This is a genomic window from Vulcanococcus sp. Clear-D1, assembly GCF_014654725.1.
Lineage (GTDB): Bacteria > Cyanobacteriota > Cyanobacteriia > PCC-6307 > Cyanobiaceae > Vulcanococcus.
The window spans coordinates 53,839-102,246 of sequence record NZ_JACVZV010000003.1; the positions used below are offsets into that span (position 1 = coordinate 53,839).

Annotated in this window: 45 protein-coding genes and 2 tRNA genes (1 of these 47 only partly in view); 25 read left to right on the forward strand and 22 right to left on the reverse strand. The window is 65.4% G+C overall.

Features of this window, described 5'->3' with window-relative positions; genetic code table 11:
• Positions 1–344 carry the 5' end (the start) of an LL-diaminopimelate aminotransferase gene (locus H9532_RS01055; RefSeq protein WP_296364908.1) on the reverse strand. Its footprint begins 907 nt before the window's first position, so 344 of the gene's 1,251 nt are visible here — the first part of the coding sequence; the start codon lies at positions 342–344; the stop codon falls past the left edge of the window.
• A 125-nt stretch (positions 345–469) separates the two neighbouring features.
• Here H9532_RS01055 and H9532_RS01060 point away from each other — a divergent pair, with 125 nt between their 5' ends.
• The 3 genes from H9532_RS01060 to H9532_RS01070 all read left to right on the forward strand — a co-directional run bounded on the left by H9532_RS01060 (position 470) and on the right by H9532_RS01070 (position 6,176).
• Positions 470–3,163, forward strand: coding sequence for a TIGR03960 family B12-binding radical SAM protein (locus H9532_RS01060; RefSeq protein ID WP_296364909.1), 2,694 nt, complete (start codon positions 470–472; stop codon positions 3,161–3,163).
• Between the two features lie 376 nt (positions 3,164–3,539).
• Entirely contained in the window at positions 3,540–5,585 is a 2,046-nt protein-coding gene (locus H9532_RS01065; protein WP_296364911.1) for an Rne/Rng family ribonuclease, read from the forward strand.
• Positions 5,586–6,176, forward strand: coding sequence for a ribonuclease HII (locus H9532_RS01070; protein WP_296364913.1), 591 nt, complete (start codon positions 5,586–5,588; stop codon positions 6,174–6,176).
• Here the strand turns inward: H9532_RS01070 and H9532_RS01075 are convergent.
• Entirely contained in the window at positions 6,173–6,694 is a 522-nt protein-coding gene (locus tag H9532_RS01075) for a DUF1997 domain-containing protein (protein WP_296364915.1), read from the reverse strand. The genes H9532_RS01070 and H9532_RS01075 overlap by 4 nt on opposite strands.
• A gap of 53 nt (positions 6,695–6,747) precedes the next feature.
• Here H9532_RS01075 and pheA point away from each other — a divergent pair, with 53 nt between their 5' ends.
• Entirely contained in the window at positions 6,748–7,590 is an 843-nt protein-coding gene (gene pheA / locus H9532_RS01080; protein ID WP_296365008.1) for a prephenate dehydratase, read from the forward strand.
• Here pheA and H9532_RS01085 read toward each other — a convergent pair.
• The 9 genes from H9532_RS01085 to H9532_RS01125 all read right to left on the reverse strand — a co-directional run bounded on the left by H9532_RS01085 (position 7,587) and on the right by H9532_RS01125 (position 16,439).
• Positions 7,587–8,534 (reverse strand): methyltransferase domain-containing protein, encoded by a 948-nt coding sequence (locus tag H9532_RS01085; protein WP_296365011.1) that lies wholly within the window; start codon positions 8,532–8,534, stop codon positions 7,587–7,589. The two genes, pheA and H9532_RS01085, sit on opposite strands and share 4 nt — an antisense overlap.
• Positions 8,535–8,583: 49 nt before the next feature.
• Positions 8,584–9,258: an LON peptidase substrate-binding domain-containing protein gene (locus H9532_RS01090; protein WP_296364917.1), complete on the reverse strand. Its 675-nt coding sequence runs from the start codon at positions 9,256–9,258 to the stop codon at positions 8,584–8,586.
• Positions 9,259–9,415: 157 nt separating this feature from the next.
• The gene (gene rpsJ, locus H9532_RS01095; RefSeq protein WP_006910513.1) at positions 9,416–9,736 is read right to left on the reverse strand and encodes a 30S ribosomal protein S10; all 321 of its coding nucleotides are present in this window, start codon (positions 9,734–9,736) and stop codon (positions 9,416–9,418) included.
• A 160-nt stretch (positions 9,737–9,896) separates the two neighbouring features.
• The gene (gene tuf / locus H9532_RS01100; RefSeq protein ID WP_296364925.1) at positions 9,897–11,096 is read right to left on the reverse strand and encodes an elongation factor Tu; all 1,200 of its coding nucleotides are present in this window, start codon (positions 11,094–11,096) and stop codon (positions 9,897–9,899) included.
• A 46-nt stretch (positions 11,097–11,142) separates the two neighbouring features.
• Positions 11,143–13,215, reverse strand: coding sequence for an elongation factor G (fusA, locus tag H9532_RS01105; RefSeq protein WP_296364927.1), 2,073 nt, complete (start codon positions 13,213–13,215; stop codon positions 11,143–11,145).
• Positions 13,216–13,298: 83 nt separating this feature from the next.
• Positions 13,299–13,769 carry a 30S ribosomal protein S7 gene (gene rpsG, locus H9532_RS01110; RefSeq protein ID WP_296364929.1) on the reverse strand — a complete coding sequence of 157 codons (471 nt, stop codon included), beginning with the start codon at positions 13,767–13,769 and terminating at the stop codon, positions 13,299–13,301.
• A gap of 46 nt (positions 13,770–13,815) precedes the next feature.
• On the reverse strand, positions 13,816–14,190 hold the full coding sequence (gene rpsL / locus H9532_RS01115; protein ID WP_010311874.1) for a 30S ribosomal protein S12: 375 nt from the start codon (positions 14,188–14,190) through the stop codon (positions 13,816–13,818).
• A 54-nt stretch (positions 14,191–14,244) separates the two neighbouring features.
• Complete coding sequence (locus tag H9532_RS01120; protein ID WP_296364933.1) at positions 14,245–14,613, reverse strand: AIR synthase; 369 nt, start codon at positions 14,611–14,613, stop codon at positions 14,245–14,247.
• Positions 14,614–14,657: 44 nt separating this feature from the next.
• The gene (locus tag H9532_RS01125; protein ID WP_296364935.1) at positions 14,658–16,439 is read right to left on the reverse strand and encodes a phosphodiester glycosidase family protein; all 1,782 of its coding nucleotides are present in this window, start codon (positions 16,437–16,439) and stop codon (positions 14,658–14,660) included.
• Positions 16,440–16,687: 248 nt separating this feature from the next.
• On the opposite strand from H9532_RS01125, the gene gltB reads away from it, so the two are divergent.
• On the forward strand, positions 16,688–21,271 hold the full coding sequence (gene gltB / locus H9532_RS01130; protein ID WP_296364937.1) for a glutamate synthase large subunit: 4,584 nt from the start codon (positions 16,688–16,690) through the stop codon (positions 21,269–21,271).
• 127 nt (positions 21,272–21,398) lie between these two features.
• Positions 21,399–21,617 carry a hypothetical protein gene (locus H9532_RS01135; RefSeq protein ID WP_296364938.1) on the forward strand — a complete coding sequence of 73 codons (219 nt, stop codon included), beginning with the start codon at positions 21,399–21,401 and terminating at the stop codon, positions 21,615–21,617.
• Positions 21,618–21,629: 12 nt separating this feature from the next.
• On the opposite strand, the gene lipA is transcribed toward H9532_RS01135, so the two are convergent.
• Positions 21,630–22,499 (reverse strand): lipoyl synthase, encoded by an 870-nt coding sequence (gene lipA, locus H9532_RS01140; protein ID WP_296364940.1) that lies wholly within the window; start codon positions 22,497–22,499, stop codon positions 21,630–21,632.
• A gap of 124 nt (positions 22,500–22,623) precedes the next feature.
• On the opposite strand from lipA, the gene H9532_RS01145 reads away from it, so the two are divergent.
• Positions 22,624–22,697, forward strand: a tRNA-Pro gene (locus H9532_RS01145).
• 3 nt (positions 22,698–22,700) lie between these two features.
• On the opposite strand, the gene cobJ is transcribed toward H9532_RS01145, so the two are convergent.
• Positions 22,701–24,479: a precorrin-3B C(17)-methyltransferase gene (cobJ, locus tag H9532_RS01150; RefSeq protein WP_296364942.1), complete on the reverse strand. Its 1,779-nt coding sequence runs from the start codon at positions 24,477–24,479 to the stop codon at positions 22,701–22,703.
• On the reverse strand, positions 24,476–25,882 hold the full coding sequence (locus H9532_RS01155) for a hypothetical protein (protein WP_296364944.1): 1,407 nt from the start codon (positions 25,880–25,882) through the stop codon (positions 24,476–24,478). Before H9532_RS01155 ends, cobJ begins: the two co-directional genes overlap by 4 nt.
• A 467-nt stretch (positions 25,883–26,349) precedes the next feature.
• On the opposite strand from H9532_RS01155, the gene psaA reads away from it, so the two are divergent.
• Together psaA and psaB are read left to right on the forward strand one after the other, a co-directional pair.
• A complete protein-coding gene (psaA, locus tag H9532_RS01160; RefSeq protein ID WP_010311856.1) occupies positions 26,350–28,653 on the forward strand; it encodes a photosystem I core protein PsaA in 2,304 nt (767 codons plus the stop codon).
• Positions 28,654–28,672: 19 nt separating this feature from the next.
• Positions 28,673–30,883 carry a photosystem I core protein PsaB gene (gene psaB, locus H9532_RS01165; protein WP_296364946.1) on the forward strand — a complete coding sequence of 737 codons (2,211 nt, stop codon included), beginning with the start codon at positions 28,673–28,675 and terminating at the stop codon, positions 30,881–30,883.
• Positions 30,884–31,002: 119 nt separating this feature from the next.
• Here psaB and H9532_RS01170 read toward each other — a convergent pair whose 3' ends face one another.
• The 5 genes from H9532_RS01170 to H9532_RS01190 form a co-directional block, all read right to left on the reverse strand.
• Positions 31,003–31,167, reverse strand: a complete 165-nt coding sequence (locus H9532_RS01170) for a hypothetical protein (RefSeq protein ID WP_296364948.1) — start codon at positions 31,165–31,167, stop codon at positions 31,003–31,005.
• On the reverse strand, positions 31,164–31,769 hold the full coding sequence (locus tag H9532_RS01175) for an L-threonylcarbamoyladenylate synthase (protein ID WP_296364951.1): 606 nt from the start codon (positions 31,767–31,769) through the stop codon (positions 31,164–31,166). The genes H9532_RS01170 and H9532_RS01175 overlap by 4 nt, the downstream gene beginning before the upstream one ends.
• Before the next feature lie 19 nt (positions 31,770–31,788).
• Positions 31,789–32,691, reverse strand: a complete 903-nt coding sequence (prmC, locus tag H9532_RS01180) for a peptide chain release factor N(5)-glutamine methyltransferase (protein ID WP_296364953.1) — start codon at positions 32,689–32,691, stop codon at positions 31,789–31,791.
• Between the two features lie 24 nt (positions 32,692–32,715).
• Positions 32,716–33,873, reverse strand: coding sequence for a DNA-processing protein DprA (locus H9532_RS01185; RefSeq protein ID WP_296364955.1), 1,158 nt, complete (start codon positions 33,871–33,873; stop codon positions 32,716–32,718).
• A 141-nt stretch (positions 33,874–34,014) separates the two neighbouring features.
• A complete protein-coding gene (locus H9532_RS01190; protein ID WP_296364957.1) occupies positions 34,015–34,464 on the reverse strand; it encodes an acyl-CoA thioesterase in 450 nt (149 codons plus the stop codon).
• A 67-nt stretch (positions 34,465–34,531) separates the two neighbouring features.
• Here H9532_RS01190 and H9532_RS01195 point away from each other — a divergent pair, with 67 nt between their 5' ends.
• Positions 34,532–35,380, forward strand: a complete 849-nt coding sequence (locus H9532_RS01195) for a universal stress protein (protein ID WP_296364960.1) — start codon at positions 34,532–34,534, stop codon at positions 35,378–35,380.
• 106 nt (positions 35,381–35,486) lie between these two features.
• On the opposite strand, the gene psbM is transcribed toward H9532_RS01195, so the two are convergent.
• Positions 35,487–35,591, reverse strand: coding sequence for a photosystem II reaction center protein PsbM (gene psbM, locus H9532_RS01200; protein ID WP_010311839.1), 105 nt, complete (start codon positions 35,589–35,591; stop codon positions 35,487–35,489).
• A gap of 48 nt (positions 35,592–35,639) precedes the next feature.
• On the reverse strand, positions 35,640–36,122 hold the full coding sequence (locus H9532_RS01205; protein ID WP_296364962.1) for a 2Fe-2S iron-sulfur cluster-binding protein: 483 nt from the start codon (positions 36,120–36,122) through the stop codon (positions 35,640–35,642).
• A 290-nt stretch (positions 36,123–36,412) separates the two neighbouring features.
• Here H9532_RS01205 and psbB point away from each other — a divergent pair, with 290 nt between their 5' ends.
• From psbB to H9532_RS01270, 13 genes are all read left to right on the forward strand, one after another.
• Entirely contained in the window at positions 36,413–37,972 is a 1,560-nt protein-coding gene (gene psbB / locus H9532_RS01210) for a photosystem II chlorophyll-binding protein CP47 (protein WP_296364964.1), read from the forward strand.
• Positions 37,973–37,990: 18 nt separating this feature from the next.
• The gene (locus tag H9532_RS01215; RefSeq protein WP_010314684.1) at positions 37,991–38,086 is read left to right on the forward strand and encodes a photosystem II reaction center protein T; all 96 of its coding nucleotides are present in this window, start codon (positions 37,991–37,993) and stop codon (positions 38,084–38,086) included.
• A gap of 196 nt (positions 38,087–38,282) precedes the next feature.
• The gene (nrdR, locus tag H9532_RS01220; RefSeq protein ID WP_296364971.1) at positions 38,283–38,777 is read left to right on the forward strand and encodes a transcriptional regulator NrdR; all 495 of its coding nucleotides are present in this window, start codon (positions 38,283–38,285) and stop codon (positions 38,775–38,777) included.
• Positions 38,778–38,881: 104 nt separating this feature from the next.
• Positions 38,882–39,949, forward strand: a complete 1,068-nt coding sequence (locus H9532_RS01225; protein ID WP_296364973.1) for a 30S ribosomal protein S1 — start codon at positions 38,882–38,884, stop codon at positions 39,947–39,949.
• Positions 39,950–39,954: 5 nt separating this feature from the next.
• Positions 39,955–40,746 carry an HAD-IA family hydrolase gene (locus H9532_RS01230; RefSeq protein WP_296364975.1) on the forward strand — a complete coding sequence of 264 codons (792 nt, stop codon included), beginning with the start codon at positions 39,955–39,957 and terminating at the stop codon, positions 40,744–40,746.
• 32 nt (positions 40,747–40,778) lie between these two features.
• On the forward strand, positions 40,779–42,047 hold the full coding sequence (metK, locus tag H9532_RS01235) for a methionine adenosyltransferase (protein ID WP_296364977.1): 1,269 nt from the start codon (positions 40,779–40,781) through the stop codon (positions 42,045–42,047).
• Positions 42,037–43,317: an FGGY-family carbohydrate kinase gene (locus H9532_RS01240; protein ID WP_296364980.1), complete on the forward strand. Its 1,281-nt coding sequence runs from the start codon at positions 42,037–42,039 to the stop codon at positions 43,315–43,317. Before metK ends, H9532_RS01240 begins: the two co-directional genes overlap by 11 nt.
• Positions 43,318–43,472: 155 nt before the next feature.
• Positions 43,473–43,742, forward strand: coding sequence for a DUF2470 domain-containing protein (locus tag H9532_RS01245; RefSeq protein WP_296364982.1), 270 nt, complete (start codon positions 43,473–43,475; stop codon positions 43,740–43,742).
• Between the two features lie 59 nt (positions 43,743–43,801).
• The gene (locus H9532_RS01250) at positions 43,802–44,458 is read left to right on the forward strand and encodes a ComF family protein (RefSeq protein WP_296364984.1); all 657 of its coding nucleotides are present in this window, start codon (positions 43,802–43,804) and stop codon (positions 44,456–44,458) included.
• 30 nt (positions 44,459–44,488) lie between these two features.
• Positions 44,489–44,561: transfer RNA gene (locus H9532_RS01255), tRNA-Phe, on the forward strand.
• Between the two features lie 38 nt (positions 44,562–44,599).
• Entirely contained in the window at positions 44,600–44,833 is a 234-nt protein-coding gene (locus H9532_RS01260) for a hypothetical protein (RefSeq protein ID WP_296364987.1), read from the forward strand.
• A 50-nt stretch (positions 44,834–44,883) separates the two neighbouring features.
• The gene (locus tag H9532_RS01265; RefSeq protein ID WP_296364989.1) at positions 44,884–45,477 is read left to right on the forward strand and encodes a chromophore lyase CpcT/CpeT; all 594 of its coding nucleotides are present in this window, start codon (positions 44,884–44,886) and stop codon (positions 45,475–45,477) included.
• 106 nt (positions 45,478–45,583) lie between these two features.
• Positions 45,584–46,330: a phycobilisome rod-core linker polypeptide gene (locus tag H9532_RS01270; RefSeq protein WP_296364991.1), complete on the forward strand. Its 747-nt coding sequence runs from the start codon at positions 45,584–45,586 to the stop codon at positions 46,328–46,330.
• Positions 46,331–46,333: 3 nt separating this feature from the next.
• On the opposite strand, the gene H9532_RS01275 is transcribed toward H9532_RS01270, so the two are convergent.
• On the reverse strand, positions 46,334–46,732 hold the full coding sequence (locus H9532_RS01275) for a hypothetical protein (RefSeq protein WP_296364993.1): 399 nt from the start codon (positions 46,730–46,732) through the stop codon (positions 46,334–46,336).
• 217 nt (positions 46,733–46,949) lie between these two features.
• Here H9532_RS01275 and H9532_RS01280 point away from each other — a divergent pair, with 217 nt between their 5' ends.
• Both H9532_RS01280 and H9532_RS01285 read left to right on the forward strand, forming a co-directional pair.
• Positions 46,950–47,795 (forward strand): phycobilisome rod-core linker polypeptide, encoded by an 846-nt coding sequence (locus tag H9532_RS01280; RefSeq protein ID WP_296364996.1) that lies wholly within the window; start codon positions 46,950–46,952, stop codon positions 47,793–47,795.
• A 36-nt stretch (positions 47,796–47,831) separates the two neighbouring features.
• The gene (locus tag H9532_RS01285) at positions 47,832–48,047 is read left to right on the forward strand and encodes a phycobilisome linker polypeptide (protein WP_010311802.1); all 216 of its coding nucleotides are present in this window, start codon (positions 47,832–47,834) and stop codon (positions 48,045–48,047) included.
• Positions 48,048–48,408 lie beyond the last annotated feature (361 nt).

Below are 48,408 nucleotides of genomic sequence, written 5' to 3' on the forward strand. Positions count from 1 at the left end.
ATGTTGGCGCTGTCGCACTTCGAGCCGTCCGACACGAAGATCTCTTCGGCCGAGATCTGGCAGCCGCGAGCCTGGAAGTCGTGTTGGGCGATCGCTTCGCGGAGCCAGAGGTAGCCCTGCTCGGGGCCGTAGCCGTGGAAGCCTTCACGGGTGCCCATCTCATCCACGGCCGCCTTCATGGCATTGCGGCAGGCCTCGGGCAGCGGTTCGGTCACATCGCCGATGCCCAGACGAATGATCGGGGCGTTGGGGTTGGCTTCGCTGAAGGCCTTCACCCGCCGGGCGATCTCGGGGAACAGATAACCAGCCTTGAGTTTGAGGTAATTGCCGTTGACCTGGGCCATGTCGCGTGCGGGCCGCGCGGGCCCCTGGGTACTGGGCGCGATTGTCCTATGCGGCGGATGCCCGCTGGAGCGATCAGCGCGATCGCGTTGCTGCATACGATCGATTCAGCACTGCCTTCGTCGCCGTGACCGTTGCTCCCGTTCAGCCGGTCGGCTCTTCTGCGGAGGCGCCTGTGGATTTCGCGGCCCTGGTGGATCGCACCATCGCCAAGCCCGGCCGCTACCTCGGCAATGAGCTCGGGGTGCAGCCGCGCGATTGGGATCAGGCCTGGCCGGCCGCCGGCGTGCGCTGGGCGCTCACCTACCCCGAGATCTACGAGGTGGGTTCGAGCAACACCGGCCACATCATTCTCTATTCGATCCTCAACAGCGTTCCCGGTCAGCTGTGCGACCGCAGCTATCTGCCCGGGCCGGATCTGGCGGAGCGGTTGCGCGAGCGAGGTGAGGCTCTCTTCGCGGTGGAGAGCCGCCGGCCTCTTCCCGCCTTCGACATCCTCGGCTTTTCGCTCAGCTACGAGCTCGGCGCCACCAACATCCTCTCGATGCTGGAGCTGGCCCAGGTGCCCCTCCGCTCCGCTGATCGCGGCGATCTCCCCCTGGCGGATCCGGCGGCGCCGCCGCTGATCTTTGCCGGCGGCCCCACGGCCACCAGCAACCCCGAGCCGTTTGCGGCCTTCTTCGATTTCGTGGTGTTGGGCGATGGCGAAGAGGTGTTGCCGGAGATCGGGCTGGTGGTGGCCGAAGCCAAGGCGGCAGGCCTCTCGCGCCGCGAGCTGCTGATCGATCTGGCTCAGGTGCCGGGGGTCTACGTGCCCGCGCTCTACGGCCCCGGCCCCGATGGCATCACCCAGGTGCCGCAGGTGGAGGGCATCCCTGTGCGGGTGTTGCGGCGCACCGCCACGCCGATGCCCCACTACGCCATGGGCCTGGTGCCCCACATCGAAACGGTGCACGACCGGCTCACGGTGGAGATCCGCCGCGGCTGCACCCGCGGTTGCCGCTTCTGCCAGCCGGGGATGCTCACCCGCCCCGCCCGTGATGTGGACCCCGAGGCGGTGATTGAGGCGATTGAAACCGGCATGGAGCGCACCGGCTATTCCGATTTCTCGTTGCTCTCACTCAGCTGCTCCGATTACCTCGCCCTCCCGGCGGTGGGTGTGGAGCTGCGTAACCGCCTGGCCGATCAGAACGTGAGTCTCACCCTGCCGAGCCAGCGGGTGGACCGCTTCGACGACAACATCGCCCACATCCTCGGGGGCACCCGCAAGGCGGGCCTCACGTTTGCACCGGAAGCCGGCACCCAGCGCCTGCGCGACATCGTGAACAAGGGCCTCACCGACGAGGAGCTGTTGCGCGGCATCCGCACCGCCATGGAGAGCGGTTACCGCAAGATCAAGCTCTATTTCATGATCGGCCTGCCCGGTGAAACCGATGCCGATGTGCTCGGGATTGCCGAAACCTGCTGGCAGTTGCAACAGCAGTGCCGCGATCTGGGGCGGCTGGAGCTGAACCTCACCATCAGCAATTTCACGCCCAAGCCGCACACGCCGTTTCAGTGGCACAGCGTGAGCACGGCGGAATTTCAGCGGCGTCAGCAACTGCTGCGTGATGCCCTGCGGCGGATGCGCGGCATCAAAACCAATTACACCGATGTGCGCCTCTCCGCGATGGAGGACTTCGTGGGCCGCGGCGATCGCCGCCTGGCGCCGGTGATCGAGGCGGCTTGGCGCGCTGGCGCGGGCCTTGATGCCTGGTTTGAAGCGGCGGATCGCACCTATGAAGCCTGGACCTCAGCCATCGAAGCCGCCGGCCTGGGCGGCCGCTATCGCGAGCTGGAACTGGGTGAATGGAGTGCCGTCGAAGGCATGGACCCCGACGATCTGGCCGTGTTCTGCAGCCAGCCCCTGCCCTGGGATCACATTGATTCCGGGGTGGACAAAGGCTGGCTGGCCGACGACCTACGCCAGGCCCTCGCCGCTGCGGTGGTGCCCGACTGCTCCTTCGATGGCTGCAGCAGCTGCGGCGTGTGCGGCCCCGAGTTGGGGCACAACGTGGTGGTGCCGCCGCCAGCCATTCCTGAGCAGCGCCCCCAGCGGGCGCCGGCCAGTGAGCGGGTGGCGCGGCTGCGCTTCCGCTTCAGCAAAACCGGCTCCCTGGCTCTGCTCAGCCACCTGGATCTGGTGCGGCTGATGGAACGGGCCCTGCGCCGCAGCGGCTTGCCGGTGAGCTTCACCGGTGGCTTCCATCCATTGCCCCGGGTGCAGTTCGCCTTGGCCCTGCCCCTGGGGGCGGAGGCCGATGGCGAATGGATGGATCTTGAGTACACCCAGCCGATTGATCCGACTGAGGCTTTGCAACGGCTTCAGGCCCAGTTGCCTGCTGGCTTCGCCCTGCTGCAGGTGGAGGCGGTGGAGGTGTCTGCCCCCAGCCTGTCGCAGGAGTTGATGGCTGCTCACTGGCAGCTGCAATTGCGACCCACGGGCACCGGTACTGACGGCACTGTGCCGCCGCTGGCGGCTTGGCAGGCTGCAGCGGCCGAGCTGCTGAGCAGCTCATCCTGGATTTGGCACGACACCGACAAGAAAGGGCGGCCGCGGCAGCGCGATTGCAGGCCCTTCCTGCAAAGCCTGGCGGTGGAGGGCGTGGAGCAGATGCCGGCACTGGTAGAGCTTCGCTATGAGGCCCTTGTGGATCCCGCTGGCCGCAGCCTGCGGCCGGAGCAGCTGCAGCACTGGTTCGCCCAACAGCTCGATGCGGGCCTGGAGATGGTGAGCCTGCGCCGCGAATCCCTGCAGCTTCGGCAGAGCCCAAAGGCTTGAAAACACCCGTGCTAGCGTCTGTCCATCGGTACAACCTGAAGCAGGCTCAGCGATCTAGCTCGGCTCAGGCATCAGGGTCCGCATCAGTTTTCACGAACCTCTCTTCCTGAAAGCTGCCCGATGCGGCGCCGTAAGACGGGTTCCACTCAGATCTGGATCTCGCAAGCAACGGGCCTAGGCCCACTCTCACGAAGGCTGTAAGCCTGCCGCCGTTGTTTACCCGGCGTTTTCACTGAATTTTTCAAGCACCGCTGCTTCGTTTCTCCTCTTGCATCGGCGATGCATGCAGGGTTTTGCAGCCACGCGGTCCGGCGCTGAGCGCCAGCCTCTGCTTCCCATTCCGGCCTGCTTCCTGCAGGTCTTCTCCTGACCTTCCATGCCTCAGCAGATCGTCATCGCCGAGCAGCTGCGCATCGCCGCAGTGCTCACCGATGACCGTGTGGATGAACTGGTGGTGGCCCAGGGCCGCTATCAGATCGGTGATGTGTATCTCGGCACGGTTGAAAATGTGCTGCCGGGCATTGATGCCGCCTTCGTGAATATCGGCGAAGGAGAGAAGAACGGCTTCATTCACGTCACCGATCTGGGGCCGCTGCGCCTCAAGAAAGGAACGCTGGGCATCACCGAGTTGCTCGAGCCGCGCCAGAAGGTGCTGGTGCAGGTGATGAAGGAGCCCACCGGAACCAAGGGTCCTCGCCTCACCGGCAACCTCACCCTGCCCGGTCGCTTTCTGATCCTCCAGCCCCATGGCCAAGGGGTGAACATCTCCCGGCGGATCAACGCGGAAAGTGAGCGCAACCGCCTCCGCGCCCTGGGTGTGTTGATTAAGCCCCCCGGCGCGGGCCTGCTGATCCGCACCGAGGCCGAGGGGGTGAGCGAGGAGCTGCTCATCGACGACCTCGAAGCCCTGCTGCGCCAGTGGGAGGCGATTCAGACTGCCGCCGAGGCGGCTTCACCGCCGGTGCTGCTCAACCGCGACGAAGACTTCATTCATCGCATCCTGCGCGATCACTACAGCCCGGATGTGGCGCGGATCGTGCTCGATAGCGCGGATGGCGTGGGCCGGGTGAATGCCTTCCTGGGGGCTGATCAGAGCCAGGTGCAGGTGGAGCAGCATCTCGACTCAGGCGAGATCCTTGAGGCGTACAAGGTGAACGCCGCTATCCGCGATGCCCTCAAGCCGCGGGTGGACCTGCCCTCTGGTGGGTACGTGATCATCGAGCCCACCGAGGCGCTCACGGTGATCGATGTCAACTCGGGCTCCTTCACCCGTTCTGCCAATGCGCGTGAAACGGTGCTGTGGACTAATTACGAGGCCGCCACGGAGATCGCCCGTCAGCTGAAGCTGCGCAACATCGGTGGTGTGGTGATCATCGACTTCATCGATATGGAGTCGCGCCGCGATCAGCTGCAGCTGCTGGAGCACTTCACGGCCGCGATTCGTCCTGATTCGGCGCGCCCGCAGATCGCCCAGATCAGTGAGCTGGGCCTGGTGGAACTCACCCGCAAGCGCCAGGGCCAAAACATCTACGAATTGTTCGGCCGGGCTTGCCCCAGCTGTGGTGGCCTCGGCCATGTGGCCGTGCTGCCCGGCAAGGACAGCCTCCAGCCCCTGGCCGCCGCTCCAGGTTTGGTGCGCTCTGCCGCCTCCGCCCGGGCAGAAGTGTTCAGCCCTGCTGGCGCCGAATCCGGTGGTGGCCGCCGCCGCCGCGGTGGTCGCGCCGGCCGTGGCGGCAGCGAAGCGCCTGAACTCACCAGCTACGACGACACCACCACAACCGCCGGCAGCTCGCATGAGGCCGCCACGGCAGCGGCGGAACCCGGTTCCCGGCGTCCGGAGCCTGAATTGGTGGCGGTGCCGATGGACTCTGCGCAGGAGCTTGTGTATGGCTGGTTGGGCCTGAATCCTGCGCTGTTGCTCGATCCGGTCCCCGCTGCCGACAACCTGGTGGTGCGGGTGGTGCGTCCCGGAGAGGATGCCGAAGCAGTGCTTGAGGAAGCGCGCCAGCAACTGGCCGCCGCAGGCCCCCGTCGCCGCCGCCGCGGTCGTGGTGGGGCCAGCACCAACGGTGCCGGTTCTCCAACGGCTGATGCTCCAGCCCCCAGCGAGAGCCTGCCCGTCACCGTGGAGATCACGCCGCTCCCGGTGGAAACCTTCCCGGCCTTCCCCACCGTTCCGGTGTTGCCTGATAGCGGTCTGGAGTTGGTGGCGGCAACGGCGGAGCCCGAGCCGGCCAACGGTCGCCGCGTTCGCAGCCGCCGACGCAGCGACGCTCCAGCCAGTACGCCTGCCACCAGCACGGCCGTGGCGGTGTTGCCTGTGGTGGAGCCCGAGCTGGCCGCTGCCGCTGCGCCCGCCGAAGCTGAAGACGATGCCTCGGAACCCCGCCGCCGCCGCCGCCGCTCGTCGGCAACCGAGTGAGTGGCCCCCTTGCCGCAGCGCATCGCCGGCGTTGACGAGGTCGGCCGCGGCTGTTGGTTTGGCCCGGTGTTCGCCGGGGCGGTGATCCTCCCCGATCAAGCCCGGGCCACCCTGGCCGCCGCCGGACTCACCGACAGCAAGAAGCTCACGGCCCGTCGCCGCGCTCAATTGGTTCCGCTCATCCAGCAGCAGGCCTGCAGCTGGGCCTTGGGGCAGGCATCAGCACGGGAGATTGATCAGGTGGGAATTCGCGTCGCCACCGAGAGGGCGATGCTGCGTGCCTTGCAGCGTCTTGCCGGGGCACAGCCTGAGCTGGTGCTTGTGGATGGGGTGTTGCCCCTGAGGCTCTGGCCTGGCCCACAGCAAACCGTCGTGCGCGGCGACAGCGAGCACCTGGAGATCGCCGCCGCCAGCGTGCTGGCCAAGCAGGCCCGCGATGCCCTGATCACTCGGCTGGCTCAGCGTTATCCCGCCTATGGCCTCGAGCGCCATGCCGGCTATGGCACCGCGTTGCATCGTGCAGCCGTTTTGGAGGCAGGCCCCAGCCCCCTGCATCGGCGTTCCTTCCTGGGCAAGGTGCTCGCGGCTTAACGGCTGGCGGGTGCCAGGCACCAGGCTTCGAAATCCTGCAGCAGTTGCTGTTGCACCCTGGTTTTGATCCCCAGCAGGATGCCCGCCAGCAGGGAGCGGCCTGTGGCTTCGAGCATCTTCACCGGAATCAAGCGCAGCAGGCTCGGCTGGCTCACGCTCACCGCCAGACAAGCTTCGCCGTTCAGGCCCTCGTCGCTCGCCTCAAGCCACGATTCGAGGGTGAGCTGAAAGTCGTCGACGATGCCCAGCCCCTCCAGCTGGCAATCGACTGCTTCGAGATCGATCCGGTTGGTGCTGCGGCGGGCCACCAGCTCCACCACCGGTTGAATCTGCAGTTGGAACACCTGCAGCCGCGTCACGGTGTAGCGATAGCGGCCGTTGCCGAGGCTCTCCAGCTGCTGGGGATCGAGCAGGGCGCCAATCACCCGCTCCTCATCGTTGAGGTAGTCGGGCAGGAGATCGGCCTTCTGCGGCACCGACAGCTTCAGGGCTTGGCTGGCGCTGAAGGCCAGAGTCATGGCTCGTTGGCCGGCGCGTCATGATCCTATCCAGCACGGCCCGCAACGCCTGTATGCGCATCGCATTTCTTGGTCCTGTTGGCACCTATGGGGAGCAGGCGGCGATCCGACTGTGTGCGCTTGAGGGGATTGAGGCGCCGCAGTTCATGCCCCAGGTGGGCATTCGGGCGGTGGTGAAAGCTGTGGCCGAGGGCCGTTGTGAAGCAGCGGTGGTGCCGGTGGAGAACTCCGTTGAAGGTGGGGTCACCGCCTGCATGGATGCCCTCTGGGAGCACCCTGAGTTGCGGGTGGCTCGGGCCCTGGTGCTGCCGATCCGCCACGCGCTGCTCGGTTCCGGTCCGCTGGAGGGGGTGAGCGAAGTGCTCTCCCACCCTCAGGCTCTCGCGCAATGCAGCCAGTGGCTGGGTGAACAGTTGCCCGCGGCTCTGCAACTGCCCACCAGCTCCACTGCCGATGCAGCCCGGATGGTGGCCGGTAGCCGCTTTCGCGCTGCTATCGCTTCCCTGCAGGCCGCCGAGGAACATGGCCTGGACGTGCTGGCCTACCCGATCAACGATGTAGCTGGCAACTGCACCCGCTTTTTGTTGCTGCGCCAGGGGGACCGCACCTTGGCAGGCCCAATGGCCAGCCTGGCCTTCTCGCTGCACGCCAACCGCCCGGGCGCACTGCTGGAGGCGCTGGCCTGCTTTGCCCACCGCGATCTCAACATGACGCGGATCGAATCACGCCCCTCCAAACGAGAGATGGGCGAATACATCTTTTTTGTGGATCTGGAACTTCCCCAAGGCGAGGTGCCCCTGCAGCAGGCGCTGGAGGAGCTGCGGCCGTTGTGTGAGCACCTGGCTGTGTTTGGGGCCTACCCGATCACCCAAGTTGAGGCGGCAGAACCGGTTTAAGCGGGTTTGCGGGCTCGGAAGACGCCGAACTGCATCATTCCAGTGGCAAATCCCCAGTGCATCAGTAGCAGCGTGGGGGTTTCGCGCAGACCCATCAACACGGCACGGGGGCCTAACCCCAACACCGCTGCCGGCCGCCGCAGGCCTTCCAGGATCGAATCAATCCAGGAGGGAAGCGTTTCGCGGCTCCAGTCGCTCGTGTCCACCTCCAGGTGGGTGTGGTTCTGGCCCTTGCCCCAGCGGCTCTGCTCCAGGTTGCGGCGGAAGCCAGGGATGCTGGCGAATTCAGGGTGAGCCCACTGCACCAGCAGTTGATGCATCACCCAGCGCTCGAGCCGATTGAGCGGCTGGACAGCCGGGTCGCGGCGGTTCCAATCGGCCACAGCCAATCGCCCCCCGGGCTTGAGGACCCGCAGCAATTCATCGGCATAGCGCTGCTTATCCGGCATGTGGGGGCCCGCCTCCACGCTCCATACCGCATCAAAGCTTTGATCGGGTAGATCGAGGGCTAAGGCATCCATGACCGCAAAACGGCAGTTCAGACCTTCGGGGGTGAGGGCTTCGGCCCGCTGGATCTGTCCAGGGCTGATGCTGATGCCCAACACGTTGAGGCCGTAGTCGCGGGCCAGGATGCGGGCGCTGCCACCGATGCCGCAGCCCACATCGAGCACGGTGCTGCCGGGGGGGAGCTGATCCAGGCCGCTCCAACGCACCAGCTCATGCACGAAGTCTTCCTTGGCCCGGCGGAAATCACGGCGCCGTGGCGGCTGACCGTAATGGCCCAGATGCACATGCTCGCCCCAGAGCCGCTCGAGCAATTGATCGTCGGTCCAGCGGTCGTAGGCGTCAGCCACGCTGGCTGTGCTGGTGAAAGCGCGATCGCGCCAGCTCCACACCAACAGCCCGAGCAAGAGCAGCGCCGCCAGAACGGCGACCATCAGCATCAGACCCCCCGCCAGGGGGGTGAGCACAGCAAGGATCGGCATCAGTGGTTCAGCGATCCGTGTCGTCGCCGGGGTCCTTCAGATCCCGGAAGGTGTCTTGCAGCACAGTACGGGCCGCGAGCTGACGGCGGGTTTCATCCAGCAGCTCGAATTCTTGGCGCAGGCGCTCTTCGGTGTCGGTGATTTCGAGCAGGGTCTGCTGCTGATCGGCCACAGGCCCGCCCAGATGGGATCCGATCCAAAAGGAGAGTTCCCGCGGTAGATCCGGCAGATCGGTGGGCAGGCTGGTGGGTTTGCCCATCAGCTTTCCGGTGAGTTCCACCACATCCTTGAGCGCTTGCTCCACCTCGCTCGAGAGTTCGCTCAAGCGATCGTGGCTCTGGGGGTGCTCGTCTTCAATCCAGCTCACCAGCCCCACCTTGAACGGCGCCTCGCGCACCACCTCCAGCACGCGGAAGCGCTGTTGACCAAGGGTCACGATGTTGCTGCGCTCATCAGCCTGGGTCTGGCACTGGAGGATCTCGGCGCAGCAGCCCACGTCGGCCATACGGCCTTCCTGGGGATCCCAGCGCACCACGCCAAAGCGCCGGTCGGTTTCGAGCACCGTGCGCAGCATCATCCGGTAGCGCGGCTCAAAGATGTGCAGCGGCAGCACTTCCTGAGGGAACAGCACCACGTCGGGCAACGGGAACAGTGGCAGCTCGCGCACGGCCAGTTGCGTCACGTGGCAGGGAGTTCAAGGAGGCTCGAATCCTAGAGAGCGTTGCTGAGCGCCGCGCGGGCCTTTGGTGTTCGATACCTCGCTGGTGTGCCGCTGGGGTGGCCAGCAAAAAAGCCCGCCTTGCGGCGGGCCTGGGTCTGATCCTCTCGGAGTCAGCAGGTCAGAGCTTCACCTCGATGTCGACGCCGCTGGGAAGGTCCAGCTTCATCAGGGCATCGATGGTTTTGGCCGAGGGGCTGTAGATATCGATGATCCGGCGGTGGGTGCGGGTCTCGAAGTGCTCACGGGAATCCTTATCCACGTGGGGCGAGCGCAGCACGCAATAGATCTTGCGCTTGGTGGGCAGGGGGATCGGGCCGATCGCGGTTGCAGCGGTGTGATCGGCCGTTTCGATGATTTTTTCGCAGGAAAGATCCAGCATGCGGCGGTCAAACGCCTTCAGGCGGATGCGGATCTTCTGCTGAGCGATAGCGGTGGACATGGATCAGGCGGGAGAGGTCAGCAAGGACCAGCGCTCGTCGAAGACGAGAGAGCTGGGAAATGGAAGCTGGATTGTCGAGGTGCGGAATGGGATGGAGAAGCGAGGACGAATCCCCGATCTCCATCCCAGAACCTAGATCACGGCCGAAGCCGGATCAGGATCACTCGATGATCTTGGACACCACGCCGGCACCGATGGTGCGGCCGCCTTCGCGGATAGCGAAGCGCATGCCCTGCTCGATGGCCACCGGGCAGATCAGCTCGCCGGTCATCTTGATGCGGTCGCCAGGCATCACCATCTCCACGTTGGAGCCGTCGTCGGCGGTGAAGGCGGTGATCTGACCGGTCACGTCGGTCGTACGGATGTAGAACTGCGGGCGGTAGCCAGCAAAGAAGGGGGTGTGGCGGCCGCCTTCTTCCTTCTTCAGCACATACACCTCACCCTCAAACTTGGTGTGGGGCTTGATGGAGTTGGGCTTCACCAGCACCATGCCGCGCTCGATGTCTTCCTTCTGCACACCGCGGAGCAGCAGACCCACGTTGTCGCCGGCCATGCCCTCGTCGAGCAGCTTGCGGAACATTTCCACACCGGTCACGGTGGTTTCGCGGGTGTCCTTGATACCCACGATCTGGACGGTTTCGCCCACCTTCACCTTTCCGCGCTCGATACGGCCGGTGGCCACGGTGCCACGACCGGTGATCGAGAACACGTCTTCAACAGCCATCAGGAAGGGCTTGTCGATTTCGCGCTCGGGCTCGGGGATGCCGCTGTCAACGGCAGCCATCAGTTCGGTGATGCGGCCTTCCCACTCGGCGTCGCCCTCGAGGGCCTTCAGGCCAGACACCTTCACCACGGGGATGTCATCGCCGGGGAAGTCGTAGCTGCTCAGCAGCTCGCGCACTTCCAGTTCCACCAGCTCGAGGATCTCCTCGTCGTCGACCATGTCGCACTTGTTCAGTGCCACCACCAGAGCGGGCACGCCCACCTGCTTGGCCAGCAGGATGTGCTCCTTGGTCTGAGCCATGGGGCCGTCGGTGGCGGCCACCACGAGGATGGCGCCGTCCATCTGGGCGGCACCGGTGATCATGTTCTTCACATAGTCCGCGTGGCCGGGGCAGTCCACGTGGGCGTAGTGACGACCGTCGGTCTCGTACTCAACGTGAGCGGTGTTGATGGTGATACCGCGCTCACGCTCTTCGGGAGCACCGTCGATCTGGTCATAAGCCTGGGCTTTGGCCTGACCCTTCTTGGCCAGCACGTTGGTGATGGCGGCGGTGAGGGTGGTCTTGCCGTGGTCAACGTGGCCGATGGTGCCGATGTTGACGTGGGGCTTATTCCTTTCGAACTTCTCGCGAGCCATGATGAAAAAGAATCGGGGGGTAAATGGGTATGGGAAAGATCAGGAATTAATTGCCCTGATTCTTGGAGATGATGGCTTCTGCCACGTTGCGAGGAACTTCCTCGTAGTGGCTGAATTCCATCGAGAAGATACCCCGACCCTGGGTCATGGATCGGAGCTGGGTGGCGTAGCCGAACATCTCGGCCAGAGGCACCTTGGCCTGGACCTTGGACTGACCATCATCGATGGACTGCCCTTCAACCTGGCCGCGACGGGAGGAGAGATCGCCGATGACGGACCCGAGGAAATCCTCAGGCACCTCCACCTCAACCTTCATCATCGGCTCAAGCAGTACAGGGCTGCACTTCTTGACGCCGTCCTTGAAGGCCATGGAGCCGGCGATCTTGAACGCCATCTCCGACGAGTCCACATCATGGTAAGACCCGTCGATCATGGTGACCTTCACATCAATCATCGGGAAGCCTGCAATCACGCCGGACTGGCAGGTCTCCTTCATGCCGGCTTCTGCCGGTCCGATGTATTCCTTGGGCACGACACCGCCAACAATCTTGTTGACGAATTCGAAGCCCGAACCCGGCTCGCCGGGCTCCATTTCGATCACCACGTGGCCGTACTGGCCCTTACCACCGGTCTGACGGGCGAACTTGCCCTCACCCTTGGCGCTGGCGCGAATGGTTTCGCGATAGGACACCTGAGGAGCACCGATGTTGGCCTCCACCTTGAATTCGCGCAGCATGCGATCCACCAGGATTTCCAGGTGGAGTTCGCCCATGCCGGCGATCACGGTTTGGTTGGTTTCCGGATCCGTGCGAACCCGGAAGGTGGGGTCTTCCTCGGAGAGGGATTGCAGAGCCTTGGAGAGTTTCTCCATGTCGCCCTTGGTCTTGGGCTCCACGGCCACCGAGATCACAGGCTCGGGGATGTACAGCGATTCGAGGATGATCGGATCGCTGTCCACGCACAGGGTGTCGCCGGTGGTCGTGTCCTTCAGGCCGAGCACGGCGCCGAGGTCGCCGGCGCGCAGCTCATCCACTTCCTCGCGGTCGTCGGCTTTGAGCACGATCAGGCGGGAGATGCGCTCTTTCTTGTCCTTGGTGGAGTTGAGCACATAGCTGCCCTTCTGCAGCACACCCGAGTAGATGCGCACGAAGGTGAGCTTGCCGAACGGGTCGGCCATCACCTTGAAGGCCAGGGCGCTGAAGGGAGCGCTGTCTTCAGCGGGGCGAATCGCCTCGTCACCGTTGGGAAGCACGCCCTGGATCGGGGGCACATCCACAGGGGCGGGGAGGTAGTCGACCACGGCATCCAGCAGCAGCTGAACACCCTTGTTCTTGAAGGCGGAACCGCACAGCATCGGCACCAGACCATGCTTCAGCACGCCTTCGCGGATGCCTTTGCGCAGTTCCTCTTCGGTGAGTTCGCCTTCTTCGAGGAACTTCTCGATCAGCGCCTCATCGGTTTCGGCGACGGCTTCCATCAGGTAGGCGCGCCACTCAGCGGCCTCATCCACCATCGAAGCCGGGATCTCAGTTTCTTCGATGTCCTTGCCGAGCTCATCCTTGTAGATGAAGGCGCGGTTCTTCACCAGATCAACGATGCCGCTGAGCTCGCCTTCGGCACCGATCGGCAGCTGGATGGGAGCGGCCTTGGCTTTCAGGCGGTCCTTGATCTGACCGTGAACCTTCAGGAAGTCGGCGCCGGTGCGGTCCATCTTGTTGACGAACACCATGCGGGGAACGCTGTAGCGATCCGCCTGGCGCCACACGGTTTCCGACTGGGGCTGCACGCCACCCACAGCACAGAACACTGCGATCACACCATCGAGCACCCGCATGGAACGCTCCACCTCAATGGTGAAGTCCACGTGGCCGGGCGTATCAATGATGTTGATGCGGTGATCGTTCCAGCTGGTGGAGATCGCCGCCGCGGTGATGGTGATGCCGCGCTCGCGCTCCTGGGCCATCCAGTCGGTCACGGCGGCGCCATCGTGCACCTCACCGATCTTGTGCACCACACCCGAATAGAACAGAATCCGTTCGGTTGTGGTGGTTTTACCGGCATCAATGTGTGCCGCAATACCAATATTACGTACGCGTTCTAGGGGATAGGCGCGAGCCACGGGTTAGGTCTCCGGAGGGGAATCGACAAAAAAGCGGGCGTCACTCTACAAGTCGGCCTCTGGCCGACTTGCACGGGCGGCGATCAGTAGCGGTAGTGGGCGAAGGCCTTGTTGGCTTCGGCCATCTTGTGAGTTTCTTCGCGCTTGCGAACGGCGCTGCCAGCCTCGTTGGCGGCATCCATCAGTTCGCCGGCCAGCTTCTGGGCCATGCTGCGGCCGTTGCGGGCGCGGGAGAAGTTCACCAGCCAGCGCAAAGCCATGGCGGTGCCACGCTCCTGACGCACTTCCATCGGCACCTGATAGGTGGCGCCACCCACGCGGCGGGCGCGCACTTCCACCAGGGGAGTGGCGTTCTTGACGGCGGTCTCGAACACCTCGAGGGGGTTGGTGCCGGTGCGCTCGCCGATCAGCGTGAAGGCATCAGACAGGATCCGCTGGGCGGTGGATTTCTTGCCGTGCTTCATGAGACGGGCCACGATCATGGTGGCCAGACGGCTGTTGAACTGCGGATCCGGCAGGATCGGACGCTTCTCGGCGGCGTTGCGGCGTGACATAGACCTGGGGGAAGGGAATCAGGAAACGGCTACGGCTGGATGGGGATCAATCCTTGGGCGTCTTGGCGCCGTACTTGGAGCGCGACTGGCGGCGATCCTTCACACCGGCAGTGTCAAGCGTGCCGCGGATGATGTGGTAGCGGACACCGGGCAGATCCTTCACACGACCACCGCGGATCATCACCACGGAGTGTTCCTGAAGGTTGTGGCCGATGCCGGGGATGTAGGCCGTGACCTCGAAACCGGAGGTGAGACGCACACGGGCAACCTTGCGCAGCGCCGAGTTGGGCTTCTTCGGAGTGGAGGTGTACACGCGGGTGCACACACCACGGCGCTCGGGGCAGGCGCGCAGGGCAGGCGACTTGGTCTTGCGGGTAAGGCGCTGCCGCTCGCTGCGGATCAGCTGCTGAATCGTGGGCATCGAGGGCCGGTTACGGGAGGCCGGAAAATCCGACCGTGGCGACAATCCGCCACCTTACTTCGTCGCCTGCACCCCCACCCCCGCCGGCTCTTCAGCGGGGCTGAAGGCGGCGCCACAGGCGCAGATGCGCAGCTCGCGGCCCGCCCGTACCAGAAAGCCGCCGCCGCTGAGGTCGCCTCGGTAGTCGAGCTCAAGGCTGCCCAGCCGCTCGCATTGATCAGCAGGGGCGAACAAGGTGATGCCATCGGCGCGGGCCACCGCGACCCCGGCGAGGTGGCCGGGCCGGATCCGGATCACCCAGCGCTCACAGGTGCCATCCACCAGATCGAGATGCATCATCCCGGGGGTGCCGGCCACAGCCGCTTGGCGCCCCAGTTCGGCGGCTGCCGCTGCAGTGAGGCGCAGGCTGTGGCCCTTGGGCATGGCGGAAGGTTGGGGCGATGGCCTCAGTGTGTCAGGGCCGTGCCTCAGGGGCGCTCCGGTGTGCGGGCCTGCTCCAGCCGCGGCACCAGCCCCAGCCCGTTGTGCACAGCTGCCGCCACACCGCGACCCTTCACGGTGTGCACATCGGCCAGCACTAGGCCCGTGGAGCTACCGCCATCGAGATTGAGGGCGTCCTGAAGGCCTTCCTGCTGCATCAGCAGGGCTGTTTCCATCAGCGTGGGGCCTGCATTGTTCACCCCCTGCAGGGTGATCAGCCATAGCTGCCGGCCATCACTGGCCACCACGGTGCGCGGCGCTCCCTGGGCGAGGAAGCCCGAGCTGAAGCCCTCCGCGGTGCCATTGAGAATCACCCTGCCGTTCTGCAGCAGCAGCGGCCCGCCGCCGAGCACGTTGGGCTGCTCGCCCACCGGGCTGGTGGGGCGGCTCTGCAGCGTGAGCCGCTCACCGCTCTGCCAAGGCACGCTCACCCCGCCCCTCGCCACCAGCAAGAGGTCGCCCTCACGTAGGGGAACGCCGGGGGCCATGGCGCCGAGTTCGTAGCGTTCCTGCACCACGCCGTTGCGCACCAGAACCCCCATCTCGGTTCCCGTGATCGGTTGGTATCGGCTGCCCCAGTCAGCGGTGTAGCGGGCCAGCCCCTTCTGCACGTAGCCGCTGTTCACGGTGGTGATGCTCCAGCGCTGGCGGCGGCTGTCTTCGATGGTTTCCACGAGCATCAGCCGATCGAACCGGGGCAGTTCTCCGGCCTTCCAGCCCGCAGCGCCGCGGTTGAGGATTGGCCCTGAGAGCCAGCGCCCCTGCTCGCGCATCGCCCCGAGCGGCAGGCGGTTGACCCGGTTGAAGTAGCCGCCGTTGATGGCGATCAGGGCCTGCTCCTGGCGGGCTAGCTGGCTGAGGCTGCTCAAGCCCTGCATGCCATCGCTGCGGTTGAGCGGGCGCAGTTCCAGAGGGACTTGGCGGGGATCGAGGCGCACGCTGTTGATCAGCACCTGCCGGGAGCCGATCCGACCGACCCTGCGCTCCAGCTTCAGCCCCTGGTTCTGCAGAGCCACCAGCCGCGGATCGCGCTCCGGTGCTGGGGCGGGTGTGGTGGTTGCCCTGGCTGGGGCGCCATCCCCAAGCACCGGCAGATCCAGCACCAACCGCCAGGGCCCTCCCAGGCTGAGGCGTTCCCCGTCGCGAGGGATCTGCACGCTCAGCCAACCATTGCGCTGGCTTGGGCTCAGCCCCAGTTGCTTCAGTTGTTCCAGCTGCTGCGGACTGGCCTCGGTGCCGATGAGCAATCGGTCCTCGCCGCTGCGCACCAGCGCCGGCGCACTCAGATCGAGCACAACTCGCTGGCCGCTCACCCCCTGATTGCTCCAGCGGATCGCCTGCAGCGGTCGTGGCGGCAGCTGCAGGCTGAGCTCACGCCCCTCGGTCCGAGAGATCACGCCCACGGCTTCGAGCAGGCCGCTCACCGGTACGGCCACCTCATCGTCAAGGCTGCGCTGGCGATCGGCGCTCACCGAGAGCTTCTGGCCGAACCATTCCAGTTCCACGCTGCCGTTGGCGCCTGAGCTGCGGCTCACCCCCAGCTGGCCTTCGAGCACCTCGAGCGGCAGCCAGAGTTCGCCTGCGTCTTGAAGCCAAAGGGCCTGCTGGCGTAGGCCATTGATGCTGATGCTGTTGCCCTGCAGCCGTGCCGTGGATGCAGGCGTGGCGCGGCGCTGCAGCGCGGGGCGCGGAGTGGGTGCCGGCAGGGGCGGCGGCGGTGTGAGGGGGATGCCGGGGAGCAGAGCCGCCAGCGCCGGCAAGGGGGGCATCCAACAGCGGAGGCAGGCCCGGCCACGCTAGCGAGCCCCTTTGGCCACGCCCGGGCTGATGGCAGCGCTAAGGGAATACCAGCTCCTAGGATTGGCAGTTCGCAGCGCGGCCTTAGGCCGGGCGAATCAGGGCCAAGGCAGCGGTTGCGGCGCACATCTTGTGCGGATCCGCCCCTTGGTGCCCACCGTTTGCCGGTGGTTGGTTCGCTCTCGCGCTGGACCAACAAGCAACAGGTTGTCGCCGGGTTATGTCGCTGTTTTCTCGCCCCGAATGGCCCCATCGCGACAGCCCCGCCCCGGCGGCGGTAGCCGGCGAGAAGGATGCCTGCGGTGTGGGTTTTCTGGCCAGCCTGAAAGGTGAAGCCAGCCACTGGGTGCTGCGTCAGGCCTTGCGCGGCCTCGATTGCATGGAGCACCGCGGCGGCTGCGGCGGCGATGGCGATTCCGGCGATGGTGCCGGCGTGCTCTGCGGCATTCCGTGGAGCTATCTCGATGCGGTGTGGCCGGAGGCCGCCGCCAGTAGCGGCAGCAGCCGCGGCCTGGGCATGGTGTTCCTGCCGGCCGATGCGGCTCGCCGCGATCAGGCCAAGGCCTTCTGCGATGAGGAGGCCGCCAAGCTGGGGCTCACCAGCCTCGGCTGGCGTGCGGTGCCGGTGGATGCCTCGGTGCTCGGCCCTCTGGCTCGCGGGACTGCGCCGGTGATCGAGCAGTGGCTGCTCAGCGCTGCTGAGGCCGGCGATGCCCTCGAATCGCTGCTGTTCCGCCTGCGCCGCCGCTGCGGTGATCGGGCTCGGGCGGCCTGGGGCGCCGGCCCCAGCGATCTCTATTTCGCGTCGCTCAGCAGCCGCACCGTTGTTTACAAGGGCATGGTGCGCTCGGAAGTGCTCTCAGCCTTCTACGGCGACTTGCGCGATGAGCGCTTTGCCGTGAGCTTTGCGGTGTATCACCGCCGCTTCAGCACCAACACTTTGCCCCGCTGGCCCCTGGCCCAGCCGATGCGGCTGCTCGGCCACAACGGCGAGATCAACACCCTGCTGGGCAACCTCAACTGGGCCCGCGCCTCCGAGGCCGATCTCGATGCGGTGTGGGGTGAGGCCGCTGCAGACCTCAAGCCGGTGGTGAACCCGGCCTTCAGTGATTCCGCCAACCTCGACGCCACCCTGGAGCTGCTGGTGCGCAGCGGCCGGCCGATCACCGAGAGCCTGCTTACGCTGGTGCCGGAAGCCTTCCGCGACCAGCCCGAGCTGGCCGATAAGCCTGAGATTCAGGCCTTCTACGAATACTCCGCCTGCACCCAGGAGCCCTGGGACGGCCCCGCCCTGCTGGTGTTCGCCGATGGGCGCAGCGTGGGCGCCACCCTCGATCGCAACGGCCTGCGCCCGGCTCGCTACTGCATCACCAACGACGGCTTCGTTGTGATGGGCTCGGAAACCGGTGTGGTGGAGCTTGAAGAGAGCCGCATCATCGAGAAGGGCCGCCTCGGCCCCGGCCAGATGCTGGCCGTCGACCTGGAGAACGGTCGCCTGCTGCACAACTGGGAGGTGAAGCAGGAGATCGCTTCGCGCCATCCCTATGGCCAGTGGCTGGCCGAGCACCGCCGCAACCTGGGGGTTCAGCCCTGGGCCCAGGAGCGCCAGCTCGGCGATCTGGATCTGTTGCAGCAGCAGACCGCCTTTGGCTTCACCGCCGAAGACTTCGATCTGGTGATCGAAGACATGGCCGGTGCCGGCAAGGAGCCCACCTACTGCATGGGCGACGACATTCCCTTGGCAGTGCTCTCCAACAAGCCGCACCTCCTTTACGACTACTTCAAGCAGCGCTTCGCGCAGGTCACCAACCCGCCGATCGATCCGCTGCGCGAAAAGCTGGTGATGAGCCTGGAGATGCACCTGGGCAAGCGCGGTTCACCGCTGCAGCCCCAGGCGTCTGCTGCAGCCGCTTTGCACCTGAGCAGCCCGATCCTCAACGAAGCCGAGCTGTCGGCCGTAGCGCAGCAGGGCATCCCTTGCAGCACCCTTTCCACCTTGATGCCGATCACCGATGGCCCCGCCGGGCTGGCGGCGGCTGTGGAGCGGCTCAAGGCCGACGCCGAAGCCGCCGTGCGCAGCGGCAGCCAGATCCTTGTGCTCAGCGATCGCGGTATCAACGCCACCACCACCTACATGCCGCCCCTGCTGGCGGTGGGTGCGGTGCACCACCACCTGCTCAATCTCGGCCTGCGCCTGCAGACCTCACTGGTGGCCGATACGGCCCAGTGCTGGAGCACCCACCACGTGGCCTGCTTGATCGGCTTCGGCGCCAGCGCCGTGTGCCCCTGGCTCACCTGGGAAACAGCGCGCCACTGGCTGGCACAGCCCAAGGTGCAGACCAACATTGAGCGCGGCAAATTGCCCGCCCTCACGCCCGATCTGGTGCAGGCCAATGTGCGCAAGGCCCTCGAGGATGGCCTGCGCAAGATCCTCTCCAAGATCGGTATTTCGCTGCTCGCCAGCTACCACGGCGCGCAGATCTTCGAGGCGATCGGCATTGGTGCCGACTTGATTGAACTGGCGTTCAAGGGCACCACCAGCCGCGTGGCTGGCCTGAGCCTCAGCGAACTGGCCAGCGAAACCCTCAGCTTCCACGCCAAGGCTTTCCCCGAGCTCAACCGCACCAAGCTCGAGTTCATGGGCTTTGTGCAGTACCGCACCGGCGGCGAGTACCACCTCAACAGCCCGGAGATGGCCAAGGCGCTCCACTCCGCTGTGGAAGCCGGCCCCGGCTACGACCACTTCTCCACCTACAAAACGCTGCTGGAGAACCGCCCGGTTACGGCGCTGCGCGATCTGCTCGAGCTCAAGCCGGCACCGGCGGCCCTGCCCCTGGATCAGGTGGAGAGCGTGGAGAGCATCTGCGAGCGCTTCTGCACCGGCGGCATGAGCCTCGGCGCCCTCTCACGGGAAGCCCATGAGGTGCTGGCCATCGCCATGAACCGCATCGGCGGCAAGAGCAACAGCGGCGAGGGCGGCGAAGACCCGGCTCGCTTCCATGCCCTGCAAGACGTGGACGGCGAGGGCCGCTCCGCCACCCTGCCCACGATCAAAGGCTTGCGTAACGGCGACACCGCCTGCTCCGCCATCAAGCAGATCGCTTCGGGCCGTTTCGGCGTGACCCCTGAATACCTGCGCAGCGGCAGGCAGCTGGAGATCAAGGTGGCCCAGGGGGCCAAGCCCGGCGAAGGCGGTCAGCTGCCCGGTCCGAAGGTGGACCCCTATATCGCCTGGCTGCGCAACAGCAAGCCCGGTGTGGCGCTGATCTCGCCGCCGCCCCACCACGACATCTATTCCATTGAGGATCTGGCGCAGCTGATCCACGACCTGCACCAGGTGCACCCCGCCGCGAAGGTGAGCGTGAAGCTGGTGGCCGAGATCGGCATCGGCACCATCGCCGCCGGTGTGGCCAAGGCCAATGCCGATGTGATTCAGATCTCTGGCCACGACGGCGGCACCGGCGCCTCACCGCTGAGCTCGATCAAGCACGCCGGCGGCCCCTGGGAGCTCGGCCTCACCGAGGTGCACCGCTCCCTGCTCGAGAACGGCCTGCGCGATCGGGTGCTGTTGCGCGCCGATGGCGGGCTCAAGACCGGCTGGGATGTGATCATCGCCGCCCTGCTCGGTGCTGAGGAATACGGCTTCGGCTCGATCGCGATGATCGCCGAGGGCTGCATCATGGCCCGCGTTTGCCACACCAATAACTGCCCGGTGGGGGTGGCTACCCAGAAGGAAGCCCTGCGCAAGCGCTTCACCGGCATCCCCGAGCACGTGGTGAACTTCTTCCTGTTTGTGGCGGAAGAAGTGCGGCAGCTGCTGAGCGTTCTCGGCGTGGCTCGCCTCGAGGATCTGATCGGCCGCACTGAGCTGCTGCAGCCCCGCGCTGTGCAGCTGGCCAAAACCAAGGCGATCGATCTCTCCTGCCTGCTCGATCCCATTCCCCAGGCTGCCGATCGCGCCTGGCTGAAGCACGACGCCCAAGCCCATGGCAACGGCCCGATCCTCGAAGATCAGCTGCTGGCTGATGCCGAGCTGATGGCCGCCCTTGAGGGGCATGGCCGCGTGGCCCGCACCCTGCCGATCATCAACACCGATCGCAGCGTGTGCGCCCGCCTGGGCGGCGAGATCGCTGCGCGCCATGGCAACACCGGCTTCCAGGGCCAGCTCGACCTCACCTATGAGGGGGCCGCCGGCCAGAGCTTCGGTGCCTTCAACGTGCAGGGCATGAACGTGCGCCTGGTGGGCGAAGCCAACGACTACGTGGGCAAGGGCATCAATGGCGGCCGCATCACCGTGGTGCCGCCTGCCGGTGGCCGTGATCCAGGCAGCCAGGTGATCCTCGGCAACACCTGCCTCTATGGCGCCACCGGCGGCGAGCTGTTTGCCCTGGGCCGCGCCGGTGAGCGCTTCGCCGTGCGCAATAGCGGTGCCCGAACCGTGGTGGAAGGCGCCGGCGACCATTGCTGCGAATACATGACCGGTGGCGTGGTGGTGGTGCTGGGCAGCACCGGCCGCAACGTGGCCGCCGGCATGACCGGTGGCGTGGCCTTCCTGCTGGATGAAACCGGCGGCCTGAGCGAGCGAGTGAACCCCGAGATCGTGGCCATCTGCGCGCTCACTACCCCTGAGCAGGAAGCGCTGCTCAAGCCTCTGCTGGAGGCTCATCTCGAGAGCACTGGCAGCAGCAAGGCCGCGGCGATCCTGGCCGATTGGAGCACCTGGAAGGCACGCTTCAAGCTGCTGGTGCCCCCCAGCGAGAAGGCCAATGTGGGCCTGGCTGAGCGGGAGGCGGTGGCAGCCTGATCGGTTAGCCGGCGCTTCGGTTCGGTTCACGCTCCCGCCGGTCGGTTCGCCCCACCGGCGGGTTCGGTTGGCCCGATCGGCCTTCCCAGCCGAGCTGCATAGCTTGCCTGCAACCGCACCGGCAGCCATGCCTCCCGAGTTCGCTCAACAGATCCAGCAGCTGTTTGCCCGCCAGATGGCGGTGGCCTTTCTCGAGCACTGCGCTCAGCTTCCGGCTCCTGTGAGCCTGGTGAACGCCCGCATTGATGAGCTGGCGGCCGGCCCACTCGCGCTGGAAGCTTGCGCCCTCGAATCGGAATTCCTGCTGGAGCCCGTTGATCCTGAGGGCCTCGATCCCGAAGCCTGAGGTGCCCCCGCTTCAGCGGGGGTGCTGAGCCATCAGCCGCTGCACCTCGCCGGCGTGATAGCTGCTGCGGGTGAGCGGCGTGCTCACCACTTGCAGGAATCCCAGCTCCGTTTCGCCATGGCGCCGGAACGCCTCAAATTGCTCTGGGGTCACGAAGCGATCCACCGGCAGGTGTTTGGGCCCGGGCGAGAGGTATTGGCCGATGGTCACGATGTCGACCTGATGGCGGCGCAGATCGGCCAGCACCTCCAGCACTTCAGCATCGCTTTCGCCCAGCCCCACCATCAGGCCGGATTTGGTGTAGGCCCTGGGCCAGCCCTGGCGCACCCGCTGCAGCAGCTCCAGCGAGCGCTCATACAGCCCCTGGGGCCGGGCCTTTTTGTAGAGCCGCGGCACGGTTTCGATGTTGTGGTTCAGCACATGGGGCGCGGCGTCCATCACAACGGCCAGGGCTTCCCAGTTGCCGCAGAAATCCGGGATCAGCAGCTCGATCGTGGTGAGCGGTGAGCGCTGCTTCACCTGCTCGATGCAGGCCACAAACTGGCTCGCCCCGCCATCGGCCAGGTCGTCGCGGTTCACCGAGGTGATCACCACATGCTTGAGTCCCAACCGCGCCACGGCTTCGCCCAGCCGCTCGGGTTCGGTGGGATCGAGCTCACGAACGCTCTTGTCGAAGTCGATGTCGCAGTAGGGGCAGGCGCGGGTGCAGCCCGGCCCCATGATCAAGAACGTGGCGGTGCCACCGGCGAAGCACTCACCGATGTTGGGGCAGCTGGCCTCCTGACACACCGTGTTGAGCTTGAGATCCAGCAGCAGATCGGCCACCTCGCCGATGCGCTCCCGCTGGGGAGCCTTCACACGCAGCCAGTCGGGTTTGAGCACAGCGCCACCACCGCCCGCAGGCGCAGATCAGCCACCAACTCTAGAAAGTGACCCCAGCGCCCAGGCCGAGTCCTCCGCTACCCGAGAACCCTTGCCGGAGGGCCATCTCCTACACTCCCGGCATCGGGATGTAGCGCAGCTTGGTAGCGCACTTCGTTCGGGACGAAGGGGCCGCAGGTTCGAATCCTGTCATCCCGACTTTCAGCTGAGTTCGGCGCCTGGGTAGCCCCTTGGGGTCACCATCCGACCGCCTTCCACGCGGCTGCTGCTGTTGCCGATCAGCACCAGGGTGAGCATGTCCACCTGGTGGATGGGCAGCGTGGCCAGCTCATGCAGGCTCACCGTTTCTTCCTCGCGGCCCAACTGGCGGGCTAGCACCACTGGCGTATGGGGCGGCCGATGCTCCAGCAGCAGCTCCTGCGCCCGGCCCAGCTGCCAATCGCGCCCTTTGGAGCGCGGGTTGTAGAGCGCCACCACGAAATCGCCTGCCGCTGCTCCCCTCAGGCGGCGCTCGATCACCTCCCAAGGGGTGAGCCGATCGCTGAGGCTCACGGTGCAGAAGTCGTGCATGAGCGGTGCGCCGGCCCGGGCCGCCGCCAGCTGCAGCGCGGAAATCCCCGGATGCACCTGGAAGGCTGGGCGATCCTGTTCCGCCAGGGCCATCCACTGCTCCAGCGCCAGGCCGGCCATGCCATAGATACCGCTGTCGCCCGAGGACACCAGTGCCACCGTGAGCCCTTGGCAGGCCAGCTCCAGCGCTTCACGGCAGCGTTCGCGCTCCTGGGTGAGTTGCCCATCGCTGCGCAACTGATCGGGTCTGCGCAAGGGCTCCAGCAGATCCAGGTAGAGGCCGTAGCCCACCCACACGCTGCTGGTGGCCAGGGCCGCGCGGGCATCGGGGGTGAGCAGCGCCAGGCTGCCGGGTCCGCTGCCGATCAGATGCAGACACCCTCGCTGGGGAGCCCACTGGGCGGCGGCCTGGGCGATGGCTGCCGTGGCGGCGCCCTGTTCGCCATCGCGGGCGCGTTCGATCCTTTTTGGCGTGCGCAGCCTGGCTTGCGGGCCTCCAGCCAGCAGCGCTGCCGCCTCGGCCACGCTGGCAGTGCCCAGCTCGGCTTGCACCACCGCCGATGGATTGGGTACCGGCACTGCGTTTAAAGCGGCGCTGCTGAAGCAGCGCAGGGGCCAGCCGTGCTGAGCGGCTAGCTGGAGCAGGGCCGGTTCATCGGCTTTGCGATCGGCGCTGGCGAGGCCGGCCACCGCTTCTGGGGCCAGCCCTTCAGCCGCGAGGCTCTCCTCGAGGCAACGCTGCAGCAGTGAAAGGCTTGTGCCGCGCTCACAGCCCATGCCGACCCACAGAGCCGGCGGATGCCAGCGGCAGTGATCGCCCCGCTCCACACCCACGCTGAGCTGGATGCCATGCGAACCGCGCTCCGGCAAGCCAGGCAACTGCAGCCAGCGTGCATTGCCGCTGTGGTGCTCCAGCTGAACCGCTTCGCCGCGGGCTGCTGCTTTCATCAGCGCATCCCAGTCGCCAGGTCCGCGGCGCCAGCCCCAGCGGTTTCCGAAAGCATCCAGGGCGAGTTGCCCCCTGCCCGCGCTGGCTCCCGTGAGCACGGCCTCTCCGCCCAGCAAGGCCGCTACAGCCTGAGCCAACGCTTCGGCTCCGGCGCCATGGCCGCCCAGCAGCGGAATGGCAAAACGGCCCTGGGGGTCGGCCACCACCACGGCGGGGTCGTGCTGTTTGCTTTGCAGAAGTGGTGCGATTAGCCGGGTGATGGCTCCGCAGGCGCCGATGGCGACAAAGGCGCGGCTGCGCGGCCATTCGCTCGCCAAAAACCCTGGCACATCCCCGCTTTGCCAGGCCACGCCATCGGCAGGGCTGGCGATGCGATCGATCAGGCCGTGCTCCAGCAGCTGACGCAACAGGGGCAGGGCGTTTTGACTGAGGGACAGACCCCAGCTCAGGCGTTCACTCATCCACCCAGCTTCTCCCGCAGCCCGGCCAGAGGGCCGCGGGCGGAGGGCTTCAGCAGTTCGCCGTCGGCATTCACCTGGTCGCGGGCTGAGCCTGTGAGGCTGGTTTGCGGTGCCAGGCGCTCCGGTGCCGGTTGCACAACGGCAGCGGCTTGGGGTTCAGCGGGGGCTTGGGGTTCGGGGGTTTGGCCTCCGGCGGGAGCATCCGGTTCGGCAGAGGGCGTGGGGGTCTCGGACGCTGGATTGCTGCGCTCCGGATCGTCTGCCGGGGCACTGGTCTCATCGGTTGGTGGGATAGCGGCGCTGGCTTCGGGTTCCGGCTCGCTGCTGGACTCAGATTCGGCCTTTGGCTCAGGCTCGGCCGGCGGCTCGGTGTCGGCCTTGGGCTCGCTGGTTGCTGTCGTCTCGGGCTCCAGGCTGGGTGCGCTCGGCTGGGTGTTGGTGTTCAGCGCCTTTGCCTCTGGGGCCGCTGCGGCCTCAGGCTCAGCTTCAGCAACACGTTGCTCACCACTGAGCAGGGCCAGATCCGTGGCGGACAGGCGAGTGCGTAGCCAGGCGGGTTGAGGACCTGAGGTGCCGATCACCACCTCCCGCACCACGCTGTTGAACGGGGGGTTCAGTGGATCGCCGCGCCCATCAAGCAGTTCCAGCTGCACCGCATTGCTGCCGCGCTTGAAGCCCTTCAGCCACAGGGGTGTTTGCCGGTCGACCAGGAAGCTGTCGCCATTCACGCTGATGCGTAGCCGCCAGCGGGCGTCGTCGCCGCGGAGGTTCTGCAGGGGGGCATCCAGCAAGAGCCAGTCGATCAGCACCGGCTCCATCGCCTGTTGGGCATCGGGGCTGGCAGCGACCAGCTGGGCACTGCCGCTGGCCGGTAGCTCGGCGGCGTTCCGTGCCACGCGATGCACCCGGATCTGAGTGCTGGCACCGGGGGCTTTCACCGCTTCTCCCCAGGGCCTGGCGGCATACACGGTGATGCGGTGGCTGCCAGGGCGTAGATCGGGCATCGCCACAGCGGATGCACCTTCAAGGCTGGTGATCCGGATCGGTTCTTGATCGTCGAGCTGCACCACCAGATGGGGGCCGAGGCCAAGCGCGCCTGCATCACTCAACGGCCAATCGCTCACCTGCAGCTTCAGCTTCCAGGGACCAGCCGGCAGCAGGGCGTTGTCCTGGGGGGCAAGCACGCGCACCTGGGGCGAGCGCTCATTCAGGCGTTCATTCAGTTGCTGCACTGCACCGGGGGGTGCCACTTCCTGCAGGGCGCCTGCGGGGGGTGTGGCGCTCAGGCTGCTGGGGCTCGCCGCTGATGCACCTGGGCTGGCTTTGCTGCCGCAGCCTCCACTCACGAGCGTGAGCACCATCAGCACCAGGGCTACAAGCGCCCGCCGCGGTGCCGCCAGCATGTTGTTGCCTCCCGATGCTCGTGTGGAGCTTGTTCGCCACATTCTGCAGGGTTGCGGACAACAACCCAGCGCGCAAGTGGCGATTGCTAACAAAAAAGAAGCGCTAATTGATCGCCATTGCCTACAGAAACTGCTTAAACACGCGTTTTTTCGCTGATGTTTTTCTGCCGCGAGAGCTCAGTCCCTGACTGGCCCGGCTCCGGATTGAACCTTTGTAACTGCCAGGCCAAAGGGCTCGCAATTCACTTTTATACTTCCGCCAGCGGTCCCCTTTCTGGGGCCCAAGTGCCAGTCATGAAAAGGGGTTTCGGCTTCGGCTGCGTTCCCTGTTCATGTCGGCGCCCATGGGTGAACGCGGTTTTCCGCTGTGCCTGTGGCTCCACTGGTCTCCCGCTGCCGATTCGTTCGGCGCGTCAGGCCGGAAGGGTGGACCTCCACCTCGACCCCGTCCCTCGAGGAACGTCTCGATGACCATCAGCCCACCAGAGCGTGGGAAAACGGCGAAGGCCCAGGTCGACCGGGTGAACAACCCGGCCACCTTCGAACTGTTCGGTAAGCCCGGCCATTTCGATCGCAGCCTTGCCAAAGGTCCCAAAACCACCACGTGGGTTTGGAACCTCCACGCCAACGCTCACGACTTCGACAGCCACACCAGTGATCTCGAAGAGGTCAGCCGGAAGATCTTTTCGGCCCACTTCGGTCACCTGGCCGTCATCTTCATTTGGCTGAGCGGTGCCTTCTTCCACGGCGCTCGCTTCTCCAACTACTCCGGCTGGCTGGCCGACCCCACGCACGTGAAACCCAGTGCGCAGGTGGTTTGGCCCGTGTTCGGCCAAGAAATCCTCAATGGCGATGTGGGTGCCGGTTTCCACGGCATTCAGATCACCTCCGGCCTCTTCCATGTGTGGCGGGCCTGGGGCATCACCAACGAAACGCAGCTGATGGCTCTGGCCATCGGCGCTCTGGTGATGGCCGGCTTGATGCTCAATGCCGGCGTCTTCCACTACCACAAGGCAGCTCCCAAGCTCGAGTGGTTCCAGAACGTTGAGTCGATGCTCAACCACCATCTGGCCGGTCTGCTTGGTCTGGGCTCCCTGTCCTGGGCTGGACACCTGATCCATGTGTCGCTGCCCACGACCGCGCTGATGGATGCCATCGACGCCGGCAAGCCACTGGCGCTGAACGGCAAAACCATCGCCACCTACGCCGACATTCCCCTCCCCCACGAGTTCCTGAACCAGGACCTCATCGCCCAGCTGTTCCCCGGTTTCGGTGCTGGCATCAATGCCTTCTTCACCGGTAACTGGGCCGCTTACAGCGATTTCCTCACCTTTAAGGGTGGTCTGAATCCTGTAACCGGCAGCCTGTGGATGAGCGATATCGCTCACCACCACCTGGCGATTGCGGTGCTGTTCATCGTGGCCGGTCACATGTACCGGACCAACTGGGGCATCGGCCACAGCATCAAGGAGATCCTCGAGGGCCAGAAGGGCGACCCCCTGCTGTTCCCCGCCTCCAACGGTCATGACGGTCTCTACGAGTTCATGACCACCAGCTGGCACGCTCAGCTGGCTGTGAACCTGGCGCTGCTGGGCTCGCTGAGCATCATCGTGGCTCAGCACATGTATGCGATGCCTCCGTATCCCTACATCGGCATCGACTACCCGACCCAGCTGTCGATCTTCACCCACCACACCTGGATCGGTGGCTTCCTCATCGTTGGTGCCGGCGCCCACGCCGCCATCGCGATGATCCGCGACTACGACCCCGCCAAGCATGTGGACAACGTGCTTGACCGGGTGCTCAAGGCGCGTGATGCCCTGATCTCACACCTCAACTGGGTGTGCATCTGGCTGGGCTTCCATAGCTTCGGCCTCTACATCCACAACGACACCATGCGTGCCCTGGGCCGTCCCCAGGACATGTTCAGCGACTCCGCCATTGCCCTGAAGCCCGTCTTCGCGCAGTGGATTCAGGGTCTGCACGCTGCTGCTGCCGGTAGCACCGCTCCCAACGCCCTCGCCGGCGTGAGCGAAGTGTTCAACGGCACCGTGGTGGCCGTGGGCGGCAAGGTGGCTGCCGGTCCGATCCCCCTGGGAACGGCCGACTTCATGGTCCACCACATTCACGCCTTCACTATTCACGTGACGGTGCTGATCCTGCTGAAGGGCGTTCTGTATGCCCGCAGCAGCCGTCTGGTTCCCGACAAGGCGAACCTCGGTTTCCGCTTCCCCTGCGACGGCCCCGGCCGTGGCGGTACCTGCCAAGTGTCGGCTTGGGACCACGTGTTCCTGGGCCTGTTCTGGATGTACAACTCCCTGTCGATCGTCATCTTCCACTTCTCTTGGAAGATGCAGAGCGACGTGTGGGGCACCGTCAACGCTGACGGAACCGTGTCTCACATCACCAACGGCAACTTTGCCAACAGCGCCATCACGATCAACGGCTGGCTGCGTGACTTCCTGTGGGCTCAGGCCGCACAGGTGATCAACAGCTATGGCTCTGCCACCAGTGCCTACGGTCTGATGTTCCTGGGTGCCCACTTCGTTTGGGCGTTCAGCTTGATGTTCCTGTTCAGCGGCCGCGGCTACTGGCAAGAGCTGATTGAGTCCATCGTTTGGGCTCACAACAAGCTGAAGGTTGCTCCCGCCATTCAGCCGCGGGCGCTCTCCATCACCCAGGGCCGTGCCGTCGGTGTTGCCCACTATCTGCTGGGCGGCATCGCGACCACCTGGTCGTTCTTCCTGGCCCGCATCATTGCGGTCGGCTGACCTCTCCTGACCTTTCCCAATGGCAACGAAATTTCCTTCGTTCAGCCAGGGTCTGGCACAGGACCCGACAACCCGTCGTATTTGGTACGGGATCGCCACGGCTCACGACTTCGAGAGCCATGACGGAATGACGGAGGAGAAGCTTTACCAAAAGCTCTTCTCCACCCACTTCGGTCACCTCGCGATCATCGGCCTCTGGGTTTCGGGCAACCTGTTCCACGTCGCCTGGCAGGGCAACTTCGAGCAGTGGGTCGCCGATCCTCTGCATGTCCGTCCCATCGCTCACGCGATCTGGGATCCCCACTTCGGCCAAGGCGCCATCACGGCCTTCACTCAGGCTGGCGCCTCCTCCCCGGTGAACATTGCGTACTCCGGCGTGTACCACTGGTGGTACACGATCGGTATGCGCACCAACGCCGAGCTGTATCAGGGTTCCATCTTCATGATGATCCTGTCGGCCTGGGCTCTGTTCGCTGGCTGGCTGCACCTGCAGCCCAAGTTCCGGCCTTCCCTGGCCTGGTTCAAGAACGCTGAATCCCGCCTGAACCACCACCTCGCGGTGCTGTTCGGCTTCAGCTCCATCGCTTGGGCCGGCCACCTCGTGCACGTGGCGATTCCTGAATCCCGCGGTCAGCACGTTGGTTGGGACAACTTCCTGAATGTGCTGCCTCACCCCGCGGGTCTGGCTCCGTTCTTCACCGGCAACTGGGGCGTCTACGCCCAGAACCCCGACACCGCCTATCAGGTGTTCGGTACTTCAGAAGGCGCAGGCACCGCCATCCTCACCTTCCTGGGTGGTTTCCACCCTCAGAGTGAGGCCCTCTGGCTCACCGACATTGCCCATCACCACCTGGCGATTGGCTGTCTGTTTGTGATTGCCGGCCACATGTACCGGACCAACTTCGGTATCGGCCACTCGATCCGCGAGATCCTCGAAGCCCACAACCCGCCCAAGGGCACCCCTGGTGACCTCGGCGCTGGCCACAAGGGTCTCTACGACACCATCAACAACTCGCTCCACTTCCAGCTCGGTCTGGCCCTGGCTTCCCTGGGCGTTGTGACCAGCCTGGTTGCGCAGCACATGTATTCGATGCCGTCCTACGCGTTCATCGCGAAGGACTACACCACGCAGGCTGCGCTCTACACCCACCACCAGTACATCGCCATCTTCCTGATGTGCGGTGCCTTCGCTCACGGTGCGATCTTCTTCATCCGTGATTACGACCCCGAAGCCAACAAGGACAACGTCCTGGCTCGGATGCTCGAGCACAAAGAAGCGATCATCAGCCACCTGAGCTGGGTGTCTCTGTTCCTCGGTTTCCACACCCTCGGCCTCTACGTCCACAACGACGTGGTGGTGGCCTTCGGTACCCCCGAGAAGCAGATCCTGGTGGAGCCGGTGTTCGCTCAGTTCGTGCAGGCCGCCTCTGGTAAGGCCATGTACGGCTTCGATGTGCTCCTCTCCAACGCCGGCAGCGCCGCCAGCAATGCCAGCGCCGCTTACATGGGCGGTTGGATGGATGCCATCAACGACGGTGGCAACGATCTGTTCCTGCAGATCGGCCCTGGCGACTTCCTGGTGCACCACGCCATCGCCCTGGGTCTGCACACCACCACCCTGATCCTGGTGAAGGGCGCCCTGGATGCCCGGGGTTCCAAGCTGATGCCCGACAAAAAGGACTTCGGCTACTCCTTCCCCTGCGACGGCCCCGGCCGTGGCGGCACCTGCGATATCAGTGCCTGGGACGCCTTCTATCTGGCTGTCTTCTGGGCCCTGAACACCGTGGGCTGGCTCACCTTCTACTGGCACTGGAAGCACCTCGCCATCTGGCAGGGCAACGTGGCTCAGTTCAACGAATCCAGCACCTATCTGATGGGCTGGTTCCGCGACTACCTGTGGCTCAACTCCTCTCAGCTGATCAACGGTTACAACCCGTATGGCAGCAACAACCTTGCCGTCTGGGCCTGGATGTTCCTGTTCGGTCACCTGATCTGGGCCACCGGCTTCATGTTCCTGATCTCCTGGCGCGGTTATTGGCAGGAACTGATCGAGACCATCGTCTGGGCTCACCAGCGCACTCCGCTCGCCAACCTGGTGGGCTGGCGCGACAAGCCCGTGGCTCTCTCGATCGTTCAGGCCCGTGTGGTTGGTCTGGCTCACTTCACCGTGGGCTACTTCGTGACCTACGCCGCCTTCCTGATCGCCTCAACTTCCGGCAAGTTCGGTTGATCCCAAGCGGCTGATTCGTTCAGCCGCTTCCTCTCACCTCTTGCCCTCTTCGAGGGACGACTTCAGCCTCCGGCTTTGGCCGGGGGCTTTTTCGTGTGTTGGTTCACCCCTGTTGTCGCTCAGCCTTCGCCAGTTCGCCCGGCCAGCAACCAGGCGGCAACGCCAAGCACCAGCCAGGGCAGCAGCTTCAGCTCGAGCAGATCACTGCTCGCTTGCACCGCGGGTTCGAGCAGCCAGTGGTTGAACCCCAGCAGCGCTGCAATCAGCAGGATCAGGGCTGTCATGCCGAGGTGCCGTGTGTGCTCAGCTCTGGCGGCATCACAGCACCGGCCCGCAGCAGTTTCCAGCCACCTTCCGGCAACCACTCGATCACCGTGCTGCCCTGCCCCGAGGGTGCGGGCCAGGGCACTGGGCCGAGTTGGGCCACCTGAGGAAAGCGAGCCGCCGCTTCTTGGTGATCGAGGCAGGCCGGCTCGCCGGATCGGTTGGCGCTTGTGGTGGCCAGCGGGCCGCTCAGGGCCAGCAGCTCCAGCGCTGCAGGGCAGGCCGGCAGCCGCAAGCCCAGGGTTGCACCGCCTGGGTTGAGCTGCTCCAGCCAAGGCCCTTGCGCTGGCAGCACCAGGGTGAGGGCTCCAGGCCAGTAGCGCTCAGCCATGTTCTGCCAGGCCGGTTCGATCGGGCGTCCGAGGCAGTGCAGCAGGGCGTTGGTTGTGCCCGCCATCAGGATCACGGGCTTGTGCCGTGGCCGCTGTTTGAGCTCCCAGAGCAGGTTGGCGGCTTCGGGCCGGCTGGCCAGGGCTGGGAGTGTGTCTGTTGGAAAGATGGCGGCCTCGCCTGCCAGCAGCCGTGCGGCCAGCGCGCTGGGGCTGCAGCTGAGGCTCGTCATGGTGGCGTGATGCGTTGCTTCAGGGTGTAGCGCCTGGGCGCCGGCCGCTGGCGAACCGCAACACCCCTTCGAGATCGCGATGCGCCTGCACCTGCTCTAAGCCAGCCGCAATCAGCAGGTCCACAACCGCGCTGCTCTGATCGTGGTGGTGCTCCAGTAGCAGCCAACCTCCCGGGGCCAGGTGGCTCTTGGCGCCGGCTGCGATGCTTCGGATTGCATCAAGGCCGTCACCGCCGCCATCGAGTGCCAGCGAGGGCTCGTGATCCCGGACGCCTGATTCCAGTTCCGCCCAGACGGCGCTGGGGATGTAAGGAGGGTTTGATACCACCAGATTGAGCGTTCCGGCGGAATCGATCAGCGGTTCCCACCAGCTGCCCTGCCGCAGCTCCACGGCTGCCTCGAGCGGATAAGCCTGGAGATTGCGCCCGGCCAGAGCGAGGGCCTGCGGTGATTGATCCACCGCAAAGCCTTTGCTGCCTGGCCAGGCCAGGGCCAGGGCCAGCGCCAGGCAGCCGGAACCGGTGCCCAGATCAGCCCAGAGCCAAGGGTTGGCTCCATCCTGCGGCGGGAGGGTTGGAGCGATGAGGTCTGTCGCCAGATCAATCAGCAGCTCTGTTTCCTGCCTGGGGATCAGGGCACCGGGTGCCACCTCCAGCTCCAGATCCCGCCAGGGGCAGCGGCCCACCAGATATTGGAGCGGAGTGCCTCGGTGCAGGTGCTCCTGCCAAACCTGCGCAAGCCGCGTGAGCGGCGCTGCCAGGGGCACGGCTCGATCTGGGTGCAGGCGCAGTTGCTGCAGGGTTTGCCAGCGGATGCCGCCCTCCAGATCCAGCAGCCAATCCAACTGACTGGCCTGACCACCGGCCTGCAGTTGCGTGCGCCGCCACTGCAGGAGTTCAGCTGCGGCAACGGTGTTGGCCATGTTTCAACCCTAGGCACAGGCGGCTCAGCAGGGCCGCCACCACAGGCCCGGTTCACTGCGCAGCACCCCGGCCAGCTCCAGCCGCAGCAACCGCTCGCTCATCACAGCGGGGGCCTGGCGCAGGCGATCACAGAGCTGATCCAGCGATGCGCCTGCTCCCAGGGCTGCCAATAGGGCCGCCTCGCGCTGCAGCAGGGGAGCCACGGTTGTTGACGCGCTGCTGCGGCGGGCCTGCCTGATCGGCCCTGCACCCAGGCTATTGATCAGATCGGCTGGATTGATCAACGGTGTGGCGCCCTGCCCAAGCCAGCGGTTGCTGCCGGCAGCGCTGGTTCGGCCTGCATCGGCGGGCACCACCCAGATCGGCATTCCAAGCTCCCAGGCCAACTGGGCCGAATGCAGAGCGCCACTGCTGGCCGGACACTCCACCAGGACCAGCGCCTGCGCCAGCCCTACCTGCAGGCGGTTGCGCAGGGCGAAATGCCCAGCGCGGCCTGGGGTGCCCTCCGCCAGTTCGCTCACCAGCAGGCCCTGCTCTGCCACCTCGGCCTGCAGATGTGTGTGATGCCGCGGGTAGACGCGATTCAGTGGTGTGCCCAGCACACCCACGGGTTTGCCTCCGGCTTCGAGGCAGCCGCCGTGGGCTTCGGCATCGATGCCTTCGGCCAGCCCACTCACCACCGGCCAGCCGGCATCGGCCAGGGCTCGGCCGATCAGCCGCGCCATCGTGAGGCCATGGCGCGAGGGCCGGCGTGTGCCCACCACCGCGACCGCCTGGCTCTTCCCCAGGGCGCGCCAGAGTGATCCTTGCCCCCGCCAGAACAGTTGCAGCGGCGGGCGATCCAGCTTGAGGAGTGCTTCTGGATAGGTGAGGTCGCTCGGCAGCAGACGCGCCGGCTGCGCCCAGCGCCGGCGCTCCGCCGCGGTGGCGGGATCGCTGATCGGCGCTGGCCCATGGCTACTGCGGTAGTGCTCGAGCGCTTCAAGTTCCCGTTTGTGCAGCCGGGTGTGGCCGCTGAGGGCATGCTCAAGCCGCTCGGAGCTGGCGCTCCAGGCCTCAGCCAGGCCGCCAAACATTGCTTCGAGCCGCTCCAGGCGCTGCCAGCCGATGCCAGGACAGCGTGACCAGACCAAGCGCCACAGGCGCTGCTGCTCGACAGCCGGATCGTGCCCGCGCTCCATCCGCCTCCGGGCCAGTGCACCACCGGATCCCCCACCGCCTGCTGCGCTGGATGCGCGGGTTGACGCAAACGGTGCCTGCACCACGACTCCCACGCACCCATCCCTGCCAGTACGCCAGTACTATAGCGAGAGGGGTGGGTCTCAGGCTGCGCCCTGTTGCAGCCGCTCGACGGCTTGGCTCAGGCTGACGGGCAGGCGCCGCATCAGCTTGCGCTGCCCCGGTCCGCCGGAGAGGTCAACGAGCACCAGCTCCACGGCGGCTTCGGCAGCCACGCTGCCGTCGGCCTTCACAAACTGGCTGCGCCAGGGCAGCTTCACGCCCTGACGCGGCAACACCCAGCTGCTCACGCACACCTCCTCGCCGTGCAGCAGGGCCTGGCGGTATTGGATGGAGAGGCCCACAACCGGGAGTTCAAGGCCCTCGGCTGACAGATCGGCGTAGGCCAGCCCGGCGGCACTGAGGGCTTCCACCCTGGCCTCTTCCAGCCAGCTCAGATAGGCGCCGTGCCACATCACGCCGGCGTGGTCGGTGTGTTGGGGCAGCACCCGCCGGATCAGGCGCCAGGGCTGCGGTTGTTGTTGCTCCGTCACGGTGTTCGCTGCGGTTGGTCCGCCGTGGCGGATCAGCCATAGGCTGCCCCAGCGCGTTGCAACGGCTGTGTTCCGCAACCTTCTGATCGCCGATTCCGGCAAGGGCCATGTTGAAGAGATGGTGCGCATGCTGCGCGACATCCCTGCCGTGCGTCAGGCCCGGATCAACCTGCTGCACGTGGTGTCGGAGCAGGCGGGCGAGAACTACGCGGAGCACTCACAGAAGGCAGCCGGCATCGTGGCCGAAGCTGTGCAACGCCTCGGGCTCAATCCGGCTGAGGTGAACACGATCATCCGCCAGGGCGACACCAAGCAGACCGTGCTCAAGGTGGCCGATGAGCTCAATGCCGATCTGATTGTGATGGGCTCCCGCGGCTTGGGGCGCCTCCAATCCATCCTGAGCAACAGCGCCAGCCAATACGTGTTCCAGCTCTCCACGCGGCCGATGCTGCTGGTGCGCGACGACCTCTATGTGCGCCACATCAACCGCGTGATGGTGGCCGTGGACGGCACCGGTGTGGGGGATGACGCCCTTCGGCTCGCCTGTGAACTGGTGCGTGATACCCCCGGCGCCAGCCTCACCGGCATCCACATCAGCCGTCAGGACATCACCCCATCCCGCGGCGGCAAGTCCCCTGCGGATGAAGTGCTGGACAAAGCCGTGCAGCGCGCCCGTGGTTTCGGGGTGGAGATGAAGGCGATCCACCGCACCGGCGACATCGGCCGTGGCGTGTGTGCGGTGGCCGCCGATGAGAAGGCCGATCTGTTGGTGATCGCTTCGCAGGATCGCCGGCCTCTGGTGGCACGTGGCCTGGTGGATATCGACCGCCTGCTCGGCTCTTCGGTGAGCGACTACATCCGTGTGCATGCTCCGGCGCCGGTGCTGTTGGTGCGCGAGCCCGAAGGACGCCGCTGAGCCCTTCGAGCTCGCCGCCAACCCAGCCCAACAAAAATCCCCGGAGTGGCCAAGGGCCGCTTCGGGGATTCTGCGTTTGCTCAGAACTTGTTCAGCTGCCCGGTGATCAACCTTGGCGGCTGCTGGTCTGGATGTACAGAACCAGCAGGAACACGGTCGGAACCAGCACGAACATCAGACTGGCGACGAAGCCGAGATCGTTGGTTTCCATTGCAAAAGCCTTCAGCGCGAAGACGGTATCACCGCCGCAAGGCGCCCATCAGGGCTCTTCATCGCTCGTAGTGGTTTGCCCGGAGGGCTGGCCGTCGCTGGCGGCGTCAGCTGGATCTGTGTCGTCGTCTGTGGCTTCACTTTCCTGCACCGGCCAGGCTGTGGGGCCGGCCGGGAGTGGTTGGGCCGTGGCCTGGTTCACCTTCTGATCGAGATCTGCCAGTCCGGTCTGCGGCTTGGTGAGCACCACCACGGATTGATTCACCAGGGCCTGGCAGGCCAGGCGCCACGTTTGGGGCCGGCGGCGCAGCTTCTGCTCTTCAACACCGGTGCGGCCGCTGAGACTGCCGGGGCTGCTTTCGCCCACCACATCCACAAAACAGGTGATGCACTGGCCGCAACCGCCGCAGTTGCCGAGCTGACCCTTGAGGCCATAGAGCGCGATGCCTTCCCGCAGGGCCACCTCCCGCAGGTTTTCCCCCGGGTAGCACTCCACGTCGCGTCCTTCGCGCACAAATCGAATCACGGGCATGGCAATCCCTCGGCAACCACCGCATTCTGAGCCTGAGGGTTGCGTTTTGTAACCGCCGCTCGGCGCTGGAGCCCCTGGCGAAGGGCTCTGCTCCGCTGGTGGCGGGCTCCACGGCATCACGGCACGTTTCAGCTGTGCGGCGATCGAATCAGTGAGCCACGCGAACCCCTTACCATCGCCAGCACGGATCAAGTGTCTGCTGGTTTCGGCTGGCTAAACCTGATCGTGTTGCCAACCGCCTACCGGTTTCCCGGAGCGGGCGGCTGATTGTTTCCCCGGACCTAACCCCCATGGGATTGCCCTGGTATCGGGTGCACACGGTCGTCATCAACGACCCGGGCCGACTGTTGGCCGTGCACCTCATGCACACCGCTCTGGTAGCCGGCTGGGCCGGCTCCATGGCGCTCTACGAGCTGGCCATCTTCGATCCCTCCGACCCGGTGCTCAACCCGATGTGGCGCCAGGGCATGTTTGTGATGCCTTTCATGGCCCGTCTGGGTGTGACAGGCAGCTGGGGTGGCTGGAGCATCACCGGCGAAACCGGTGTTGACCCCGGCTTCTGGAGCTTCGAAGGTGTGGCAGCAGCCCACATCATTCTCAGCGGCCTCCTCTTCCTGGCCGCCATCTGGCACTGGACCTACTGGGATCTGGAGATCTGGCAGGACCCCCGCACCGGTGAGCCCGCCCTCGACCTTCCCAAGATCTTCGGCATCCACCTGCTGCTCGCCGGCCTCGCTTGCTTCGGCTTCGGCGCCTTCCACCTCACCGGTGTGTTTGGCCCCGGCATGTGGGTCTCTGATGCTTATGGCATCACCGGACATCTCGAGCCGGTGCAGCCCTCCTGGGGTCCTGAAGGGTTCAACCCCTTCAACCCGGGCGGCATCGTGGCCCACCACATCGCTGCAGGCATCGTCGGCATCATCGCCGGCATCTTCCACATCACCACCCGCCCGCCGGAGCGCCTCTACAAGGCTCTGCGCATGGGCAACATCGAAACGGTGCTCTCCAGCGCCATCGCTGCTGTGTTCTTTGCCGCCTTCGTGGTGGCCGGAACCATGTGGTACGGCGCCGCTGCTACCCCGGTTGAGCTGTTTGGCCCCACTCGTTATCAGTGGGACCAGGGCTACTTCAAGACCGAGATCAATCGCCGCGTGCAGACCGCACTCGACAACGGCGCCACCAAGGAACAGGCCTACGCCACGATTCCTGAGAAGCTCGCCTTCTACGACTACGTCGGTAACAGCCCTGCCAAAGGTGGTCTGTTCCGCGTGGGTCCGATGGTGAACGGCGACGGCCTGCCCACCGGTTGGTTGGGTCACATCGCCTTCACAGATAAGGACGGCCGCGATCTGGAAGTGCGTCGTCTGCCCAACTTCTTCGAGAACTTCCCTGTGGTTCTGGAAGACAGCCAGGGCATCGTTCGCGCTGACATCCCCTTCCGCCGCGCTGAAGCGAAGTACTCCTTCGAGCAAACCGGTGTGACCGCCACCGTTTATGGCGGCGCGCTCAACGGTCAGACCTTCACAGACCCCGCGGACGTGAAGCGCCTGGCTCGTAAGGCCCAGCTGGGTGAAGCGTTCGAATTCGATCGCGAGACCTACCACTCCGACGGCACCTTCCGCAGCTCACCCCGCGGCTGGTTCACCTTCGGCCACGCTTGCTTCGCTCTCCTCTTCTTCTTCGGCCACATCTGGCACGGTGCTCGCACCCTCTACCGCGATGTGTTCGCCGGTATCGATCCGGATCTGGGCGAGCAGGTTGAGTTCGGTCTGTTCCAGAAACTGGGCGACCGTTCCACCCGTCGTCTGCCGGAGGGCTACGTGCCCCCCGCCGGCACCACCCTCAGCTGATCGCCAGGAGGTTCATCCATGGAAAGCTTCGCTTACATCCTGATCCTGGCCCTGGCGATCTCCACGCTGTTCTTTGCCATCGCCTTCCGCGATCCCCCGAAGATCGGCAAGTGATCCAGCTCCGCCAGGAGCACCATCAACCCCTGCTCCGGCAGGGGTTTTTGTTGTCTGCTTTCACTGTTGGCGCTCAGTCTCACCGCCTGGAGCGGCTTTGGCTGGATCACAGAAGGAAATCCCTGGCCACATCTCCCTTCTCAAGTGGACGAAGACTGTCTACACTTGCTTCACATTTCCGGCGGACTTTCGGGCCATGCAGTGCCCTTCGTGCCAGCACACCGACAGCCGCGTTCTCGAATCGCGTTCAGCTGATTCCGGCCGCAGTGTGCGTCGCCGCCGTGAATGTTTGCATTGTGAATTTCGTTTCACCACCTATGAGCGCGTGGAAACCGTGCCGATCACGGTGGTGAAGCGCAATGGCAGCCGTGAAGCCTTTAACCGCAGCAAGTTGCTGCATGGCTTGATCCGGGCCTGTGAAAAAACAGGGCTGGAACCGAGCCGTCTGGAAACCGTGGTGGATGAGCTGGAGCTGCAGCTGCAAGGTCGCAGCGGCCGCGAGGTGAGCAGCGGTGAAATCGGTGAGTTGGTGTTGCTGCAACTGGCCGAGATGAGCGACGTGGCTTACGTGCGGTTTGCTTCGGTGTATCGCCAGTTCCAGAGCGTGGGCGATTTCGTCGCCACGCTCGAGGGCTTGAAGGGGGCCTCGGGTCGCCGCGGCTCTGGCAAGCGGCTGGCGGCTGTGGGCTGAGAAGGGCGTCTCAGCCGTTTGTATAGTGTGAGATTCCTCTGAGCCCGCTGGCGGGCGGCGACAGAGGCTCTCTCGTACTGCCACAGGCAGGCCGCCGACTCTCCATGACCGTGACCCCTTCCGATCTCACCACCAGCGAGCAAGAGCTCGCCGTGGAACAGGATTTCGCCGCTGAAGCGGCTGCCGATCTCGACCTCGGCATTCCGGAAGAGGTACCCAGCGCCGATGACTCCAGCAGCCGCAACGCCGGCCGTGATCTCGACGCTGTGGGCTTCACCCTGGATGAGTTCGCGTCGCTGCTGAGCAAGTACGACTACAACTTCAAGCCCGGCGACGTAGTGAAGGGCACCGTGTTCGCCATTGAGCCGAAGGGCTCGATGATCGACATTGGCGCCAAGACCGCCGCCTTCATGCCCATGCAGGAGGTGTCGATCAACCGGGTGGAGAGCATTAGCGATGTGCTCGAGCCCGGTGAAGAGCGTGAGTTCTTCATCCTCAGCGAGGAGAACGAAGACGGTCAGCTCACCCTCTCGATCCGCCGCATCGAATACCAGCGCGCCTGGGAGCGCGTGCGTCAGCTCCAGAAGGAAGACGCCACCATCTACAGCGAAGTGTTCGCCACCAACCGCGGTGGTGCTCTGGTGCGCGTGGAAGGTCTGCGCGGCTTCATCCCCGGCAGCCACATCAGCACCCGCAAGCCCAAGGAAGAGCTCGTTGCCGACTTCCTGCCCCTCAAGTTCCTTGAGGTGGACGAAGAGCGCAACCGCCTAGTGCTCAGCCATCGCCGCGCTCTGGTGGAGCGCAAGATGAACCGCCTCGAGGTGGGCGAAGTGGTGATCGGTACCGTTCGCGGCATCAAGCCCTACGGCGCCTTCATCGACATCGGCGGTGTGAGTGGCCTGCTGCACATCTCTGAGATCAGCCACGAGCACATCGAGACACCGCACACGGTGCTCAATGTGAACGACCAGATGAAGGTGATGATCATCGACCTCGATGCCGAGCGTGGTCGGATCTCCCTCTCCACCAAGGCCCTCGAGCCCGAGCCCGGCGACATGCTCACCGACCCCCAGAAGGTGTTTGAGAAGGCCGAGGAAATGGCTGCCCGCTACAAGCAGATGCTGCTCGAGCAGGCCGAAGACAACGAGCCCATGGGCGTCACCCTCGACTGATCCCCATGGTGTGCCTGCAACTGCGCGGCACGACCCTGGGCGATGTGGATGCGGTGCTGTTCGACAAGGACGGCACCCTCAGCATCAGCGAGCCTCAGCTCCTCACCCTGGCTACGGCCAGGGTTTTTCTTTGCCTGGAGCAGGCTGCCGCGGTCTTGCCTGCCACCGGGTTGCCCGAGCTCCAGCAGTTGCTGGAGCGGGCCTATGGCCTCCGTGCCGCGGCGATCTGCCCGGCGGGAATCACCGCCGTGGCCAGTCGTGATCACAACCTGATCGCCACCGCCACAGCTCTGGTGCAGGTGGGGATGGGTTGGCCTGAGGCCCTAGCGCTCAGTGAGCGCGTGTTTGCCGAGGCCGATCAGCAGGATGCGCGCCGCAGCCAGGAGGCCGTCGGCCACACCAGCATCACCACGGATGGCCTGCGCCCCTGGCTCGAGCAGCTGCGGGCGGCGGGCGTGGTCTGCGCTGTGATCAGCAACGACGACATGGCCGGCATCGAGCACTTCTTGGCCAGCCACGGCCTGGAGACCTTGTTTGCTGGCCTCTGGAGCGCTGAACATCGTCCGCGAAAACCTGATCCCGCTGCCGTGCATGGCCTCTGTGAGCAGCTCGGTGTGGCGGCAGGGCGGTGTGCCTTGATCGGTGATGCCAACAGCGATCTGCGCATGGCGGTGGCGGCTGGGATTCCGCATCAGCTCGCCCTGGGTTACACCGCGGCCTGGAGTACGCCGCCGCCCTTGGCCGAGCCCCACCCGCTGATTCACCACTGGAGTGAGCTCAGCCTGGCTAGCCCCTAGGGTGGTGGGCTATTTGCAGGCCCGCTGAGCGAATGAGCAGCACCACCGGGGCGCCATCGCGCTACGTGTTCACCTCAGAGTCGGTGACTGAAGGTCATCCCGACAAGATCTGTGATCAGGTGAGCGATGCGGTGCTGGATGCACTGCTGGCTCAGGATCCGGCCTCTCGGGTGGCCTGCGAAACCGTTGTGAATACAGGCCTGTGCCTGATCACCGGCGAAGTGACCACCACCGCCCGGGTGGACTTCAACACCCTGGTGCGCGGTGTGATCGAGCAGATCGGCTACAGCGGTGCCCGCGCCGGTGGCTTCGATGCCAACAGCTGCGCGGTGCTGGTGGCTCTGGATCAGCAGTCGCCCGATATCGCCCAAGGGGTGAATGAGGCCGACGACCACGCCGGCGACCCCCTCGATCTGGTGGGTGCGGGCGATCAGGGGATCATGTTCGGCTACGCCTGCGATGAAACGCCGGAGCTGATGCCGCTTCCGATCAGCCTGGCCCACCGCCTGGCACGCCGCCTGGCGGAAGTGCGCCACAACGGAACCCTGGGCTACCTGCTGCCGGACGGCAAGACCCAGGTGAGCGTGGTGTACGAGAACGATCAGCCCGTGGCGATCGACACGATCCTGATCTCCACCCAGCACACCGCTGAAATCGACGGCATCTCCGAAGAGAAGGCCCTGCGCGAGCGCATTGCCGCCGACCTGTGGAGCCATGTGGTGGAGCCCGCCACCTCCGATCTCAGCCTCAAGCCCTCGAAAGAGACCACCCGCTTCCTGGTGAACCCCACCGGCAAATTCGTGGTGGGCGGCCCCCAGGGCGATGCCGGCCTCACAGGCCGCAAGATCATCGTGGATACCTACGGCGGCTATGCCCGTCACGGCGGCGGCGCCTTCTCCGGCAAAGACCCCACCAAGGTGGATCGTTCCGCCGCCTACGCCGCCCGTTATGTGGCCAAAGCCTTGGTGGCCGCTGGCCTGGCGCGCAAGGCCGAGGTGCAGCTCAGCTATGCCATCGGTGTGGCCAAGCCCGTGAGCATCCTGGTGGAGAGCTTTGGCACCGGCGCCATCAGCAACGCCGACCTCACCGCCCTGGTGCAGGAGCACTTCGACCTGCGCCCTGGCGCCATCATCGAAACCTTCGGCCTGCGCCAGCTGCCCCAGCAGCGCGGCGGGCGCTTCTATCAAGATGTGGCCGCCTACGGCCATTTCGGCCGCAGCGACCTCAACCTCCCTTGGGAAAATGTGCAGGCGATCGCAGCCACGTTGAAGCAGGCCACCGCCAGCCGCGTTGCGGCCTGACGGCCTAGGCCTGGGTGTTGACCTGGGCACCAGTGGACTGCGGCTGGCGGTGGTGAACGCCGCTGGCCAGCTGTTGGCCTCACACGATTCGGCTTATCCCGCTGCGTTCACCGATCCGCGCGGCTGGCAGCAGGGCCTGCAGAGCCTCTGCCATCAGCTCCCCGCTGATCTGCGCAGCGCGGTGGTGGCGATGGCCGTGGATGGCACCTCAGGCACCCTGCTGCTCTGCCGCAGCGATGGCAGCCTTGCTTCCGGGCTGCTTGCTGCGGCTCTCCCGTATCACCAGGCCTGCCCGGAGCGGGCTGAGACAGCCGCAGCGCTGGTGGGAGAAGCTGGCGCTCACACCCCCGCTGCCAGCGCCAGCGGCAGCCTGGCCCGCGCCCTTCACCTGTTGGATCAGGCCGGCGCCGCTGCGGAGCCAGGCCCCTGGCTGCTGCGCCATCAGGCCGACTGGCTGATGGGTTGGCTCCTCGGCAACTGGCGCTGGGGTGAGGAGGGCAACAACCTGCGCCTGGGCTGGGATCAGCACCAGCGCCGTTGGATGGGGCGCCTTGCGGATCAGCCCTGGAGCACGGCGTTGCCAGAGATCTGCCCGTCTGGTGAACCATTGGGGCGCTTGGGGGGCGAAGCGGCGGCTGCGCTTGGCCTTCCGGCGGCGTGCACGGTGGTGGCGGGCAGTACCGATGCCAGTGCGGCGGTGCTGGCGGCCGATTTGCAGGCCGGTGATGGCGCCGCGGTGCTGGGCACCACCTTGGTGCTCAAGCAATTCAGCGATCGGCCGCTGCAGGGCCCTGGACTCAGCTGTCAGCGGGTGGCGGGTCGCTGGCTGGTGGGTGGGGCGTCGAATGCCGGCGCCGGTGTGCTCCGCCGCTTTTTCAGCGATGAGCAGCTGGTGGAGCTCAGCCGCCAGATCGATCCGCGCCGCAGCAGCGGATTGGCGCTGCGGCCTCTGCCCCGCGTCGGGGAGCGCTTCCCGATCGATGATCCGCGGCTCGAACCGCAGCTGGAGCCCCGGCCGGTGAGCGATGCCCTTTATCTGCAGGCTCTGCTGGAGGGCCTGGCGGAGATCGAACGGGCCGGCTGGCAACGGCTCGAGCAGTTGGGGGCGCCGCCCGTGCAGCGGGTGATCAGCCTGGGAGGCGGTGCCCGCAATCCGCAGTGGCGGGCCCTGCGCCAGCGCCTCCTGGGGCGCCCCGTGATCAACCGCCCGCAGTGCACGGCGGCCCTGGGTATGGCCAGACTGGCCCTCTCCGCCGTCACTGCTCGATGAACGCTCGCCTGCGCGACTGGTTGGCCATGGCGCTGTTCGTGGTGCTCGCCGGCTACGTGGCCTTTTCCGGTGTGCGCTTGGCCTTGTTGCTGTGGCAGCGCTTCGGTGTGGCCTGAGCCCCCAGAATCGGGCCCTGCTCCACCCCTACGTCGCCCATGGCCGCCGATCCCCTCACCAGCGCCGTCAGCGAGCGCATCTGCAAGCACATGAACGACGACCACGCCGAGGCTGTGCTGGCCTACGCGCGCCACTACGGCGGTGTGGAGGCTCCCCAGCAGGCCCGCATGGTGGCGGTGCGCCCAGAAGCGATGGAACTGGAGGTGGATGGCCAGCGGCTCGATGTGGCCTTTGATCACACCCTCAGCGACAGCGAAGACGCCCACCGCACCCTGGTGGCGATGCTGCGCTCGATGCCTCAGGCCTGAGGGAGAGGGGCCGCAGCTGCTCCGCGGGGAATGCTGCGTTCAGTAGCAGTCGCGCGGCGATGTGGTCCACCCTCTGGCGCCAGAGCCTCGATCTGATCAGTGCAGCCCGCTGCTGCGCCTGCGACGACGCCTGTGAGCGCAGCAGCGCCGCTGCCCTCTGTGAGCGCTGCCAGGAGGAGCTGGCCCTGCCGGAAGGGGGTGTGCAGGGTGATCAGCCGCTGCTCTGGTGTGCGCTGGCTCCCTACCGCGGCCGGCTGCGTGCTCTGCTGCTGCGTCAGCGCCCCACACCGGATCCAGCCTTGATCGCGGCCCTGGCCACGCGCCTGCATGGCTGTTGTGCCTCGGCGGTGGCTGGAGCGTTGCTCGTGCCGGTATCCAGCTGGAAGCGCGCCGGTAATCCCTTGCCACTGTTGTTGGCGCGGGCACTGGTGGCCGCCTCCGCGGGACAGACCCAGCTGGCGCCCCAGCTGCTGCATCGCAGCCGCCCCACCCTGGGCCAGCACCACCTGGGCCGCAGCCTGCGCGCCCGCAATCTCCAGGGCGCTTTCACGGCTCAGGCCTGCGCAGAGCAGCCGGCCCGGCCCCTCTGGCTGGTGGACGACATCCTCACCACAGGCGCTACCGCCTGCAGCGCAGCCCAGGCGCTGCAGGCGGCCGGCCATTCGGTGCAGGGCCTGCTCGCCCTGGCCAGAACGCCTGCGGCCACCCCTCGGTGATCTAGTATCCGCAAGTCGCCACGGCGACGGGCCGGGATAGCTCAGTTGGTAGAGCAGGCGATTGAAAATCGCCGTGTCCCCAGTTCAAATCTGGGTCCTGGCATTGAAAAAAATGAGGCCTGCCAGCCTCATTCACCCACTATGCCCATTCCGTTTCAGGACAAGCCGGGCCAGTTGTTCGACAACGCCGACAGCTTTGCCATGGTGTTCGATACCGCCTGGCAGCAGCTCACGCAGTCCAAGGTCGCTGGGTTGAGTGCTGAGGAGAAGAAGCGCTTGGCGCTTGAAGCCTGCGCGGATCACCCCTTCATGCTCAGCCAGCCAGCCATGGCCGATCAGGTGGCTGATTTCCGCATCCGTTTGCTGGGGCTCTAACGGGGCTCCGGGGCGCTCCCCATAGGATCCGGCCATTCACCGTCTCGGCGATGTCCTCCCCTCTCGCTCGTCTGCTGCGCCAGTTGAGCGCTGGTTTCAGCAACCAGCAGCAGGCCTTCGACAACCCACCGCTCTACGCCCACATCCTGGTGAAGTTCCGGCCGCTCCCTCAGTTGGAGCCCGGCTCGCTGCTGCTCGATCAGTCGTACGCCATCAATCCAGCTGCTCCCTATCGCTTGCGGGTGCTGAAGGCCGAGCAGCGCGGTGGTGAGCTGTGGATCACCAACCAGGCGATCCACGATGAGCAGCGGTTCTGGGGAGCTGTGGATGATCCCGGCCAACGCGCCTTGATCAGCGCCGCAGATCTCAAGCCCTTGGAGGGCTGCGCCTATGTGGTGCGTGAAACCGCCGATGGCTTTATTGGGGAAGTGGAGCCGGGCTGCCGCTGCATGGTGGAGCGCAAGGGGGCGCTGTCCTATCTGGTGAGCAGCTTTGAGCTCAGCGGCCGCGGCATGCGCACGATCGATCGCGGCCACGATCCCGCTACCCATGAGCAGCTGTGGGGTTCGCTGGCGGGGCCGTTTGAGTTTGAGCGCACCGACGATTACAGCCACGAGCTGCCGGCCGAGTGGCTGGCGGCCTGAACCGACGGGCTTCAGCACAGCGCTCGAGTGAGGTAAAGCTGTGTAAGGGGCTCAGAACTTTGGCGGCGTGCCATCGATAGCTTCGCCGCTGGTTTTTTCTCCCGCCATGGCACTCCCGCTGCTGGCCACCAAGCCGATCACCCAGAACAGCCGGGTGAACAACTTCTCCATCGGCACCGATGAAGCGCCACGCACCCAGGTGGATGTGGAAGAGCAGATCGAGCGTGCTTATCGCCAGATCTTCTTCCACGCCTTCAAGGTGGATCGTGAGCCGATGCTGGAGATGCAATTCCGCAACGGCGATCTCACCGCCCGTGAGTTTGTGCGCGGTCTGCTGCTCTCGCGCAAGTTCCGCGAGGGGTTCTATCGCTGCAACAGCAACTATCAGGTGGTGGAGCAGATCGTGGGCCGTGTGCTCGGCCGCGACGTGCATGGCGACCAAGAGCGCATCGCCTGGTCGATCGTGATCGCCAACAAGGGTTTGGAGGGTTTTGTGGATGCCCTGCTGAGCTCCCAGGAGTACATGGAGGCGTTTGGTCTGGAAACCGTGCCCTATCAGCGTTCCCGTGTCCTGGTGGGCCATGCCAAACCGCAGCTCCCCTTCAACCAGAAAGCACCCCGCTACAACGCTTACTGGCGCGACATCAGCGCCCGCCGGGCGCCTGCCAACCCCTTTGCCGGGGGCGGTGCCCAGTTCAGCGGCGGCCAGATGTCGCCCGCTTGGGTGGGTGGTCAGCCCCCCAAGCTGGCGCAGACCATCTGGCTGGCGACGGCCGCCATCGGCACGCTGGAGGTGCTGCGGGTGCTGCTCACCTCCGCCGGCGCCATGCTCGGCACCGGGTCTGTGGGTTGAGCCTCAGGCGCTGAGCTCATCCATGAAGGGCTGTTCCTCATCCTCCGGGAAGGGGTTCAGCTCGAGCTCCGGTTCGCTGAAGCCATCGAGTGCATTGGTGGCTTGCTGAGCGGGCCGCTGCAGTGGGTGCACGGTGGCTCCTTTGGGGGCGCTTTGCTCGTTGAGGAGATCTTCCAGGCGCGCAATGCGCTCTTCGGTGGCGGTGAGCAGGTCAGCTGAATCGCTGCTGGAAGGGGTGCTCTGCTGCTGCAGCCCTTCCAGCTGACCTTCCAGAGCAGCGAGCCGTTCTTCCAGTTCGAGCAGGCGCAAGGTGAGTGTTTCGCTCACCAGGCTGAGGGCCTGCATCTGTTCGCCGAGGCGCAGTTGCAACGCTCCATGGCTGGGGGATGCGCTCGCTGACATGCCTTGGGCCGAAAAGGATCTGGCCGGATGGTACCGATGCTCGCCAGCATGGCCAGACCTGAGTTTTGTAACGATTCTGAAAGCGTCCAGAGGATGCCATCCAGCACCCATAGGATCCGGCTCTGGCGCCAACTGTGCTGGCAGCCGTTTCGGTGCGTCTTCTTCTCCCAGGCACGCCCTCCCAAGCAAGCCGTCCAAGCCCGCTTCCCGTAGCCCCATGACCCTCGCCAACGCTGCCTATCTGGGCATCGAGCGTTACGCCAACAATCGCGTCAATGAGAACTGGATGACCGGTTCTTCCGACGACAAGGCTGCGCTCATCCGTGCCGTGTACCAGCAGGTTCTCGGTAATCAGTACGTGATGTCCAGCGAGCGGCTGGAGGGTCCTGAGTCGCTGTTCAAGCGCGGCTATCTGAGCGTGCGTGAGTTTGTGCGTCAGGTGGCCAAGAGCGGTCTGTATCGCAAGAAGTTTTTCGAGAGCACCAATCCCTACCGGTTCATCGAGCTCAACTTCAAGCACCTGCTCGGCCGCGCTCCCCAGAACAAGGCGGAGATGCTGCACCACTTCACGATCCTGCAGGAGCAGGGCTACGACGCCGAGATCGACTCCTATCTCGATAGCGCTGAGTATCAGCAGCGCTTCGGTGAGGAAGGTGTGCCTTACCTGCACGGCTGGAACTACTCCACCGGTCAACAGGGTCTGCAGTTCTCTTACATGCTGCAGCTGGCCCGTGGTGCTGCCGCTTCCGTGAAGGGCGACATCACCAAGAACCAGTCACGCCTCAACCCGTCGGTGCACGCTGAGTTGCCGTTGCCGGTGGTGAGCCCCAACGCCAAGGGCAATGTTTTCCGCAAGGTGGCCACCGATGGTGTGACCCGCCAGGGCGTGGGTTCCGGCGAAGAGGGCCGCACCTTCCGGGTGGAGATCACCGGTTTCAACAACTACCGCCTGCACAAGCGCAGCAACCGCGTGCGCTTCATCCCCTTCAACAAGCTGCTCGAGTACCAGCAGCAGATCCACCGCGAAGGCGGCCGGATCGCCAGCATCACCCCGGTCAACTGACCGGATCCTTCGCTCCCTGTTACCCCCGTAGCTCCGATGAAGGTTTCTGCAGGCAACCGCGGCACCAGCTTCAGCAATGACCGCCAGGTGTCGTTCACTGTGACCGGTCTGGCCAACAACGACTACTCCCGCACCGCGGATGTGGTGATGAACGTGCCTTACACCCGCATGAACGAAACCATGCGTCTGGTGCAGCGCATGGGCGGCAAGATCACCGCCGTGAACGTCACAGGCGGCATCGACGCCGAGTGATCCAGCGCCTGTGAGCAACGCCTCCGCGTGATCGCTCCACGGTGCCATCAACCCGCCGCCCCCTCCAGCGAGGGGGCTTTTTTGTGCCCGTTGAGCGGGCCTGCTGTCTCGATGGCGACAGAAACGGCCGCAGGCCTCGCCCCGCGCCAGTCCAGGCAGGGCTTCTCATCTGCCAGATGCCCTGCAGCGCAGTCGCTTTGCCCCTGGGAATGACCGTTTGTTAAGCGCTGCTGATGAGGGTGATCAGCTTGTCCAACAATGGCCAGGCCAAGCGATGAGGCGGTTTCGGCCAGCTCCTCGGTTTGGCCCCTCATCCCCCCTCCCCGACTCACGTCGAGAACAGGAGCTCCTCAATGTTCGA

Bases quoted from the DNA above. Each gene is read 5' to 3' on its own strand.
- H9532_RS01065 (WP_296364911.1), top strand. From the start codon at position 3,540: ATGCCTCAGCAGATCGTCATCGCCGAGCAGCTGCGCATCGCCGCAGTG.
- H9532_RS01075 (WP_296364915.1), bottom strand. From the start codon at position 6,694: ATGACTCTGGCCTTCAGCGCCAGCCAAGCCCTGAAGCTGTCGGTGCCG.
- pheA (WP_296365008.1), top strand. From the start codon at position 6,748: ATGCGCATCGCATTTCTTGGTCCTGTTGGCACCTATGGGGAGCAGGCG.
- H9532_RS01085 (WP_296365011.1), bottom strand. From the start codon at position 8,534: ATGCTGATGGTCGCCGTTCTGGCGGCGCTGCTCTTGCTCGGGCTGTTG.
- rpsJ (WP_006910513.1), bottom strand. From the start codon at position 9,736: ATGTCCACCGCTATCGCTCAGCAGAAGATCCGCATCCGCCTGAAGGCG.
- tuf (WP_296364925.1), bottom strand. From the start codon at position 11,096: ATGGCTCGCGAGAAGTTCGAAAGGAATAAGCCCCACGTCAACATCGGC.
- rpsG (WP_296364929.1), bottom strand. From the start codon at position 13,769: ATGTCACGCCGCAACGCCGCCGAGAAGCGTCCGATCCTGCCGGATCCG.
- rpsL (WP_010311874.1), bottom strand. From the start codon at position 14,190: ATGCCCACGATTCAGCAGCTGATCCGCAGCGAGCGGCAGCGCCTTACC.
- H9532_RS01120 (WP_296364933.1), bottom strand. From the start codon at position 14,613: ATGCCCAAGGGCCACAGCCTGCGCCTCACTGCAGCGGCAGCCGCCGAA.
- H9532_RS01125 (WP_296364935.1), bottom strand. From the start codon at position 16,439: ATGCCCCCCTTGCCGGCGCTGGCGGCTCTGCTCCCCGGCATCCCCCTC.
- gltB (WP_296364937.1), top strand. From the start codon at position 16,688: ATGTCGCTGTTTTCTCGCCCCGAATGGCCCCATCGCGACAGCCCCGCC.
- H9532_RS01135 (WP_296364938.1), top strand. From the start codon at position 21,399: ATGCCTCCCGAGTTCGCTCAACAGATCCAGCAGCTGTTTGCCCGCCAG.
- cobJ (WP_296364942.1), bottom strand. From the start codon at position 24,479: ATGAGTGAACGCCTGAGCTGGGGTCTGTCCCTCAGTCAAAACGCCCTG.
- H9532_RS01155 (WP_296364944.1), bottom strand. From the start codon at position 25,882: ATGCTGGCGGCACCGCGGCGGGCGCTTGTAGCCCTGGTGCTGATGGTG.
- psaA (WP_010311856.1), top strand. From the start codon at position 26,350: ATGACCATCAGCCCACCAGAGCGTGGGAAAACGGCGAAGGCCCAGGTC.
- psaB (WP_296364946.1), top strand. From the start codon at position 28,673: ATGGCAACGAAATTTCCTTCGTTCAGCCAGGGTCTGGCACAGGACCCG.
- H9532_RS01170 (WP_296364948.1), bottom strand. From the start codon at position 31,167: ATGACAGCCCTGATCCTGCTGATTGCAGCGCTGCTGGGGTTCAACCAC.
- H9532_RS01175 (WP_296364951.1), bottom strand. From the start codon at position 31,769: ATGACGAGCCTCAGCTGCAGCCCCAGCGCGCTGGCCGCACGGCTGCTG.
- prmC (WP_296364953.1), bottom strand. From the start codon at position 32,691: ATGGCCAACACCGTTGCCGCAGCTGAACTCCTGCAGTGGCGGCGCACG.
- H9532_RS01185 (WP_296364955.1), bottom strand. From the start codon at position 33,873: ATGGAGCGCGGGCACGATCCGGCTGTCGAGCAGCAGCGCCTGTGGCGC.
- psbM (WP_010311839.1), bottom strand. From the start codon at position 35,591: ATGGAAACCAACGATCTCGGCTTCGTCGCCAGTCTGATGTTCGTGCTG.
- H9532_RS01205 (WP_296364962.1), bottom strand. From the start codon at position 36,122: ATGCCCGTGATTCGATTTGTGCGCGAAGGACGCGACGTGGAGTGCTAC.
- psbB (WP_296364964.1), top strand. From the start codon at position 36,413: ATGGGATTGCCCTGGTATCGGGTGCACACGGTCGTCATCAACGACCCG.
- H9532_RS01215 (WP_010314684.1), top strand. From the start codon at position 37,991: ATGGAAAGCTTCGCTTACATCCTGATCCTGGCCCTGGCGATCTCCACG.
- nrdR (WP_296364971.1), top strand. From the start codon at position 38,283: ATGCAGTGCCCTTCGTGCCAGCACACCGACAGCCGCGTTCTCGAATCG.
- H9532_RS01225 (WP_296364973.1), top strand. From the start codon at position 38,882: ATGACCGTGACCCCTTCCGATCTCACCACCAGCGAGCAAGAGCTCGCC.
- H9532_RS01230 (WP_296364975.1), top strand. From the start codon at position 39,955: ATGGTGTGCCTGCAACTGCGCGGCACGACCCTGGGCGATGTGGATGCG.
- metK (WP_296364977.1), top strand. From the start codon at position 40,779: ATGAGCAGCACCACCGGGGCGCCATCGCGCTACGTGTTCACCTCAGAG.
- H9532_RS01245 (WP_296364982.1), top strand. From the start codon at position 43,473: ATGGCCGCCGATCCCCTCACCAGCGCCGTCAGCGAGCGCATCTGCAAG.
- H9532_RS01250 (WP_296364984.1), top strand. From the start codon at position 43,802: ATGTGGTCCACCCTCTGGCGCCAGAGCCTCGATCTGATCAGTGCAGCC.
- H9532_RS01260 (WP_296364987.1), top strand. From the start codon at position 44,600: ATGCCCATTCCGTTTCAGGACAAGCCGGGCCAGTTGTTCGACAACGCC.
- H9532_RS01265 (WP_296364989.1), top strand. From the start codon at position 44,884: ATGTCCTCCCCTCTCGCTCGTCTGCTGCGCCAGTTGAGCGCTGGTTTC.
- H9532_RS01270 (WP_296364991.1), top strand. From the start codon at position 45,584: ATGGCACTCCCGCTGCTGGCCACCAAGCCGATCACCCAGAACAGCCGG.
- H9532_RS01275 (WP_296364993.1), bottom strand. From the start codon at position 46,732: ATGTCAGCGAGCGCATCCCCCAGCCATGGAGCGTTGCAACTGCGCCTC.
- H9532_RS01280 (WP_296364996.1), top strand. From the start codon at position 46,950: ATGACCCTCGCCAACGCTGCCTATCTGGGCATCGAGCGTTACGCCAAC.
- H9532_RS01285 (WP_010311802.1), top strand. From the start codon at position 47,832: ATGAAGGTTTCTGCAGGCAACCGCGGCACCAGCTTCAGCAATGACCGC.